At 55.5% G+C, this 57671-nt stretch carries 44 protein-coding genes (1 of these 44 running past the window's edge); 21 read left to right on the top strand and 23 right to left on the bottom strand.

Going from position 1 to position 57671, the window contains the following annotated elements:
- Positions 1-483 carry the final stretch of a malate dehydrogenase gene (locus tag CJD38_RS07800; RefSeq protein ID WP_107939784.1) on the top strand. It extends 495 nt beyond the left edge of the window, so the window shows 483 of its 978 coding nt (coding positions 496-978); its start codon lies beyond the left edge, outside the window; it ends in the stop codon at positions 481-483.
- 74 nt (positions 484-557) lie between these two features.
- On the opposite strand, the gene CJD38_RS07795 is transcribed toward CJD38_RS07800, so the two are convergent.
- Positions 558-1211 carry a TetR family transcriptional regulator gene (locus CJD38_RS07795; RefSeq protein WP_107939783.1) on the bottom strand — a complete coding sequence of 218 codons (654 nt, stop codon included), beginning with the start codon at positions 1209-1211 and terminating at the stop codon, positions 558-560.
- 83 nt (positions 1212-1294) lie between these two features.
- On the opposite strand from CJD38_RS07795, the gene CJD38_RS07790 reads away from it, so the two are divergent.
- Positions 1295-3280 (top strand): CocE/NonD family hydrolase, encoded by a 1986-nt coding sequence (locus CJD38_RS07790; RefSeq protein ID WP_107939782.1) that lies wholly within the window; start codon positions 1295-1297, stop codon positions 3278-3280.
- A gap of 517 nt (positions 3281-3797) precedes the next feature.
- On the opposite strand, the gene polA is transcribed toward CJD38_RS07790, so the two are convergent.
- Genes polA through CJD38_RS07775 form a run of 3 tightly spaced genes read right to left on the bottom strand, consistent with a single transcriptional unit; the run spans position 3798 to position 8061 of the window.
- The gene (gene polA, locus CJD38_RS07785; RefSeq protein ID WP_206362924.1) at positions 3798-6587 is read right to left on the bottom strand and encodes a DNA polymerase I; all 2790 of its coding nucleotides are present in this window, start codon (positions 6585-6587) and stop codon (positions 3798-3800) included.
- The gene (gene lysA / locus CJD38_RS07780) at positions 6584-7831 is read right to left on the bottom strand and encodes a diaminopimelate decarboxylase (protein ID WP_107939781.1); all 1248 of its coding nucleotides are present in this window, start codon (positions 7829-7831) and stop codon (positions 6584-6586) included. The genes polA and lysA overlap by 4 nt, the downstream gene beginning before the upstream one ends.
- Complete coding sequence (locus CJD38_RS07775) at positions 7831-8061, bottom strand: hypothetical protein (protein WP_146165951.1); 231 nt, start codon at positions 8059-8061, stop codon at positions 7831-7833. Before CJD38_RS07775 ends, lysA begins: the two co-directional genes overlap by 1 nt.
- A gap of 126 nt (positions 8062-8187) precedes the next feature.
- On the opposite strand from CJD38_RS07775, the gene CJD38_RS07770 reads away from it, so the two are divergent.
- Complete coding sequence (locus CJD38_RS07770; RefSeq protein ID WP_107939779.1) at positions 8188-8862, top strand: alpha/beta hydrolase; 675 nt, start codon at positions 8188-8190, stop codon at positions 8860-8862.
- Between the two features lie 68 nt (positions 8863-8930).
- Here the strand turns inward: CJD38_RS07770 and CJD38_RS07765 are convergent, their stop codons facing one another.
- Positions 8931-12269, bottom strand: a complete 3339-nt coding sequence (locus CJD38_RS07765) for a translocation/assembly module TamB domain-containing protein (protein ID WP_107939778.1) — start codon at positions 12267-12269, stop codon at positions 8931-8933.
- Positions 12266-13987 (bottom strand): autotransporter assembly complex protein TamA, encoded by a 1722-nt coding sequence (locus CJD38_RS07760; protein ID WP_161554186.1) that lies wholly within the window; start codon positions 13985-13987, stop codon positions 12266-12268. The genes CJD38_RS07765 and CJD38_RS07760 overlap by 4 nt, the downstream gene beginning before the upstream one ends.
- Before the next feature lie 564 nt (positions 13988-14551).
- On the opposite strand from CJD38_RS07760, the gene CJD38_RS07755 reads away from it, so the two are divergent.
- A complete protein-coding gene (locus tag CJD38_RS07755) occupies positions 14552-15997 on the top strand; it encodes a GGDEF domain-containing protein (RefSeq protein WP_161554185.1) in 1446 nt (481 codons plus the stop codon).
- Here CJD38_RS07755 and CJD38_RS07750 read toward each other — a convergent pair.
- The 10 genes from CJD38_RS07750 to trkA all read right to left on the bottom strand — a co-directional run bounded on the left by CJD38_RS07750 (position 15957) and on the right by trkA (position 24235).
- Complete coding sequence (locus CJD38_RS07750) at positions 15957-17315, bottom strand: TraB/GumN family protein (RefSeq protein ID WP_107939775.1); 1359 nt, start codon at positions 17313-17315, stop codon at positions 15957-15959. The two genes, CJD38_RS07755 and CJD38_RS07750, sit on opposite strands and share 41 nt — an antisense overlap.
- Positions 17312-17983 carry a 2-hydroxychromene-2-carboxylate isomerase gene (locus CJD38_RS07745; RefSeq protein ID WP_107939774.1) on the bottom strand — a complete coding sequence of 224 codons (672 nt, stop codon included), beginning with the start codon at positions 17981-17983 and terminating at the stop codon, positions 17312-17314. The genes CJD38_RS07750 and CJD38_RS07745 overlap by 4 nt, the downstream gene beginning before the upstream one ends.
- Positions 17973-18836, bottom strand: coding sequence for a tRNA 2-thiocytidine(32) synthetase TtcA (gene ttcA / locus CJD38_RS07740; protein ID WP_107939773.1), 864 nt, complete (start codon positions 18834-18836; stop codon positions 17973-17975). The genes CJD38_RS07745 and ttcA overlap by 11 nt, the downstream gene beginning before the upstream one ends.
- Before the next feature lie 60 nt (positions 18837-18896).
- Positions 18897-19262, bottom strand: a complete 366-nt coding sequence (locus tag CJD38_RS07735) for a VOC family protein (protein WP_107939772.1) — start codon at positions 19260-19262, stop codon at positions 18897-18899.
- Positions 19259-19585: a DUF2834 domain-containing protein gene (locus tag CJD38_RS07730; protein WP_107939771.1), complete on the bottom strand. Its 327-nt coding sequence runs from the start codon at positions 19583-19585 to the stop codon at positions 19259-19261. Before CJD38_RS07730 ends, CJD38_RS07735 begins: the two co-directional genes overlap by 4 nt.
- 12 nt (positions 19586-19597) lie before the next feature.
- The gene (locus tag CJD38_RS07725; RefSeq protein WP_107939770.1) at positions 19598-20020 is read right to left on the bottom strand and encodes a hypothetical protein; all 423 of its coding nucleotides are present in this window, start codon (positions 20018-20020) and stop codon (positions 19598-19600) included.
- Between the two features lie 110 nt (positions 20021-20130).
- Positions 20131-20628, bottom strand: a complete 498-nt coding sequence (locus CJD38_RS07720) for a hypothetical protein (protein ID WP_146165950.1) — start codon at positions 20626-20628, stop codon at positions 20131-20133.
- Between the two features lie 145 nt (positions 20629-20773).
- Positions 20774-21211, bottom strand: coding sequence for a DUF2846 domain-containing protein (locus CJD38_RS07715; RefSeq protein WP_107939768.1), 438 nt, complete (start codon positions 21209-21211; stop codon positions 20774-20776).
- Positions 21212-21348: 137 nt separating this feature from the next.
- Entirely contained in the window at positions 21349-22842 is a 1494-nt protein-coding gene (locus tag CJD38_RS07710; RefSeq protein WP_107939767.1) for a TrkH family potassium uptake protein, read from the bottom strand.
- A gap of 16 nt (positions 22843-22858) precedes the next feature.
- Positions 22859-24235, bottom strand: a complete 1377-nt coding sequence (gene trkA / locus CJD38_RS07705; protein ID WP_107939766.1) for a Trk system potassium transporter TrkA — start codon at positions 24233-24235, stop codon at positions 22859-22861.
- Between the two features lie 345 nt (positions 24236-24580).
- Between trkA and CJD38_RS07700 the strand changes: the two genes are divergently transcribed.
- Positions 24581-33616: a PKD domain-containing protein gene (locus CJD38_RS07700; protein ID WP_146165949.1), complete on the top strand. Its 9036-nt coding sequence runs from the start codon at positions 24581-24583 to the stop codon at positions 33614-33616.
- 191 nt (positions 33617-33807) lie between these two features.
- A complete protein-coding gene (locus CJD38_RS07695; RefSeq protein WP_161554184.1) occupies positions 33808-34419 on the top strand; it encodes a DUF2799 domain-containing protein in 612 nt (203 codons plus the stop codon).
- Between the two features lie 44 nt (positions 34420-34463).
- Here CJD38_RS07695 and rsmB read toward each other — a convergent pair whose 3' ends face one another.
- The 3 genes from rsmB to def are packed head-to-tail and all read right to left on the bottom strand — an operon-like array spanning position 34464 to position 37279.
- Positions 34464-35846 carry a 16S rRNA (cytosine(967)-C(5))-methyltransferase RsmB gene (gene rsmB / locus CJD38_RS07690; protein ID WP_107939763.1) on the bottom strand — a complete coding sequence of 461 codons (1383 nt, stop codon included), beginning with the start codon at positions 35844-35846 and terminating at the stop codon, positions 34464-34466.
- 9 nt (positions 35847-35855) lie between these two features.
- Positions 35856-36779, bottom strand: coding sequence for a methionyl-tRNA formyltransferase (gene fmt / locus CJD38_RS07685; RefSeq protein WP_107939762.1), 924 nt, complete (start codon positions 36777-36779; stop codon positions 35856-35858).
- Positions 36776-37279: a peptide deformylase gene (gene def / locus CJD38_RS07680; protein ID WP_107939761.1), complete on the bottom strand. Its 504-nt coding sequence runs from the start codon at positions 37277-37279 to the stop codon at positions 36776-36778. Before def ends, fmt begins: the two co-directional genes overlap by 4 nt.
- A gap of 95 nt (positions 37280-37374) precedes the next feature.
- Here def and CJD38_RS07675 point away from each other — a divergent pair, with 95 nt between their 5' ends.
- The 9 genes from CJD38_RS07675 to CJD38_RS18775 all read left to right on the top strand — a co-directional run bounded on the left by CJD38_RS07675 (position 37375) and on the right by CJD38_RS18775 (position 46169).
- The gene (locus CJD38_RS07675) at positions 37375-38496 is read left to right on the top strand and encodes a LysM peptidoglycan-binding domain-containing protein (protein WP_240783593.1); all 1122 of its coding nucleotides are present in this window, start codon (positions 37375-37377) and stop codon (positions 38494-38496) included.
- Positions 38497-38513: 17 nt separating this feature from the next.
- A complete protein-coding gene (gene dprA / locus CJD38_RS07670) occupies positions 38514-39605 on the top strand; it encodes a DNA-processing protein DprA (RefSeq protein WP_107939759.1) in 1092 nt (363 codons plus the stop codon).
- Positions 39606-39645: 40 nt separating this feature from the next.
- A complete protein-coding gene (locus tag CJD38_RS07665; RefSeq protein ID WP_107939758.1) occupies positions 39646-40191 on the top strand; it encodes a nuclear transport factor 2 family protein in 546 nt (181 codons plus the stop codon).
- 232 nt (positions 40192-40423) lie between these two features.
- Entirely contained in the window at positions 40424-40891 is a 468-nt protein-coding gene (locus CJD38_RS07660; protein ID WP_107939757.1) for a Smg family protein, read from the top strand.
- 123 nt (positions 40892-41014) lie between these two features.
- Positions 41015-43486, top strand: coding sequence for a DNA topoisomerase I (locus tag CJD38_RS07655; RefSeq protein ID WP_107939756.1), 2472 nt, complete (start codon positions 41015-41017; stop codon positions 43484-43486).
- 3 nt (positions 43487-43489) lie between these two features.
- Positions 43490-44047 carry an L-threonylcarbamoyladenylate synthase type 1 TsaC gene (tsaC, locus tag CJD38_RS07650; protein ID WP_107939755.1) on the top strand — a complete coding sequence of 186 codons (558 nt, stop codon included), beginning with the start codon at positions 43490-43492 and terminating at the stop codon, positions 44045-44047.
- Positions 44044-44967: an oxygen-dependent coproporphyrinogen oxidase gene (gene hemF / locus CJD38_RS07645; protein WP_107939754.1), complete on the top strand. Its 924-nt coding sequence runs from the start codon at positions 44044-44046 to the stop codon at positions 44965-44967. Before tsaC ends, hemF begins: the two co-directional genes overlap by 4 nt.
- Positions 44964-45908 (top strand): LysR substrate-binding domain-containing protein, encoded by a 945-nt coding sequence (locus CJD38_RS07640; protein WP_107939753.1) that lies wholly within the window; start codon positions 44964-44966, stop codon positions 45906-45908. The genes hemF and CJD38_RS07640 overlap by 4 nt, the downstream gene beginning before the upstream one ends.
- A 132-nt stretch (positions 45909-46040) precedes the next feature.
- On the top strand, positions 46041-46169 hold the full coding sequence (locus CJD38_RS18775; protein ID WP_276307789.1) for a hypothetical protein: 129 nt from the start codon (positions 46041-46043) through the stop codon (positions 46167-46169).
- A gap of 6 nt (positions 46170-46175) precedes the next feature.
- Here the strand turns inward: CJD38_RS18775 and CJD38_RS07635 are convergent, their stop codons facing one another.
- Entirely contained in the window at positions 46176-46982 is an 807-nt protein-coding gene (locus CJD38_RS07635) for a sulfite exporter TauE/SafE family protein (protein ID WP_107939752.1), read from the bottom strand.
- 55 nt (positions 46983-47037) lie between these two features.
- Here CJD38_RS07635 and CJD38_RS07630 point away from each other — a divergent pair, with 55 nt between their 5' ends.
- Positions 47038-48969, top strand: a complete 1932-nt coding sequence (locus CJD38_RS07630; RefSeq protein WP_107939751.1) for a lytic transglycosylase domain-containing protein — start codon at positions 47038-47040, stop codon at positions 48967-48969.
- Entirely contained in the window at positions 48966-50201 is a 1236-nt protein-coding gene (locus CJD38_RS07625) for a multifunctional CCA addition/repair protein (protein ID WP_107939750.1), read from the top strand. The genes CJD38_RS07630 and CJD38_RS07625 overlap by 4 nt, the downstream gene beginning before the upstream one ends.
- Positions 50202-50263: 62 nt before the next feature.
- On the opposite strand, the gene CJD38_RS07620 is transcribed toward CJD38_RS07625, so the two are convergent.
- Together CJD38_RS07620 and CJD38_RS07615 are read right to left on the bottom strand one after the other, a co-directional pair.
- Positions 50264-51364, bottom strand: coding sequence for an OmpA family protein (locus tag CJD38_RS07620; RefSeq protein WP_146165947.1), 1101 nt, complete (start codon positions 51362-51364; stop codon positions 50264-50266).
- A 222-nt stretch (positions 51365-51586) separates the two neighbouring features.
- Positions 51587-52378, bottom strand: coding sequence for an undecaprenyl-diphosphate phosphatase (locus CJD38_RS07615; RefSeq protein WP_107939748.1), 792 nt, complete (start codon positions 52376-52378; stop codon positions 51587-51589).
- A 56-nt stretch (positions 52379-52434) separates the two neighbouring features.
- Here CJD38_RS07615 and CJD38_RS07610 point away from each other — a divergent pair, with 56 nt between their 5' ends.
- Positions 52435-53172, top strand: a complete 738-nt coding sequence (locus tag CJD38_RS07610) for a pteridine reductase (protein ID WP_107939747.1) — start codon at positions 52435-52437, stop codon at positions 53170-53172.
- Between the two features lie 8 nt (positions 53173-53180).
- Here the strand turns inward: CJD38_RS07610 and CJD38_RS07605 are convergent, their stop codons facing one another.
- Positions 53181-53957, bottom strand: a complete 777-nt coding sequence (locus tag CJD38_RS07605; protein ID WP_107939746.1) for an NRDE family protein — start codon at positions 53955-53957, stop codon at positions 53181-53183.
- A gap of 55 nt (positions 53958-54012) precedes the next feature.
- Between CJD38_RS07605 and CJD38_RS07600 the strand changes: the two genes are divergently transcribed.
- The 3 genes from CJD38_RS07600 to CJD38_RS07590 all read left to right on the top strand — a co-directional run bounded on the left by CJD38_RS07600 (position 54013) and on the right by CJD38_RS07590 (position 57275).
- On the top strand, positions 54013-54828 hold the full coding sequence (locus CJD38_RS07600) for an EcsC family protein (RefSeq protein WP_107939745.1): 816 nt from the start codon (positions 54013-54015) through the stop codon (positions 54826-54828).
- Between the two features lie 88 nt (positions 54829-54916).
- Positions 54917-56254: an NAD(P)/FAD-dependent oxidoreductase gene (locus CJD38_RS07595; RefSeq protein WP_107939744.1), complete on the top strand. Its 1338-nt coding sequence runs from the start codon at positions 54917-54919 to the stop codon at positions 56252-56254.
- A 37-nt stretch (positions 56255-56291) separates the two neighbouring features.
- Positions 56292-57275 carry a DUF4339 domain-containing protein gene (locus CJD38_RS07590; RefSeq protein ID WP_107939743.1) on the top strand — a complete coding sequence of 328 codons (984 nt, stop codon included), beginning with the start codon at positions 56292-56294 and terminating at the stop codon, positions 57273-57275.
- Positions 57276-57671: the final 396 nt, after the last annotated feature.

The following is a 57671-nucleotide window of genomic DNA, read 5'->3' as shown; positions in this document are numbered from 1 at the left end:
CAGCTCGCCAGCAAGACCGGCACGCACAGCAACGACATCGAAAAGATGATCATCTGGGGCAACCACAGCTCCACGCAGTACCCAGACATCACCAACACTCTGGTGAACGGCAAGGCCGCTAAGGGCTTGGTCGATCAGAACTGGATCGAAACCGACTTCATCCCAACCGTGCAGCAGCGCGGCGCCGCCATCATCAAGGCACGTGGCGCTTCGTCAGCAGCATCGGCAGCTTCGGCTGCAGTTGACCACATGCGCGATTGGGCGCTGGGCACCAACGGCAAGTGGGTCAGCATGGGCATTCCTTCCGACGGCAGCTACGGCATCAAACCGGGCATCGTTTATGGCTACCCAGTCACCGTGAAAGATGGCAAGTACGAAATCGTGCAGGGTCTTGAAGTCGACGCGTTCTCGCGTGGCAAGATGGACGCTACCGAACAGGAACTGCGTGAAGAGCGCGCAGCGATTGAAGAACTGCTGAAGTAATTCTTCGCTTCAAGATGTGAAAAAGCCCGGCCACGCTTAGCGTGGTCGGGCTTTCTTGTTTACGAAGGAAAGCTTTAAGTCTCGAGCTGCTTGCGCGCTTCAAGCTGTTGAACTGCAATCGAGCCTAAGAACTGTCGGCGAATATGCGCCACCAACTTTGCTGCGATAACGCGGCGGTCCTGCGGACGATCAATCAAATCGAGTCCGTGGGAAAACATATACCGCGTGATATCCAGCGAGACCTGAAAAAGCTGCTCGCGACTCTCCAGCTTTACCAAATTCTGCGATGTGATTTGAGCAACGCTTTCCTGCGCAATCGTTTCCAGCACTCGCTGCAAAACCGCTCGCATCGGACTGGCCAAGCTGTGCAACTCACGTGTGCCGACGACGATCACATCTGGATTGGCTTCGACGAAATCAAGGAAGTACTCCACCGCGCCAACCGTTGCATCGGCATGACGTGCCGCGCTCTGGCGTACGGCTTTGAGCCCCACCATTAATTGCGCCGCGATCTCTTCTGCGGCCGCCCCGACGAGATCTTCGGCATTCCGAAAATGACGATAGAAAGTGTTGTGATTGAGGCCAGCTTCGCGGGCCATCTCGCGCAGGCCGACTGCCGACAGGGTCGTGCCGTCACGCGCAGCTAATCGCAGGGCCGCTTCGACCAAGCGCTGCTTGCCGCTGGCTGGGCCGCCCACGTCCTGTTGTGTAGCTTGCGGGGTGTTCATGGGGCTAGTTTAGCCAGTGTTGACAGTTAGGTATACAGTTGGCTACTTTGAATGTAGCCAAGTGGATACTGACGGGGTTGGATATGCGAGCAGAGCATTCGGGCAGCAATGGGGTTGCGCGTCGCATCGTCGGACGCTTGGGTCATTCTTTATTTTTAGCCTTATCGATGGGCGCTGTCCTTGTGGCGGTTGCCGCGTGTAGCCGCTCGCCTTCTGTCGATGGCGATGCAGGGGGCAATAGCGACTGGACCACGCTGGGCAATCGTCAGCACGCGAGTCGGCCAAACGAAGCGATCACGAAAAACGCCGATGGGAAATGGGTCGACTACAACCCACCTGCCAGCTACGACGGCAGCGCTGCTGAAGACAATGTCAGTGTTGCGATGGATGACGGCATCAGCATCACATTGAAGTTGGTGCGTCCGACCAAGGCCGGTAAGTTTTCAACGAGTCCCTTGCCCACCATCGTCACGTTTACGCCGTACAACAAAAATGTCGGCGACACGATTCCGCTCGGCGGCGGCATCAATCCTTATTTTGTTTCGCATGGCTACAACCATGTGTTGATTGATGTGCGCGGCACCGGGCGTTCTGGTGGTGCGTGGGATCCTTTCAGCGCTCGTGAGTTGCAAGATTATCCGCAGGTTCTTGATTGGATTGTCGCGCAGCCATGGAGCGATGGCGTCATCGGCATGTGGGGAATTTCTGCCACGGCGACAACCTCTCTATTCGCAGCGAGTCACGGCCATCCCGCGATCAAAGCCGTTTTTCCGATCGTGCCGCATGGCGATATTTATCGCGACGTTGTATTTGTCGGTGGTCAGGCCAGCATCGCGTTTCTCCCAGCGTGGATGGGCGCAGTCACACTGTTAGCGACGGTAGATCCGCAGTTCTATTCGCAGCCTGATCAATATCTCTCAGCCGTTAATCAACACTTGCTGGGGCTCAATCAGTTTTTGATTCCGCGAACCGTTGGCGTTGTTTCTGGAGCGGAAGATAGTGCTTTCGATAACGAGTACTGGGCGACGAAAGCCCCGTTGGAAGTTTCTGATGGCTTGAAAGTACCGACCTTTGTCGTCGGTGGCCTGTTCGATATTTTCCAGCGCAGTGAACCGCTCAATTACGAAGCGCTGAAGAATCACACCACAACAAAATTATTGATTGGCCCTTGGCATCACTTAGAAGCTGCGACCGGTGATGGCCTGCCGCGTGAAGGCGTGCCCGTGCTCGATCACATTGCGCTGATGTGGTTCGATCGTTATCTAAAGAACATGCGCAACGGTGCCGAGAAGCTGCCAAATGTTACGCAATGGGTTTGGGGGCACGAGCACTTCTCGACGAGTAGCGATTGGCCCAATCCGCATGCACAGGCAGCGCGTTATTTTTTGCAAAGTGGCGGACGTTTGGATAACACAGCGCCGACGACCAATCCCGCGCCAAGCACGATCATTCAACAACCCGTTAATGGCATCTGTTCGGAAAGTACTTTGCAGATATCACTGGGACTCACTGGCTATGCGCCGATTGATTGCTTCTACAAAGACAACGTCGCGCAAACATTGGAAGCAACATTCGACACCGCAACTTTGGAAGAGGACATGTACATCAATGGCCCCATCCTCGCGGACATCTGGATGTCGACGACTGCGCAGAATGCAGGTGTCGTTGTGCGCGTTTCTGATTTGTATCCCGACGGTAGTGCGCACGCATTGACCAGTGGACTACTCACCGCCTCGTTTCGCGCCGTAGACGAAAGCAAATCACGCTATCTCGATGGCGAAATGATTCAGCCTTGGCATCCGTTTACTTTCGAATCACTGCAGGCGGTTGGCAGCGGCAACATCGTTAAAGTGCCGGTAGAAATTTTTCCGACGAGTGCGTTGATTCGCAAAGGTCACAAGCTGCGCATTTCTGTGGGTGCTAGCAATTTTCCGTTTGCGTTAATGCCGTTGCCGGGTGTGGTTGATTCGGCTGCTGGGGTTCTGAGTATCTATGGCGATGTGGCGCATGCTTCTAGTGTGGTGTTGCCGCTTGTGCCTGTGGGGCAGTTGAATGGTGGGGGTTCTTAGGGCGTCGCTGCACAGGTGCTTCCGTGTTAGCGGGGCTTTTTTAAGAGTTTAGTGAGCGGGGCGAGAGCTCCACTCCTGCGTGTTCTTGTTTGGAGATGACATCTCTGCACAAACACCTCCGCTCCTGCGCGTTCTTTTTTTAAAGTTTAGTGAGCGAGGCGAGAACCCCACTCCTGCGCATCCATGCGCCCGTGGGGTACCGTACTTCCTGTACATAAAAAAGCCCGATAGATCAGGGGGAGACCTATCGGGCCAAGGAGCTCCGGCTTGGGGGAAACCGGACCCGCCTAGGGAGTTACGCGGCGGGGAGTAGGAAAGGGAGAATCCGTACTCGAAGGATTAGATGTGGGCAGGACGGTTTAGTTCAACGGCCGCTTTCATGGGCTGAAATAGATGCCTTGAACGGCCTGCACAGTTTCTTACTAATCAATAAGTTATGGCCTGCGTAAATCTACGTTAAGGGCCAATTTCAACAAATTTAAAACTAAATTTTATTATTAATTAGTAAGTTACAGCTTTACACATTATGGGCGGCATCCCAGTTAGCGCCGAGGCCTGGTTCCGCGATCAAAGGCACCTTAAGCGCGGTGATCTCGCACATGCGACGGGCAAGTTCAGGGGCCAGGCTCTGGAGTTCAGCCTCAGGGCCTTCAAAGATCAATTCGTCGTGAACTTGCATGATCATGCGGGTATCAGGCGCCTTCTGCTCTAAAAACGCCTTTAAATCGATCATCGCTAGCTTGATCAAATCAGCTGCGGTGCCTTGAAGCGGGGCATTAATCGCGGTTCTTTCGGCGTATTGGCGGAAGTTCGCGTTCTTGGAATTGATGTTGGGCAGGTACAAACGACGGCCGAACAGGGTTTCGACATAGCCTGCACGACGTGCGAACTCACGGGTGTTGTCCATGAACTCTTTCACGCCGGGATAGCGGGCGAAGAAAGTGTCGATATAGGCCTGCGCTTCGCCGCGCGGAATGCCGAGTTGACGCGCCAGACCGAACGCAGACATGCCGTAAATCAAACCAAAGTTGGTTGCCTTAGCTGCGCGACGTTGTTCACCGCTGACTTGATCGAGCGCGATGCCATGCACTTCTGCGGCGGTGGCTTGGTGAATGTCGCGACCATCTATGAACGCCTGCACCAACTTTTCGTCGCCAGAGAAATGCGCCATCAAACGCAATTCAATTTGTGAGTAGTCGATGGATAGCAAAGCGCAGCCCGACGCAGCGATAAAGGCCTGACGAATGCGACGACCTTCTGCGGTGCGAATCGGAATGTTCTGCAGATTCGGATCTTGCGAAGACAAACGACCTGTCGCCGCAACCGCTTGGTGATAGCTGGTGTGAATGCGACCGGTGCGAGGATTGATCTGTAGCGGCAGGCTCTCGGTGTACGTCGAGCGAAGCTTCGACATGCCACGCCATTCCAGAATCAAACGCGGCAGCGCGTGTTGTGCGGCGAGCTCTTCCAGCACATCTTCGGCGGTAGACGGATCGCCCTTCGGCGTTTTGCCGAGTACCGGCAACTGCAATTTCTCGTAGAGGATATGTTGCAACTGTTTAGGCGAGCCAAGATTGAATTCTTGACCTGCCTCTTTAAAAACTTCAGTCTGAATTTGCGCCATGCGCGTGGCGAGTTCGGCGCTGATGCGCCCGAGTAGCGCTGCATCAACGCGAACGCCCGTCTGCTCCATCTGTGCGAGCACAGGCACCAGCGGCATCTCGATGGTTTCGTAAACGCGTTTCAGCGCTTCGATTTCACAAACGCGTGGATATAGCGTTTGGTGCAGACGCAAAGTGATATCCGCATCTTCTGCGGAATAATCGGCGGCGACATCCAAAGCCACCTGATTAAAAGTGATTTGGTTTTTACCTTTGCCTGCGACATCCGAGAACGCGATAGTCGTGTGGCCCAGATACTTCTGTGCCAGCGTGTCCATGTCGTGACGGCTGCCTGCAGCGTCGATCACGTAGCTTTGCAGCATCGTGTCGTGACGTACGCCGCGAACGTGTAAGCCGTGGCGTGCAAGCACATTGAGATCGAACTTGATGTGTTGGCCGACCTTGGCGCGGCTATCGTCTTCCATCACGCCACGTAGACGATTCAACACTTTTTCTAGCGACAACTGCGCCGGTGCGCCCATGTAGTTGTGGCCTACAGGTACATACCAGCCGTGACCCGCTTCGACGGCGAAGGCGAGGCCAACAAGATTTGCTTGATTGGATTCTAGGCTGTCGGTTTCAGTATCAAAACAGAACAGTTCAGCGCTTTCGAGTTTCAGTGCGAGCGCTTCAAGTGCAGCGTCATCAAGCACAAGCTCAACGCGCGTTTTGATTTGCTCAGTGGGCACAACGATTTCGCTTTGCGCAGGCGAAGCAATCGTTGTGTAAGCCGTTACCGGTTTATCAAAAGATTTTGCTGCGACAGGTTCTGCTGACGCAGGCGCGCCACCGAGTTCTTCCAGCCAACGATGAAAGCCCATGCGCTTGTACAGCGCTGCAAGTTTCTCAACGTCGGGAGCGCGTGGCACGAGCGCTTCAATCGTCAGCGGCATCTCCAACTCGCAACGAATCGTTGCAAGGTCTTTAGCAACAGGCAGCAAGCCCGTTGCCAAATGCGCGCGGAATTTGTCGCCGATCTTGCCGCCAATTTTTTCGGCGTTCTCAACCAGCACATCCAATGAACCGTAAGTGTTGAGCCACTTTGCAGCCGTAACTGGGCCCACTCCCGGCACGCCAGGAATGTTGTCGCTGGTGTCACCCATCAAGGCGAGCATGTCGATGATGAGCGCAGGCGGCACGCCGAATTTCTCAACGACACCTGCGGGATCCATACGGCGATTCTTCATGGTGTCGAGCAGGCTCACATGCTCATCCACCAACTGCGCCATGTCTTTGTCGCTGGTGACAATCAATACATCAAGCCCAGCCGCGCGGCCTTGGCGTGTGAGTGTGCCAATCACATCATCCGCTTCAACGCCGGACATTTGAATGACCGGTAAACCCAGCGCTTCTGCCATCTCGATGATGGGTGCGAACTGCACCGAAAGATCTTCCGGCGTTTCATCGCGATTGGCTTTGTACTCGGCGTAAATCGCTTCACGGAATGTTTTGCCGGGCGCATCGAACACAACGCAGATGCGCTCAGGCAAATAGTCCTTGCTGAGACGACGCAACATATTGCCCATGCCGAACACAGCGCCGGTGGGCTGACCCGCGGGGTTCGTCAGGGGTGGCAGTGCGTGATACGCACGAAACAACCATGATGAACCGTCAATAAGAACCAGCGGGCCGTTGATCGTACTCACGGCAGCAGTGCTTCTCCGCGCACCAGATCGTCCAGCGTTTCGCGGGCGCGGATGATGGTGTGGCGTTCGCCGTCGACCATGACTTCAACTGCGCGTGGACGCGTGTTGTAGTTGCTGGCCATCGTGAAGCCGTATGCACCAGCGGTGCGCACGGCGAGTAGATCGCCTTCTTCCAGTGCGAGTTCACGATCTTTGCCGAGCCAATCGCCGCTTTCACAAACAGGGCCGACGATGTCGTAGTTCTTTACTTCAGCGCTGGACTTTTCGTTAACGCGAACAATCTTCATCCATGCCTGGTACAGCGTAGGACGAATCAGATCGTTCATTGCCGCATCAATCACGGCGAAGTTTTTTTCGTTATTGCACTTGATCGTCTCAACGCGCGTGATCAGCAGACCAGCGTTGCCAACAATCGCGCGGCCCGGTTCGGTCATCACTTTAAGATCGCGACCCGACAACTTCGGCAGTAGCGCGCGTGCCCAAGTGCCGGGCTCTAGTGGCTGTTCGTCGTTGTAACGAACGCCTAAGCCGCCGCCAACGTCGATGTGCTGAAGGTTAATTCCGATTGCTTTGAGGCGATCAATCAGTGCGAGCACGCGATCCATTGCATCGAGCAGCGGCTGTACATCCAGTAACTGCGAGCCAATGTGACTGGCGACGCCGATGATCTCGATGCCCGGCATCTTGGCGGCTTCAGCGTAGAGGCGTTCTGCAATCGCAATATCCACGCCGAACTTATTGTTCTTAAGACCGGTAGAAATGTACGGGTGTGTCTTGGCATCAACGTCTGGATTCACACGCAGAGCGATGCGTGCGCGCTGGCCGCGCTTGTGCGCAACGCTATTGAGGCGATGCAGTTCGGATTCTGACTCAACGTTGAAGCAGTAAATGTTTGCGTTCAGCGCATCGCGCATTTCTTCTGCGGTTTTGCCCACGCCAGAGAACACGATCTTGGAAGGATCGCCGCCTGCACGCAGCACGCGGAACAGTTCGCCTCCAGAGACGATATCGAAGCCGCTACCCAAGCGTGCCAGTACATTCAGCACCGCGATATTGGAATTGGCTTTGACCGCGTAGCAAACCTGATGCGGCACAGGCGATAACGCTTCATCAAAAGCGCGATAGCGATTTTCTAGTGCGGTGCGCGAGTAGACGTAGCAAGGCGTGCCGTAGCGCGTTGCGAGTTCAGAAGCGCGGACATCTTCGGCGAACAGTTCGCCGTCACGATAATCAAAATATTCCACTACGGCTTTTCCTTCTTGGGTGCGGCGGGCGCAGTTTGCGCAGGTGTTGTCGGCGTTGTGTCCGGCGTCGGATTTGGCGTCTCGCTCGACACGGGATCAACGACCGTGGCTTTGGCTTCAGCTGCCTTGGGAGTCGGAACGTCTTTTTCTGGCAGCACCAGCTTGCCGGCCTGACCGCAGGCGGTGAGTGATAACAAGACCAGTGTGAGACAGGCGATACGAGGGGACATAGATCAACTCCGCGGGGCAGGAATTTTACCGTGCATTTGCCCCCGCCGCTGGCGTGAAATTGGCATTAACAGGCCCTTGATGGACAATCGCGGCCTTAAATTCTGATTCCTATCCTAAATAAGCCCATGAAGATCCACGAAACCAAATCCTCCGTCACCATCAACCCGCCCTCTGCCGCCACCGGCACCGTGATTTGGCTGCATGGTTTGGGTGCAGACGGGCACGACTTTGTATCGATCGTGCCGGAGCTGGGTTTGCCAAAGGACCACAGCATCCGCTTCATCTTTCCGCATGCGCCCGTGCGGCCGGTGACGATCAACAACGGCATGCCGATGCGGGCTTGGTACGACATTCTCAGTCTCGCTCGTATGGATAAGCAGGACGATGCGGGCATCCGCGCCTCCGAAGCGCTCGTGCACGGGGTTATTCGGCAGGAGCTGAGCTTGGGGATTCCCGTCAATCGCATCGTGATCGCGGGTTTCTCGCAGGGCGGCGCGATCGCCTTGCACACCGCGCTGCGGTATCCGCAGCGTTTGGCGGGTCTGCTACCGCTGTCGACCTATCTGCCGCTCACCGACAAGTTGGCGACTGAAGTGAGCGCCGCTAATCGTGATCTGCCGATTTTGATGTGTCACGGCGATTACGATGGAGTGTTGCCGCTGGCCTTGGGTGAATCGTCTGCTGAAATCCTGCGTGCAGAGGGCTACGAAGTCGATTGGCGCAGCTATCCGATGCAGCATCAGGTTTGCGCTGATGAAATCGACGCGATTGGTTTGTGGCTGCGGAAAGTTTTGCCGTAACGCTTGGCAATCAAGCTTCAAACAACAACGCCGACAGAAATGTCGGCGTTGTTGTTTGTATAGCGAATTTAGCGCTCGATCGAATAAAGAATATCGCCGCCCGATTCCACGCCCGTTTCTGTTTGCAGCTTAAAACCGTGGCCGATGTCGTATTGCAGGCGGAAGCTATAACCACGCTGGAATAGTCCAACGCCGTAGCTAATAAACAATTTTGGCGAGAGATATTTGCCGATGGTGAGCATCGCCAGCGAAGTGTCCTGCCCAGGCTTGCTGCCCACCGACACTTCATCGATGCCAATCCGCTGCGTCACTTTTTCTGCGAGCAAGCCGCTACCACTCAGGCCTAGCGACAGCGCGGCGGCAGAGACGGCAGAGCGATCGCTGTTGCTCGTGCTTTCGTCTAACGAGCGGCCCAGTACTAACCATGACAGCTGGCGCTCCTGCGGCATGGTCGGCGTCGAATAGAGACTGAACTGCGGCGCATCGAGCGTGCCGCGCACGTAAACACCGACGGTGATTTCGTCAGTTGGTTTGCGCTCAGCACGAATTTCAACTGCAGGCTGTGTGATCGGACCGCCGTCAAAAATCAGTCGACCTGTCGTGATTGTCAGATCTTGGCCGTAGGCTTTGTAACGCCCGCCTTCAAGATCAATCGATCCGCGACCTGTGGTGAATCGGCCGGGCTCTTCGATAGCGGTGATCGAGCCAGTGAGCGGCGCTTTCAAGCCGAAGCCATTGAAGCTGACTTTATCGCCGAGCTTGAGATTGACGTTGGCGCTGATCAGCCACGGACTATCTGTTGCTGGCTTGCCTTGCGATGTCACGATCACTTGATCGCTACTGGGGCCCACGCCGCTATCAAACGAAGTTGGTGTGATCTCAGCTTTCGGCACCAACACATCGCCAGTGACATCAACCTTGCGGCCGACCACATCAATCTTCAAATCTGGTGCAACCCAGACGCGCGCATCAGGAATATTCAGCGCTTGGAATTTGTCGCCTTTCACGTCGAAGTGCAGCGTGGTTTTTTCTGCCTTGGCGTCTAGCGTGCCAAGCACTGTGAGTGTGCCACCGCCAGACATTGCGTCTGCATTCAGGATCAACTTGCCGTCGCTGTTGCCGGTAATTTTCAGATTCAACGGTGACAATTCAATGCCCGGCGTCGTCAGTCGCAATTTGCCCTTGTCGAGCTGCACGCTGCCGTTAAATGCAGGATCACTAACGGTTCCGGCGAGTTGTAACTGGCCTTGCAGATGACCGGTAGCGTTATCGATCTCGCGTGTTAGCAAACGCAGCCAACCAAGATCAGGAAGATCCAAATTAATTTGGCCGGAAAGTGCGCGAGCGCCAAAATCTTCGCCGGGCGCTAACGTTGCGTTCATCGATACTGCGCCGTGTTCCAGCGGCATGTCGACGGTTGAGATCAGTGATCCATCTTGCCCAAACAGTTTGATGCTGCTGGGTTTGAAATTCAGCACTGAGCGATCACCAACGCCGAGTCGCCCTTCGGTTGTGGCGATATCAATGTGTGCGGTGTTGATGCTGCGGCTCAATAAATCGCCGGTGCCGCTCACCTTTCCATCCAGCGTCCAGCCTGTCGGCATGAAAGGTTTGAAATAAGCCAAGGCAAAATCTTGAACGCGGAAGGCAAAGCCCATTTCGCCTTGTGCAGCTTTCACAATCTTGAAGCAGGCGCGGCTGTCCCCGCTATCCCAGCACGCAGGCTCTAACGTGACGCCGTCGAGATTGGTAAAAAGTTCTGCGGGGTCTTCCAGCGTCCATGCACCGAGTTGCGCAGGTGCGAGCTTGCCTTCACTGATCTGACCTTGCCAGCTACGGTTTTTAAGATTGAGTGCGCCGCTGGCGCCGAGATGAAAATTAATCGGCTTGCTGTTCACATCCAGATCTAGCGTGTGTTGATTGACAGTGCCAGTGCCGCGCAAGTGCACGGATGAAGTGATATCGCCGATTTGCAACTCAGTGGTTTTGAAATCCAGCATCGATGAACCGCGCGCATCAAGCTCCGCATCCAATTTGATCAGACGTGCGCTATACGTTTGCCAGCCGACAGCATCGGCTTGGCCGTGCGCACTCAGCGTTGGTGTTTCAAGTGTGCCGCGAAGTTTTCCATCGAGATTGGCGCGGCCACGCAAGCCGGGCCAAAACTGTCCGAGATCCGGACTGCGTAATTGCGCGCTGATATCGAAAGGTGGCAATGCGCGACCGCTTGCATGCAATGTGCTGGCACCTGACTGCAGCAGTGCATCGTCGAGTTGTAGCGCGTCTTCACGCCAACTGCCATGCGCTTCAAGATTGAAGGGATAGTTACGCAGACGCGAGTTGCGCAGGTCTGCATCGAACTTCACCAAAGGTTGGTCATTCGGGAAAACCGTTGCGATCTTGAATTGCCCGCCAATTTTGCCCGGCCATTCTTTGGCTAGTACAGCCGGATTCAAGTCAGTGGCTTTGCCTTCTGCGTCTATGCGTATTTGCGGCGACCACTGCACGCGGCCACGCGCGTTGACTTCGCCTGCCAGCAATTTGGCTTTGAGTGACGCCACATCTAGCGCTTCGAGACTACCCTTGCCTTGCGCCACGGCATCCATATCTACGCCTTGAACACGTAAGACGCTGCTCAGCGCGTATTCGTAGTTTTCCCAAGAGCCAGCGGCACGCAGGTGGCCTTTCTTGCTGGTCACCATCGCCTCGCCTGACGGAGGCCATTGCAGGCGTGTCCATTCGGCATCGGCTTCAAAGTGATCTTCGTAGCCGATCAACATATTGAGAGTGAAATCACCGGGGCCGTGTAGTGCGGTGTCTTCAATGCGGAGGCCGTCTGGCAAAAACTGTAAACGTCCGTTCGCTTTGATCGGACCGAACATCATGAAATCGGTAGCGAGATGATCAATGTCGACGATGTCGTCAAACCACGCTGCGCTGAGTTCAACTTTATTGAAATCCAGCCATGAAGATTCTGGCGTGGATTGCAAACGCAGACGTGCAATAGCCGCGTTATCAATGATTAGCGGAAATGGTAATTGGGTAAAAGGTTCGCTGGGTTCTTTCTTCGGCGCATGCTTGATCGCAATTTTGATGTCGCCTGCATCAAGCTCACGGACCTGTAGTCGGCCAATCAGCAGGCTGGGCATCATCAACGCGAGCTTTGCGTGATCGATATCGACTTTGACGTATAGATCTTCGTAGACGAAACCGCGCAGTTCAACGTGCCCAAGCAGTCGGCCTGAGGCTTCGGTGTAGCGGATGGATTGATCGGTCAATGCACTGGCGAGATCAAGGCCGACGCGCAGACCTGTCGTTGTCACCAACAGCAGAATCACTGCGCCGATGGTTAAGCCAAAAACAATTTTCAGTAGAACAGCGCTGATGCGTCCGAGGCTGCGGATCATAGTCCGACTCTCACGCCGATATGCAGACGCACGCCGCTATCATCACCTTGCAGCGGATGCGCCAGATCAACGCGGACTTCGCCGAATGGCGCGCGATAACGTACGCCCGCGCCGACGCCACCTAATAGTTTCGGTGCTGGATCATCATCAACACCGCCCAGATCGTAGAACACCGCCGCGCTCCAGTTTTGGGTTACGCGATAGTCGGGTTCGATGCTAAATACGCTGAGATATTTTCCGCCGACTACGTCACCTGCCATATTGCGCGGGCCGATCGATTGATAGGAATAACCGCGCACGCTTTGATCGCCACCCGCAAAGTAACGTTGGCTAGGCGGTAAGTCTTGAAAGTCAGGTGTGAAGCTGGCGCCCATCTCGGCGCGAGCAAACAAGGTGAAGCGGCTGCCCAATGGATAGGCGCCACGGAGAATGCCGTGGACCTGTACGAAGGTTGCTGTAGAAAAAGCTTTTTTATCGGCGCCATGCACGTCGATAAATCCAAACCAGCCACGACGCGTATGGATCGGATCATCGTATTCGCCGCGCGTGAACGAGATGCCCGGCATAAATAAGTTGGAGGCTGTCGGCGCGTCGTCGAGATTGGTGCGCTCGTGAATCAGATCAAAATAAATTCGACGCTGCCATTTTCCGGGCGAGCGATTCAGGCTGGCGCCAAAGGTGTATTTGGTGTCGTCACCATCTGGCAAAACTTCGTACGCAGCTGCTGCGGTAAAGCTAAGGCTATCAATCGGCGAACTGCCTAGCGGAATGCGGTACTCATTGGTGAGTGCACTTTGAATCTTGGATAAGCGTAGCGTGCTGCTGAACTTATGGCCGTCGTCATTCAGCCTGCGCAGATCCAGCCCAGCAGAAATGCGGGGGCCAGTGTCGGTGCCGTAGCCGCCACCAAATTGGTAACGCGCTTTGGGGCGTGGAGACGTGTGAATGACGATGGGGATGTGACGATTCACTTCTTCTTTGCGCAATGGCTCAATCGAAACGGTTTGGAAATAACCCAAATCGGTCAGTGCAAACTGCGTTTTCAAAACTTTCTGCGGATCGAACGGCTCGCCTTCGCGAATGGTGATGTAGCGCGCGACAAGCGCTGGGTCTAGGCCTTCTTGTTCAATGCGAATGGGGCCGATGAAAAATCGCGGCCCGCTGCTGAGTTTGAGTTCAATGTCCGCGGCTTGCACTTCAGGTTCAACGCGCAGTTCACTAGTGGTGTAGCGCGCATCGAGAAAACCGCCTGCATACGCGGCCTGTAACAATTGAGCTTTTGCGATTTCGTAATTGTTGTGCAGAAGCGCGTCACCTTCGTGCACCGGCATTTTTGCGAGTCGCTCGCGTATCGCTGGAAAATCCGCAGCCTCGCCATCAACCGCGATATCAACCTTGCGGATACGCGTGCGTGGGCCGAGTTGAACGTCGTAGCTCGCCTTCCATTTTTTGGGGCCGCCGCTAAGTGCGCTGGTAATCACAGGGGTGTAATAGCCAAACGGCTGCAAGGCGCTGCGGATATCGTTTTCCGACTGCTGATGTAAGCGCTCAACCAGCAACTGATCGAAGTCGTCGCGGTTTGCCAGGGTTTTGATTGCGAGGCGTTGCTCGACGTTGGCGAGTTCTTCGCCTTCCAGGCCGCTGATTTTGACGTCTACATCCGCCCACGCGGGGGTTGTGACGACGAAAAACAGCAAGGCAAGTGATCGCATTTTCATTAGGTACATTCTAGCAACCGTGAATACTGCCGCCCTATTTTTGATTTCACACCTAGCATTTGTAGTCAGTCTTTTCCGAGGGTCGCAGTGATTCGTCTGTAGAAGCGTTTGCAATCGATGAGGAGATGTTCGCGATGATTGTTTTAAACGTTTGTGGAGCCACACATCGCATCAGTGATTCCAGATCATCAGACGTGCTGACGTATGGGTGGTTCAAATTGAATCCGCGGGTTACTTTTGCGACTCGCACGTGCGCGCAAATTCGCGAATTACGATTGTTATTAAATATATAATATAGATTATTTAGTAAGCATTAAAGAACGCACGCTCAAAAAGCGTTTAGGACGTAGTGACGCGCTCGATTGCCGAGGTAGAACTCAGGCTTGAGCGGCCTACAACGCCCCGATTTGTAGGGAATTTCCGTATCATGGCGGCAGTTCAAATGGATTCGACAATGCCAAGCGCCAGCCACGCGCCTGACACTTCTCTTCGATGCGCCCTGATGCTGACTGCCGAGATTGCTCGGCGGGTCAAAATTGTTGTCTGTGCTACAGAGACAAAAGCGTGAGTGGCGACCTTGTACTGCTTGGGCGCTTGGCGCGTTTGCATCGCGCCACACTGAGCTTGCTCGGATTCAAATCCACGACTCGTCGCATTGGCGAAATTGAGTTGACGGCTGAAGAGGCCCAAAAGCTGGGTCAAATAGCTGCGGGCTCATCGCGGCAATACACCTTCCCTTCGCGCATCGAGCGCATGTTCCAAAACTACGTTCGTGAAAGCAGCCGCGCTGCGCGAATCAGCTTGGTGCTGATGACGGCGGTGGTATACCTCACCATTCCGCTTTGGGTGTCTGTGCTCGGCATTCCAAAACAAAGCCAAGAGCTGATGACTATCGCATCGCTTGGTCTGATCGTCCCATTGTTTGCCGCGGTCACCTTTGTGCAGGTGCGCTATCTAGCCTCGGACTTTGCAGAATGGCTGCTGATTGCTGCGCTGGTATTTGAGGCGGTCTTTGTTGAGATCGTTCGACAGCAGGCGGAACAGCTTGGCTATTCAGTTGAGCCATCCATTTCCGTCTTAGTGCCTGTCGCCGTCATCGCGATGGCACGCTTGCGCGTGAGCCTGAATTTTCTATTTATCGCGATCTATTTTTTGATCTTGGCGTCAGAGCCATTTTGGTGGGGCAAAGGCTCTGAGATCGATGGTGTCGTCGCGTGGACCATCAATCTGATGTTGTTAGCGCTGCTGCTACTTGGCGCATTTCTGCAGAAAATTCCCTTACAGAATCCCCGCCAAGTGCGACTGCGCAACATCTTTAATGTCGCCTTAATTGCTTTGTACTTTTGGGTTTTGATTTACGAAGCGATGCGGTGGCCAGATGAAGTCCGCACGCGTGGGCCGACAGGCTGGCTGCTAGAAGTTCTGCTGTTAACCATTGTGATGATGGCTGCTATCTGGTCGAAGCTGTCATCGCGGCGGCAATGGGCAGCCAATGTACTGCTGCAATTGATGGCTTATCGCGATTCCTTAACCGGCTTGCCCAATCGTCGTGCATTTGAAGATCACTATGAGCGCGTGACACGAGCATTGGCGCGCAGCGAGAAAAAACAGCTCGTGCTTGCCGTGCTCGATCTTGATCACTTCAAAAAGCTCAACGACGATTACGGCCACGACTATGGCGACGGTGCTTTGGCTGAGATTGCATTGACGCTTGCGCAGTTCGCTCGCCGCTCGCTGGATATGTCAGCGCGACTGGGTGGCGAAGAGTTTGCGCTGCTGCTTTATGACTGCGATGCAGAAAACGCGCGCGCGCGGTTGGCGGAACTGGTGCAAGCCATCGCAGAAATGAAAATCGAAAATCGCAACGCCGATCGTGGCGTGCTGACCTGCAGCATCGGCGCTGCAGTTGTCGGGCCGAATGAATCTTTTGGAACGGCTTACCGAACAGCAGATGAAATGCTGTATCAGGTTAAGAACGCGGGTCGGAATAACTTTGCGTTGGCGGGTTAACTCGCAGCGAGACGGTCTTTGGCGGTATGGGCATCGTTAGCGTCCAGAGATAACCATCAGGATCGCGCAGCAGCGCATTGCGTTCTCCCCACGCTTGATCAGCGGCAGCCTCAACAATTTCTGCGCCAGCTTTTTTGGCGCGTGCGATAGCCGCATCCAGATTGTCGACATAAAGCGTGATCGGTGAAGGCGCGGCAGATTTACTGGTGACTGGCGATGCGCGTTTGCTGTTTTCAGGTGTGAGCAAAATCACTGCATCGTGATACTTGAGTTCGCCGCGTGTGAGCTTGCCTTTGTCATCGCGCGTTTGCGCGCCGGCTTCGAAGCCAAATGCTTTTTGATAGAAAGCATAAGCAGCGTCACCATCACGCGCATTCAGCGTTGGCACCAGCCAAGCTGCACGCGTTGCAGGCGTACGCGCCGGCTCAGCTTTGCTGGCCTCGGTGCTAACTGCACGAACGTCATAGCCTTTGGCTTTCAGCAGTGCGAGTAAGCCGTCGGGGCCCGCATTGTGTGCAGCGCCCACAATGATGAGCTGAACTTTGTCGCTGGCCAAAATCTTTTCGAGCTTGGGCATCCATGCGCGATTGCGATCAGACAATAAACGCGCATACGCCTGTGGCTGGTGCGTTTTCATCTCACGTGCGAGCTTTTCGAGTTCGGTCAAATCGCCATCGCGCCAAGTGCGCAGCAGGCCTTCTGGATTTTGATCGGCATCGCCTTGTTCTTCGAGCGTGCTAATAAGAAATTGCTCGCCGAGTTTGTCAGGCATTTTTGCGAACAGATCAATTTGCGCTTGTGGTTCTTCCAGCCAGCGTATCGGCTTGCCGTCTTTAAGTGCGCGCGTGAAAAAGAACTGATCAAGGCCGAATTCAGCTTTGAAGCCAGCGCGTTGGAAAGCAAAAATTTCCATCGTGATCGCGCAGAACCATGGCTTATATGGTTCACAGGTATCGGCCAGCGGCATGTTCAGATCGCGCGCGCCTTTCTGTAGGCGTTCGTAAACTTCTTTGCTGATCAGTGAGCGCAGGCCATTGGGTGCAGCAGCGGCATTGAACATCGCCATCTGTGATTGCGGCTCGCCGAGTGTGGCCAGATCACTTTCAAACGCAACGCCACTGGCCTTGCTGTAAGCATTCTCCAGCGCAGCGGGCAGTGGCTGCGTCGACGCAGGCAATAAGTGCACCGAGCCCATTAAATAATGCTTGGCCTTAGCGCCCTGGATTTCCCAAAGGAAGGGCGCGTCGCTCGCCGCCCAGCTTGCGCCAGCGCTGCAAAGCAGCAGGCCAGTCAGCAGACACGAGAGTAAATGTTTCATCTTTTCCTCTGTGCGCTTGCACGCAAATTGAACCAGCCAGCGTAAATCTCTTTATCGCTACCAATCGGATCAGCGCCGTCCAAGAAATTTTCTAGATTTTCGAGATCATCGAAACCCCAGAATAATTCATTACGCACGAGCATCGTCGGCACGCCAAAAACACCAGCGGCGATAGCTGCATCGGTGTTTTCGCGCAGTCGTGCTTTCACTGCATCCGTCTGTGCTTCAGCCATCAGCGCATCGGCGTTGAGGCCTGCTTCAGTAATGACCGCGCTGACGACATCAGGTTCCGACACCGCACGGCTTTCGGCCCATGTGGCGCTGAACAATCGAGTGATCAAATCGAATCGTTGTGCGCGCGGTAGATCGCAGCAGCTGACGCGCAAGGCGATTAATGGATTGAAAGGATGTGTGTGCGGCGGTGCAAAGGCGATGCCGTGTTGTTTGGACTTTCGCAAAACATTCCATGTCATCCAGCGCAGTTTTGCTGGAACTTCGCCGGGGCCGACTTGGTTGTGCGCTTTCAGCAGGCCCGCAAATACGACAGGCACGGGTTCCAGAATCAGGTCATGTTGTGTGGCGAGTTTTGCGCTGCGTTGCCAAGCCAGCCATGCGTTATGCGAAAGAAAGTCGAAAAAGTAATACAGATGGTTCGGTTTATTGAACATGTTCGTCTGAGGATGCTTCCTGCATCAACCAGTTGTGTGCGTCCTTGCGATCGCCACCGAGACTGGCGAAGTCGAACAGTTTTGGATCTGCGAGCTGCGATGGCGCGATGTTGGTGAGCGCGCCAAAGATTTGATCCAAACGACCTGGATTGTTGCGCTCCCATTCATCCATCTGTTTGCGCACTTGTTTGCGTTGCAGGTTTTCTTGCGAGCCGCAGAGCGTGCACGGAATGATCGGGAATTGTTTGAGATCAGCGTAATCCAGCAGATCTTGTTCGCGGCAATAAGCGAGTGGACGAATGACAACGTTCTTGCCGTCGTCTGACAACAACTTCGGCGGCATCGCCGAGAGCTTGCCGCCGTGGAATAGATTGAGGAAGAACGTCGCGATGATGTCGTCGCGATGATGACCCAGTGCGATTTTGGTGAAGCCCTGTTCGATGGCGTAGCGATACAGCGCGCCGCGACGCATGCGCGAGCACAGGCTGCACATGGTTTTGCCTTCCGGGATAACTCGCTTCACAACTGAGTAAGTGTCTTGCTCAAGAATGTGAAAAGGCACGCCGACTGATTTCAGATATTCCGGCAATACATGCTCAGGAAAATTCGGCTGCTTCTGATCGAGGTTGACTGCAACTAATTCGAACTTCACCGGCGCTTTCTGCTGAAGCTGCATCAGCATGTCGAGCATGGTGTAGCTGTCTTTACCGCCCGAGAGACACACCATCACGCGATCGCCATCGACGATCATGTTGTAGTCCATGATCGCTTGGCCGACGTTGCGGCGGAGGCGCTTGTTGAGCTTGCTGGCTTCGCGTAAATCGCGGCGGAGCGTGTCGGGTGCGGCGGACATGGGGGTGCTTCTGGCTAAAAGATGCGCAAGTTTAACGCCTGCGCGCCTTGGAGTCCCTAGCTAGCGCACGGCTTTGAGATCGAAATGTGGGTTTTCGATGATGCCGAATGCATTGCCGAAGGGATCGAGCACCGCAGTGACCTTGATGCCACCACCAACGTCCTTGAGTTCCTCGTGCACGGTTGCGCCCAGCCCTTGAAGGCGAGCCAGTTCAGCCGCGGCGTCGGGCACGCCCCAATACGCGAGCGCACCTGCGGTGCCGGGCTTGCCGTCTGGGATCAATCCCAGCTCAAACCCGCCCACCGCGTAACCGACGTAAAAGGGCTCGTCGAAGTAAGGCGTGATCGCCAGTACGGCGTTATACCAAGCCTTGGCCGCGGCCAAATCGCTGACGGGGTAAATGACGGTGCGCAGGCCCTGAATCATGATGCGACCTGCTGTTTGGAGCGGATCAACAGATAAGCCGCAAAGCCGGTTGCCACGCCCGGTACGACACCAAGCAGCAGCGCGACCCAGCCGTGGCGAATGTTCGTAGTCTTGGCCTCATAGCAAACCCACACGGCCAACACGGCCCAGCACGTCAAAGTGTCGGTGGCGTAGCCCGCGGCGTAAGGGTTCACATAAGCATCCGTGACAAAGCGCAGCGGATTGGTTTCTTGCAGCGCGGCGGGTAGCGCGATGATGCAGAAGGCGGCAGCGAATCCCAGTGCCAGCAACCAGAGCAGTGTGCGATAGAGCGTGATGGACATGAAGACTCCGATTTAAGGGCGAGTGCCGGACGTTTCATCCGCCGACTTTTTACGCATCTCTGCGAGACGCACGATCACATAGGCGATCAGCGCAAACACAAAGAACACCAGCAGCATCCAAGCGATGCCCTGCAGGGTCTCGATGATGGTGCGATAAATTTCCAGCACCCAACGGTCGGCCGTGAGTTGCACGATCTGCGCGTCTTTTACGTAAGCCGGAGGCGTGATGTATTTCTCCAACTCATAAATGCGCACGCCGGAAGAAACGCCGACAACCAGAATCGCGAACTTCATGTACTTCAGCCATGCCGCGCTGATTTCGTCGGCAATGATGCGTTTGAGAATGCGATCGAGTGGATCGGCGAACATGCGCGCAACAATCGCAGCGACAGATAGAGCGAGCAGAAAAGTGATCAGCAGCAGTCCCAGAAACATGGTGCCTCCGATGCAGCGTTCGTGAGGCTGTGAGACTACGCTAAGTTTGTGGCAAGGCCAAAACGAACAACGCCCCGAATCCGGGGCGTTGTTGAATCGATCCGTTGAGATCACTTTCCTGCTTTTGCGGGAGAGTCGTCGTCATCCGCATCATCATTATCGGCAGGCAAGTTCTGTGGGAGTGCGCCTGATGCATTCGCACGTTGGCTGTAGTTGATGACGTCTTTCTTTATGAATTTAAGCCAGCGGTAGTAATAGCGGTCAATGTAAGTTTTGGCGCCATCGACTTCGTAGTCCATGTTCTCACTGCCGACATAGACAATGCTGACTTGTGTTGCTGTCCACGAAAATCTTGTTGTGATGGAGTGATCGCGGACGTTCAGCTTTGCTTCGATATCGTTTGGTGTGTCACGCGTAATGTTCCAATGTCGGCCGGCAAGTGAGCGGCGCAAGGCTATTTCGGTTTGCTGGGCTGTTGTGTTGGCAACGTCGAACAAAAATACGGGTTGCAGCACCTTCGTGCGTGCTTCAACAATCGCAGGTGCTGATATCAGGAAAACGGCAACGGCAGACGCGAGCAAAAGCCGTAGAGGCCCAATAAGTTTCATCCATTTTCTCCTGAGGTCATGCCATCGAGTGGCAGGTTTATTTTGATCGGCGCTGCTTGGTGTCGGTTAAAGCCGACTTTTGAATTCGATCAATGCAGGATGAATTTGAGCGCAACGCGCTCTGCAACGCAACTGCTGTTAAGTCTCAGCGAACGAGCTTGCACCGCTCAATTTCAGTTTGCCCAGTCGTCGCATCAACCGGATGCAGCGCTGAAGTGGCTGGGACCAAGCCAGTGACGACTTCTATCCAGATGAATTGATTTTGACCGGCGAAGTTTTCGATTTTCAAATCGGTCTTGCTGTCTTCTTGCGAAGTGATCGTATGAATGCCCGGCTCCACCGTTTTCAAAACGTAGGTGCATGATCGGGTGTGACCAACGACTTTGCCATCGATAGAGATCGCCATTGATCGATCATCGCCGTAGATCTCGTGGCGATAGATATAGAAATTTACTTTGCCTGGAGTCGGTTCGAATTTTTTGGCTGCGGCATCGGCGTCCGATGATGCCAAAGGCACGGAGCTGCAAGCGCTAACAAGCGCCATGGCCAGCCCAGTCACAAACAGCTTGAAATGGTTTTGCATCGGGTTCTCCGGAGGGATGACCGCAAGACGGTCTTTCACGGGCGCCGATGCTAGGGAGCTTTAGTCAAAATTAATATAAACAAAACATACCCCTACGCGCAGCGTAAGTCTGCACGTTGATCAGCAAATCAGAGGGGTCAGCGCCGCCAGAACGCCGGCGTGAAGATGATCAGCAGTGAGAAAATTTCGAGACGACCCAGCAGCATCGTGAAGATCAGAATGCATTTGCCGGCTTCGGATACAGAAGCCATCGACGTATTGTGAGCGCCGAGGCCAGGTCCAGAGTTGTTGATGCAAGCAGAAACCGTTGCGAACGCGGCGAGTGGATCAAGGCCGGTCGCAATCATTGCGGTGATCAAGATCAGCGTGGCGCCGATGTAGACCGAGAAGAAACCGCCGATGGCGTAAACAATCGGATCTGGCACAACCTTGCCGCCAAGCTTGATCGGCAGTTCTGCACTGGGATGAATCAGGCGCTGCATTTCACGTGCCGCTTGTTTAACGAACAACATCAAGCGAACCACTTTAACGCCACCTGCGGTCGAGCCAGCGCAGCCGACCATATAGAACGTCAGGATCAACATGACCGGCGCATACGATGGCCAAATGCTTGGGTCTGAGGTACCGAAGCCGGTGGTGGAGCCGTAAGACACAACGTGGAACAGCGCTTTACGCAACGTGACTTCAAAGCCATCGTAGGTGTGCGCGATGAACAACGGAATCATGATCAGCACGGTGAAGCCGAGCACGATGAAGACAGAAGTCGCTGCTTCGGTGTCGCGCAGATAAGCGCCTAAGCTGCGTGAGCGCCACACCGCAAAGTGCGTCGCGAAATTTAGCGCGCCCAGCATCATGAAGAAGATGACGACGTATTCGATCAGGGGGCTGTTGTAATAGCCGATGCTGGCATCGTGATTTGAAAAGCCACCGGTGGCCATCGTCGACATTGAATGCACGATCGCGTCGAACGGCGGCATGCCTGCCAGCCAGAATGAGAAACCGCAGAGCACGGTTAGCGAGAGATAAACGATCCACAGCGCGCGCGCGGTTTCGGCAATGCGTGGCGTCAGTTTGGAGTCCTTCATCGGGCCCGGTGTTTCGGCCTTGTACAACTGCATACCACCGACGCCGAGCATCGGAAGAATGGCGACAGCGAGAACGATGATGCCCATGCCGCCGAGCCAAGACAGCTGCGCGCGGTAGTAGTTAATGGCGTGCGGAAGATTGTCGATGCCGCTCGGAATGACGGTGGCACCGGTGGTGGTGAGTCCCGAAACGGATTCAAACAATGCGTCGATGAACGTGTGCCAACCGACATGCGTGAAATAGAACGGAATCGAACCGAAGACCGAGAGCACGGCCCAGAACGCGACGACGACTAAAAAGCCATCGCGTGTTTTCAATTCTGCGCGTGTGTGTCGTACCGGCCAGTAGATGATCGCGCCCGTTAGCAGCGTGATCCAAAAGCCTTCCATGAAAGCGTAAACCACACCTTCGCTATACAGAAGGCTGATCAACATTGGCGGCAGCATGCTCAGCGAGAACATCATCAGCAGAACGCCGGTAATGCGCTGGACAGCCGCGAAGCGTCGGGCTGGACTCGCGTAGGTCCGTTTGTCGGTGTAGACCATCAGCGAGAGGCGCTCATTAGAAGAAGCTCGCGTTAACCTGGAACAACTTCTCGACGTCCTTGACGCGCTTCTTGTCGACAAGGAACAGGATCACGTGATCTTCAGCTTCGATCACCGTGTCATGGTGAGCAATGATGACTTCTTCACCGCGAACGATGGCCCCGATCGTAGTGCCGGGCGGCATTTTGATTTCGTCGAGACGACGACCGACAACGCGCGAATTATTACGATCGCCGTGAGCGACGGCTTCAATCGCTTCCGCCGCACCGCGACGCAGTGAATGCACTTTGACCACATCGCCGCGACGCACGCGTGCGAGCAATGCAGAAACCGTCGACTGTTGTGGCGAGATCGCAATATCAATCGCGCCGCCTTCAACCAGATCAACATAGGAAAGACGGTTGATCAGACACAGCGCTTTCTTGGCGCCGAGACGCTTGGCCAGCATCGCTGAAAGGATGTTGGCTTCGTCATCGTTGGTAATCGCGCAGAACACATCAACGTCTTCGATGTTTTCTTCGCGCAGCAAAATTTCATTGGCACCATCGCCGGTCAGCACGATGGTGTGTTCAAGTTGCTGCGCGAGGAACACGGCGCGCTCTTTGAACTTCTCGATGATCTTGACTTGGATCTTGCTCGCTTCGAGCACCTTGGCCAGACGCAAACCAATGTTGCCGCCACCCACCAGCATCACGCGCTTGACGGGTTTTTCGAGACGACGTAGTTCAGCAATGATCTTTGGAATATGAGTGCGCGCAGCGACGAAGAACACTTCGTCCTCGGCTTCAATCACGGTGTCGCCTTCAGGCAGGATCGGCCGTCCGCGACGATAGATCGCAGCAACGCGTGCATCGATGCCCGGAAGATGTTGCGGTAATTCTTTGAGCTGGCGTGAAACCAGCGGGCCGCCGTAATACGCCTTCACGCCAACGAGGCGCACGCGACCTTCGGCAAACTCAACGACCTGCAACGCGCCCGGATATTCAATCAAGCGCTGAATCAGATCGGTGACCAACTGCTCCGGCGAAATGCGCATGTCCACTGGCAGCGCATCGGCGCTGAACAGTTTCTCTTCCTTGAGATAGTCAGTCGCGCGGACGCGAGCGATCTTGGTCTGTGTTTGGAACAGCGTGCTGGCGATCTTGCAGGCCAACATATTGGTTTCGTCACTGCTGGTGACGGCGATGATCATGTCGGCGTCATCGGCACCCGCGAGGCGCAGTACGCTCGGATGCGAGGCATGGCCGGTGACCGTGCGGATATCGAGGCGTTCTTGCAGGTCTTCGAGCGCAGCCGGATTGCTATCAACGACGGTGACGTCGTTCTGCTCACTGGCCAAGTTCTCGGCCAGCGTCGAACCCACTTGGCCGGCGCCCAAAATAATGATCTTCATGCGGCGCGCACCTTACGCCGAGGCGGTTTACTGCGCAATACGTCTTTATGGGAGGGCATGTGCTCACTCTATATATAGACGAGGCTGTAAATGCTGATGTGTCTTTTGAGGGGCATCAGAAAGCCTATATTTGTGCTTAAAAGATAAATATAAATAATTTATTTACTAAATAAAAACTCTTATTGTAAGCACTGAGTAAAAAGGCCAATGCAGCTAAGTCTCGGACGCAGGGCTGGTTTTACTATGTCGTTAAGTAAGAAATTTCCTACACACTGATCTCATGAGCCGGATCACCGGCCGTTGTGTGAAGAGCGGGCATCAGCCCGACGACCAAGGAGAGAAACCGTGAACGTCACCATCCGTGGGGCAGCGCTGTGCATTTCACTTTTATTAGCCGCTTGCGACGGCAGTAAAGGAATCCCCAGCAGCCCGCCTGCAAGAACCATGAGCGGCGTTTTCGTCGACTCGCCGGTCTTTGGTCTGACCTACACGTCGCCGGCTCATAGCGGCTCGACTGCCGTTGATGGTGGCTTCACTTATCTGGAACGTGAAACGCTGGCTTTCAAAGTCGGATGCCTTGAGCTGGGCAGCTCCATCGGCAAGCCGGTGATCACGCCGTTTGATTTGGTGACTGGCGCATCAATCCACACGCCGGTTATACAAAACCCGGTAGCCCTGACCAACATGGCGCGCTTGTTGGGCGCGTTGGATGCCGACGGCGATTGGCGCAATGGCATTGAGATCACAGCGGCCACAAGCACATTGGCAAGCAATTGCAGCAACGTGAATGCCATCCGTTTTGATGTGGCGTTCAATGTGTTCGATGCGCCCAACAGCCCCGCGCAACGGTTTGTAATGCTGGCAACAGGGCGCGGCCTCATCACGCTCGCATCGGCGCAACAAGAACTGCAAGCGACCGCCAACCAAATTATTGCCAACGGCGCGCCCAATCGTTTGCCTGCTGCAGCTGCAGGCGATGAGCAAACAGTCAATGCGGCTGCATTGGTTTCATTGTCGGGTTCAGGCGCTGATCCCGATGGCAGCATCGTTGCTTATGAATGGACGCAGCTCAGTGGCGCGCCGGTCACGTTGTCGAATGACAACAGCGCTGCACCTACTTTCACCTCTCCATCAGCTGCGCAAGCACAGGCTTTGGTTTTTGCCTTGGTAGTGACGGATAACGATGCCGGCCGCTCGCAGCCTTCGCGCGTCACCATCAATGTAAACCGAAGTTCAGGAAATATCGGACCGATTGTTTCTGCAGGGTCAGCAAGAACCGTGACCAGTGGTGATGCCGTCAGTCTGGCTGGCAGTGCCAGCGATACCGACGGCACCGTTGCATCAGTCGCGTGGACGCAGATTGATCACAACGCTCCGGTGACCTTGGTCGGCGCAACAACACTCACGCTGCAATTCATCGCGCCGACGGTTACGCAAGCTACGATTTATACATTCCGTTTGACTGCGACCGATAACAACGGCGCGATGAGCAGCAGCGATGTCACGGTCACAGTAAACAAGCGGCCGGATCAGCCTAGCAATCTGCCGCCGACTGCGAATGCAGGGCAGGACCAGATCGTTAATTCAGGTGCGATGGTATCGCTGCCAGGGACTGGCACTGATCCTGAAGGTCAACCGCTGACTTATCGGTGGGATCAAATCGGCACGCCGCAAGTACAAATCTCTAACGCAACAACAGCGACTGCGCAATTCGTTGCACCGACAGTGACCAGCAATACCACGCTGCAATTCGGTCTCACCGTTACAGACAACCAAGGCGTGAGTGCCAGCGACACTGTTGACGTGACGGTGCAGCCAGCAGCGCTAGAACCGCCGATGACGATTGCAGATGCTTCAGCGCCGCAATCTGCAGGCGTGATCAATTTCACCGTGACCTTGCCTGCGGCTAGCAGCCAAATCATCACCGTCAGTTACGCCACGGAAGATGGCAGCGCGCTTGCTGGTGCTGATTACACCGCAGCAAGCGGCATCTTGAATTTCAATCCGGGTGAAACCAGCAAGACCATTCCAATCACCATCATTCGGCATTCGATAAAGGCACCGGATAAAAAATTCGCAGTGCAATTGTCTGCGCCAGTCAACGCGACGCTTTCGCGCTCGCGTGCGATCGGCACGATTGTCGATGACAACCCAGCGACCTTGTGTGCGCTAGGAAAACTGTGTGCAGGTGCAGCCAAGCGCAGCATCGCGCCATCAAAATCTTTCCTTGATGGTGTGCAAGAACAACGTTTACCCGGCGCCTCAGTATTGCAACAGTTCCATCTGGGCGGTTATGGGTTTGGACCTTTTGAATTTTCCAAGCTGCTGCAAACAGTGACGGGCGGTGTGTTCAGTGATCGCACTTGCTTCCCCGGCACAGACACCTGCATCTCGGGTGAGCAGGCGCGTCATGGCTATTACTGCCGTGATTACACCTCAGAAAATTGCAGCGTTGAACTGCGCGACCAAACTTGGGTGCGTGCGTTCTATCTGTCGCAGCCTGTAAGCGGTGGTGCGAATAAGCAGTTGATGTTTGTCACTATCGATGCGGTGGGTGCAGGCAACTTGATTCAAGACGGCATGAAGGCGGCGATCACAGCTGTGACCGGCATTCCGGCGGATCTGATTCTGATCGGCCAAACGCATTCCCATGCGTCTGCAGATTTGCAGGGTCTGTGGGGCGGTGTGCCTGATGAGTGGGTTCGCAACACGCTGTACAAGATGGCAGCGCAAGCGGCCAAGTCGGCGAAGGATGCAGCACTGCCAGCCAAGCTGACTTACGCAACGGGCGAAGACGCAGCATTCGCCAACTATCGTCGTCCGCGTGTTGACCTCAATGCTAAGACCGATCCGAACTTGTCGGTGCTACAAGCTAAAGACAACAACGACAATGTGCTCGGCACCATCGTGCAATACGCCGCGCATCCAACAACCATTGGCGAAGATTCCAACGGCAGTAACGGACGCATCGTGCATGCCGATTACGTGCTCGGTCTTGAAGATGCGATGGAAGCGGCCAGCGGCGGCGCGACCACGCTCTACTACAACGGTCCAATCGCTGATGCGTCACCGGGCGGCGATACCGTTGGTGCGAACGATTACGAACGCGTGCGTTCACGCGGGCAGTGTCTCGCGCAGAGTGCGCTGGCCTTGTTGAATCCGCAGCTTTCGGTGTGCAGCTTCTCCAAGCTCAAGCGCAACACAGTTCGTCAGACCGAACTGAATCCGACAATTGAAATTGCGCAGAAGACGGCGACGTTGCCAGTCACCAATCCATTGTTCCTCGCGCTTGGTGCATCGGGGCAGATCAGTCGTTATTACGACTTTAGTTTGGTGCCTTTGGCGCAAGTGCCGGTGGTTGGCGTAGAGCTCGCTGCGCAGCAACCCAATCTGCCGCAAGTCGCAACGACGGCAACAACGCTGGTTTCGCGCATCACGATTGGTGGCTCGGGTAGTGGTTTGGAAATCGTCACGGTTCCCGGCGAAACCACGAACAGCTACGGTCAATACATCCGTGCGTTGACGCAAAACAAGAACATGATGTTGTTCGGACTCACGCATAACTCCTTCGGTTACATCATTCCGGAAGATGAGTTCAGCTATCTCGATGCTTCTGGCAGCGCAGGTTTTGTGTTGCCGTTCACGGGCTACGAAGAGTTTGTATCGCTCGGGCCTTTAACTGCGCCCTTGTTACGCCTCACGGCGTACAACCCGTTGTTTGGAATTTCGACAACCGATCCGCGCAACATCCCGCCATCACTGGCCGCTTGTTCCAGCAACCCGGCAAGCAATGCTTGCTTGGTGTGGCGTCAGATGCTGCAGCTGGATTACATCCAACGCTCGTATGCAGAAACTTGCCGCAGCAATCTGGCTTCGAATGTGCCGGGTGATGCGCGTGAACAAGCTGAAGCGTTCTGCGATCTGCTCGATCCAAAGACGCCGCTGTATCAGCCTTGTATGGATGCAAAGTTGCCGGTTGCCGTCTGCAACTCCTTAGGCGTTGCGCCGGGCACCACGCCCCCGGGCGGCACTTCCCCTTATGGCGAAGGTGCGCTTGGTGCATTGAGCCAGTTCATGGCGGATCTCAATGGCATGATCGCCGCAATGTTGTCGGGCGATGCAGAAGGCACGGGCACTGCATTGCAAACGGCCTTGGGTAATCTCAATCACAACGCGTCGACATTGACGGCAGCAGGTTTCCCCGGCGTATTGGGCTTAGGCCGTGACCCGCAAATCGTGTTGGCGAATGCGGTTTCCGCCAAGCGCGAAGCCGCGCCAGTGATCTTGACCGGCTCGCAAGTGCTGGGCTTGTCGGTGCGTTCTGCGCAAGGCGTGCCGTATCCGTATCCATCGGGTGCAAACATCACGGGTCAAAGTGATGAGGCGGGTCAGTTGTCCGTGCTCGATCCACTGCGTGATCCGCTGCATCTGGGCGAAGTACGCGATGCACACAACGGCATCATCTTGTATCCATCGGCAGATGATTCCAAAGCGCCAATGGGCATCCCAGTTGAACGCATTGCTGCGTATGCGTGGAAGGGCAACGCGTTTGTCGAAATTCCGGTGCAGGTCGATCAGAAGTTCCCGTTCTTTCTCGCAAATGCAGGCTCCAGCTTCTCGGTTTATTCCGGCACTGATGAAGAGCTGACCTATCAGTGGGATGTGGAGCGTTGGAGTAATGCGGATTCATCCGACCCTGTCGCGCATTTTGCATCGACGATGCAGGATCCGGTCAGCGGCTTTGACGATGATGACGAAATTGCATTCATGTACAGCGACGCTGGCGCGCATGCGCTGACCTTGTCACTGCCTAGCGATCCGAATCTTGATACGACTTTCGGACTGCAAGAAGTCGCGCTGCTGGATCCGCTGAGCAAAGATCCAACCAGCACCAAGTTTGTTTACATCGGCGTTAAGAAGTCCGGCACCGCCAACCAGTGGCATGGCCAGAGTCATTACGTCAGTTACACGCGTGATGACAATGCGGATCAATGGATCGATCGCAATTTCTTCCGCGATGAAGATCCACAGAAACTCGGCACCAGCAATACCAATTACGGACCGAATCATCACGGCAAGGTTGCGCCGGGAAATGGTTACTTCGGCAATCCGGCTGCGTGCACGGGTACTGGTGCTAATCGCCTCTGTGATTCAACCGATCGCTTTGCGCGTGATGGCGTCACCGTTACCACCGATCAATACGTGTGGCGCGCAACAGGCCGTTGGATGGTGCGTGAAATTAGTGTTGCCGATCCGGATCATCCGGGCCTCTACGGTTCTGACTTGATTGATCGTTGGAAAGGACGTGCCTTCCAGCAATCGCCAGACTCGATCATTTCTCTCGTCGGCTTCGAAGACGAGCAGGTGAATTGGGAAGCCAACTCCACGCTGCTCGGTGAGCGCTGCGGCCCTGTGCGCTGCATGCGAGAAGTTTGGGGCGCGGACTCTGGCACCAACGTTACCAAGACGGAAACCTTCTATCGCGGCAACGTGACGTATCGCTATCACGTGCGCGTGCATCCGATTCCGCCAGATGGTTTGTACACGGCGTGGGATTACAACCGCAGTGCAATGATTCCGACGACTGCTGAAGCGCAGCAGGGCATCAAGGGTGGCCGCTACTACACGATGCTGCGCCCTCAGGGCGTGCCGATTGATGGCGTGAACGATGACGTCGGCCAGATCGATAATCTGTTCGGACAACCGGCGTTCTTTGATTTCCCGGATCCGACTTTCAATCTGCCTTTGGCCTTTGATAGTTGGGAGCAGGTTTCAGGCAAAGGTCGTAACGGTTCGCTGGTTTATACCTTTGAGATGAAGGGCGGTACTTCGGTCGTAAATCCGATTGTGGTTCCGTACTACCGCGACGACGCTTGTCTTGATGACGGCACCGGGGATGATCCCGTGCAGCGTCCGTATCCAGGTGATTCCACGACTGATGCAAAGGTACGTGCCGGCTACGCCGCGATTGCCAACAAGCCTTACGCGCAATTGACCTGTGCAGATCGTCAAGGTGCGTACGGCGAACATGGCATTCACTATTTGATCACGCACGATACTGACAATGCCTTCTTGCTCGGCAAGCCAATCACTGAAGTCGATGGTCAGCAGTGGCAGTTCATGGTGCCAACTTCAACGCCAGCCAATGTCGCCGAGCCTTACGCGAATAACGTGCGTATCCCTTTGTTGCCAGTGGTGGTTCCGCGTCCGGGTATTCCAGCGCTGGGCGCAGGTGCAACGCAAGGCGGCGTACTCAACTACCTCTCGGGTGTCGGCGCGCAAATCCAAAACTTGCTGGGTGCATTGGCATTGCTAAGTGTTGATGAAATTCTCGGCGTTGGTAATCGCGCGCTGGCTTATGTTGTGGATGGCTTGAACCGCCTGCTCTACACCGGTGGCGCGGGTACGGTCAGCGGCACGGTGAGTCATGTGCTGGCAGGCGATGGTTCACTCGTTGGCATTATCGGTGGCTTGGTCAATGACCTGACGCAAGTTGTATTCGGTACGCCATCAGGCTCCAAGGTGCGCGTCGGTGTTGGCGTTGTCGATATGACGCCTGATGTGGGTTACTGCGCAGGTCAGTACTGCGAGTACACCGACATTCTTGATGGCCTTGCTGGTGGCGACATTGATCCATATCTAACGCACAAGCTGAAGAAGACCAGCTACGGCGTGCAGTCGCGTCTCACCGCGCGAGCGATTGTTATCGAAGGCAGCAACGGCAAGAAGATTGCGTTGCTCAAGAGCGATAACTATGTCGCGCAGGATTTCCTGATTCGACGCGTGGGACAGATTCTGGATCAGGGCCAATCGGGCATCGGCTATGAGCAGATTCTGTATCACGTCTCGCACAACCATAGCGCTGCGTATTCGTCTTCTCCTGCCGTTGGCCTCACCGTGTTCCAGGATGCGTTTGATCCGCGCTTCTTCGAAAATCAGGCGCGTCGTTTAGCAGCAGCTATCGAAATTGCCGCAGGGAATATGAAACCGGCTCGCATGGGTGCAACGGTAATCAAACACCGTATCTACAAAGGCAATATCGTGCGCACTGCGAATGCTGATGACGGCACGCCTGCCGGATATCCGCTGGAATACAACGATCATGGTTTGACGGTTGTGCGCTTTGACTCAGTTGATGCCAACGGCAACTTCAGCAAACCCATCGCCACGTGGATGAATTGGGGTGAACACCCCGAAAGTCTCGACGGCTACAACTTGCACAGCGCCGATTACCTCGGTCCGTTGGAGCGTTGGGTTGAACGCGAAACGGGCGCGCCTTTGGTGTTTAGCCAAGGCGATGTTGGTAGTTCAGAAAGCAGTGGCAATACCGATCAGCGCAATGCCGATGACGGTACCGTTTGCGGCACGCGCACGGATGCCAGCCATTGTCCATTCGGTCAGGGCGCATTGCGTGATTGGGAGCACAAGGGCTATGCGCAAACCGAACGCAATGCACGCTTCCTCGCGGATGATGTGGTCAAGGCTTGGAACAAGATTGGCAATGGTGATGCCGATGTGGTGATTCCGCTGACGCGCAATTTCCCGGTCGACTATGCCAATGCTTGGGTGCCGGGCCCGTTGTCACATCCATATCCCAGCATCTCCAACTGCCGCACGCAGACGACGCTTGAAGGCGATCTCGGTATTCCTGCAGCAGGCTTGCCGGATTGCGCACGTCGCGACACGGCGATAGATCTAGATGGCGGCGCGATCAGTGGTCCGCTGTTTGATGGTTGGCAGGAAATCACCAACGTCACGCAAGGCGGCATGATCTACGCGCTGCTAAGAGCCGAAGGTGTGCCAGTGCCAGAGCATTACGATGTGCCGGCCTTTAGTGCAGTGGAAGAAAATCTGCGCTTGAAGTTGCAAGCCTTCCGTCTCGGCGAAATTCTGTTGGCCTCATGTGCCTGCGAAGCGCAGAACGATTTAGTACTCAACATCAAATCGCGACTCGATGCGCAGCGCAACAACATCTACGACGGCTTCGACTGGGCTTGCTTGATGCCGCAGTACTCGGGTGATCCGAAGTACGTTGCCGCTTGCGAAACGCAGAAGAAATATTTTGATCCGACCGATCCACTCAACGCGACCTTGATCCCCGGCACCGCCGCGGGTAAGAACAATGTGAGCTTGATCGCACGCATGCGCGCACAGGTGCATAACGACGCGCGTGGTTGGGATTCTGCTCAGAACGTTGCGTTGGCAAATGCGGAGTCTGCCGACATCAACAAGATCTGGGGTAATTTCACCAAGGAAGAAATCCAGGATCTTGGAATTCTTGATGGCTATAAATTGCCAGTGGCGGTCGGTCATGCCGGTGATTACAACGGCTACACCTTGAGCTATCGCGAATACATGAATCGCGACAGTTATCGCAAAGCGCTCACCAGTTACGGCCCGCATACGGCTGATTACATGGCGACGCGCCTGGTGCGTATGGCTGCACAACTCAAAGGCGGGGCCGACTATGTGCCTGAAGCGCATAACGCAGTCGCGCAAGTGGATGAGCTGCGACAGCAAGCGTTGGCCGTTGTGCTGGGCCAAGCAACATCGGCTGCGTACGATGGCTTCCATGCTGTGCTGGCAGACGATATGGGCCCTGTCGCGGCATTGGCGCAACCACAAGACGTCACACGTTTTGCTGCAGCAACATTCAGCTGGCGTGGCGGTACAACGGCGCAGGACAATCCGCTGGTAACGGTCGAACGCTGTACGCTGTATCCGCAGCCTTGTACGCAAAATAGTGAATGGACCCAATTTGCGGATATGAGCGGCGAAGTGCAGACCCGCGTTGCATGGCCACAAGGAATTCCCGGCGTGATCGCGGCGTACACCGGCACGCAGGAATGGAAATGGACGGCGAACTTCGAAGCCTACAGCGCCTTCCCTGCGCGTCTCGGTAGTACGCCAGAAGGTCAGTACCGCTTCCGCGTCAACGGCATGGTTCGCAAGAATCGCGCACCGTCAGCGTATGGCTTGGTCTCAAATGCGTTCCGCGTAAAACCTTGGGCTAGCGCCAGCGGCGTCACTGCGACGCGTAATAGCAATACGGCAAGCTTCAGTGCATCGAGTCGCAGTGTCAGTTATCCCAAGAGCTACAGCGGCTCAGCGTTCCCGTATGTTGGGGTGACCGGTGATGCAGCGATTTGCGACACCTGTAGCTTCCGTCCGTGGGCCAGCGTCGGTCAGTTGGCGGCACGTGGCGATATCGTTGTGCTGCGCGCGGGTGTGGTGAAAGCCACGCGCAATGCGACATGTCAGATCGGTGTGGGCATCAGCTGTACGGCGGACTTGTCGAATCTTGGCAATGCTAACGGTGATGTTGTGCAAGCGCGCATTTACGATCAGGATGGCAACTATCTCTTCGCAACTGTTCCTTGAGTTAGACGCTATTAAGTAAGGCTGCATACGAGCCCCAATCGCTAGATGCACTGGCGATTGGGGCTTTTCTTATGGCGAATCATCAAGCCCACAATATTCAATAACCCCAATCTCCGGTTATTCTCCACGCGCGCGGCTCGACAGCCGCAAGCGAATTTAAAGACCGGGATCGTCGGGGTTTTATGAAGCACATGAAGCGAGCTTTACCCTTGTTGTTGGTGCTGCTGTTATCCAGCTGCGCAACGCTCAGCGAGAGCGAATGTCGTGCGATTGATTGGCGTGAACTGGGTCGTGCCGAAGGCGCTCAGGGGTATGAGTCAGCGCGCCTCGGCAGTCATATGGATGCCTGCCGTCGATACAACATTGCGCCTGATGCGGACGCCTATCGAGTCGGTCGTGAAGAAGGTTTGCGCCAGTACTGCACACTAGAAAACGCGCTGCAGTTAGGCATCAATGGCAGCGGATATCATCAAGTGTGTGGCGGAGAAAACGGCGCGCAGTTCGCGGTTATTTATCGGCGTGGAACCGCTCTGCGTGCGGTCAAGAACGATATCCAAGAAGTGCAAGGGCTGATTGATTCAGCGCGTCGCGCGCAAGACGGGTTGAAAGACCTTGATCTGTACAAACAGATGGATCAGAACGCGCGTTATTTGGAACGTGAAAAATCTTTTATCCAGAGTCAGTACGGTCAAGCCGAGCGTGCGGTCAACGCGGGCTTCGATCCGCCGTATTACGACGATGGCGGTTGGCGCAGCGGCATTCCTTATCCGAATGCAGTGCGCGAGGCTGAAAAGTATCGCTAACTGGCGGCAAGGAAGCCTGCGCAAAAAACACCGACTGCGCAGGCTTATTTCGGTTTGATCAAACGAGCGTAGTAGAAGCCATCAAACGAGCCGCCCGGTGCGATGCGTCTGCCAACCGTGCGACCTTCGCCCCACTCCGCTTCAATCGGCGAATGTTTAGCGCCCGGTTGATTCTTGAGGAAGTTCTTAATCACGCTCTCGCCTTCCATTCTCAAAATGGAACAGGTTGCGTAGAGCAACACGCCGCCCGGTGCGAGCAGAGGCCACAGCGAGTTCAGCATCAGCAACTGCGTTTCTGCGAGCTGCGGAATATCCGTGTGGCGGCGCAGCCATTTGATATCAGGATGACGACGAATCACGCCACTGCCAGAGCAAGGCGCGTCGAGCAGAATGCGATCAAAACTATTGTGATCCCACCATTCGCGCGTATCGGTTGCATCACCACGAACCAGCGGCGCATCAAGCTCAAGGCGGCGCAGGTTGTCGTACACGCGCTTCAAGCGCATCGGGTCGTGATCCATCGCTAACAGATCAAGATGGTCGTAATGCTCAAGCAAATGCGCAGTCTTGCCGCCGGGAGCCGCGCAAGCATCGAGCACGCGCATGCCGGGTTTTACTTGCAGTAGATCAGCAGCAAGCTGCGCGGCGGCGTCTTGTACTGACACCGTTCCGTTGGAGAACAACGGAATTTTTTCGACTGGGATTGCGGTGGCTAACGTCACTGCATCTTCTGCAAACGGCGTTGCTGTCGCGGCGATGCCTGCGTCTTCCAGCACCTTCAGATATTCATCGCGCGTCATGCGACGGCGATTCACGCGCAGCGTCAGCGGACCCTGTTCATTGCCTGCGGCCAGAATGGTTGGCCAGTTAGGCCAGTCACCTTGAATTTGATCTGCGAGCCAGCTCGGATACGAATATTGCTTGGCTGGATGCGTTGGCAAATCGGCTTCCAACGTTTCGCGTTCGCGCTGGTAGCGGCGCAGTAGTGCATTGACCAGGCCACGCAATTTGTCTTTGCCAAGCAGCGTAACGGCATCAACGGTTTCGTTGACAGCTGCATGTTGTGCGACGCGCATCGAACGCAGTTGGAACAATCCGCCAAGAATCAGCGCCTGCAATTCTGGCTCTTTGTTCAGCGGCTTTTCCATCATGCGTGTCAGCAGGCCGTTGAGCAGCGACCAGTCGCGCAGCACGCCGTTGCAGAGTGCGCGCAGCATTGGCATCTGTTGCGGCGTAATTTCTTCAACATCGACACGCGCCAATGCGTTATCCAAATTGGTGCCGGCCATCACGTGCGCAATCACGCGAGCAGCTTCAACGCGAGCTTTGGCGGAGCTAGAGGCAGGTGCCGCAGGCGTTGACTCAGCGGCTGACTTTTTGCCCCAAGGACTTGCAGGGCGGCTCGGAGGAGTGGTTTCTTCTGACATGGCGGCGACCTAGTTGAACATCTCGCCGAGCAATGGTCGGCCGCGAATGGCTTCAGCAGCGCTCAGCGGTTTTCCGCCGGGGCGTTGGAGTTTGAGAATGTCGAGCATACCTGCGCCGCAAGCCACGCGAATGCCATCGTTTTCTGCTGCGATGATGGTCCCCGGCGCCGCGTCAGCATTGCCTGGTTCCATGCGCGCTTCATAAATGCGTATGCGCTCGCCTGCGAGTTCGGTCCATGCAACCGGCATTGGGTTATAGCCGCGCACGCGGCGCGCAAGTTCTTCTGCCGACAAGGACCATTCGAGACGTGCTTCGTCTTTGCTGATTTTCTTGGCGTAAGTTGCGCCATCCGCAGGCTGAACTTCTTCGCGCAGTTCGTCGCGTGAGAGTTTGTCGACGGCTTCAACAATCAATTTGGCGCCCATCGTTGCCAGTGCATCGTGCAAGCTTGCAGCGTTGGTGTCGCCAGTGATGTGCAGAGATTCTTTGAGCAGCATCGGGCCGGTATCAAGGCCTGGATCCATGCGCATGATGGTGATGCCGGTTTCGCTATCGCCCGCAAGAATTGCGCGTTGAATCGGCGCAGCACCGCGCCAGCGTGGCAGCAAGGACGCGTGAATGTTGAAGCAGCCGTGGCGCGGAATGCCCAGTGCAGCGGCGGGCAAAATCAAACCGTAAGCCACTACCACCATCAGTTCTGCGTGCAGCATGCGCAGATCATCCTGCGCTTCGGCATTCATCTTGAGCGGCTTGAAAGTCGGGATATTCAGCACTTCAGCGCGCTGTGCCACCGGCGATGAAGTCAGCTTTTGTCCGCGACCCGCGGGGCGATCCGGCTGCGTGAACACACCAACAATGGTGTGACCCGCGGCGTGGAGGGCATCAAGCGCGGCGACCGAAAATTCCGGCGTGCCGGCAAATGCAATTCTCATCTCGACGCCTGTTTCTGCAACTTTTTCTTGATGCGCTCGCGTTTGAGCGAGGACAGGTAATCGATGTAGAGCTTGCCGTCGAGATGGTCGATCTCATGCTGAATCGCTTGCGCCATCAGGCCTTCAGCTTCCAGTTCGAATGGCTTGCCGTCGCGATCCAGTGCGCGCACTTTGAGGCGCGCAAAGCGCTGAACCTTGTCAAAAATGCCGGGAACCGACAGGCAGCCTTCTTCCATCTCTTCCTTGGCGGAAGATTCGATGATTTCGGGATTGATCAGCACAAAGGGCTGAGGCTTAGCTTTGTCGTCCGCGCAGTCCATCACCGCCAGACGCTTGTCGATGCCGACCTGATTGGCGGCCAGGCCAACGCCGGGGGCGTCGTACATGGTTTCGAACAGGTCTTTGATCAAGGCCTGTAGCGCGTCATCGAACACGGTCACGGGCTTGGTCTTGAGACGCAGGCGTGGATCGGGATGGTGGAGAATTTCGAGGATAGCCATTTTCTTACGAAGTTACTGCTGAATTAAGCGCCAACTGTTTGCCGCGACAAGGTTTTGTGCAAGAATCGGCACAAACCGATGGGGGTATCGCAGTGATGGTCAATTATAACGGTTTAGTGCGAGTCAAAGTTTTGCTGCTGGGTTCCTTGCTGTTGGGCACGACGTCTGCGTTTGCAGCGATCACGCCAGCGCCGGATGCTCAGGAGAGTGCGGCTGCTCAGCCCGCCGGCAAAACCACGCCCGCTCTACGCGAGCAGGTGCCGTTGCAGTACGTCGTCAAGAAGGGCGACACGCTGTGGAGCATCTCGAATCACTTCTTGCTCAATGCTTGGGAGTGGCCGGAAATCTGGTTCGTAAATGGTCAGGTTCGCAATCCGCACAAAATTTATCCCGGTGACGTGCTGTCGCTGATGGTGCGCAATGGTCGTCCGCAGTTGGTCGTGCAGACGCCAACGATGGAAGATCGTTTGTCGCCGCAGGTGCGTGCTAGCACGCTGGATCAGCCGATTGCCGCAATTCCAATTGACGCGATCCGCGATTTCTTGTCGTCGCCTCGTATTGTCACTAAAGAGCAGATGAAGAAAGCGCCTTATGTGCTCGACTTTGTCGATGAACACTTGATGGCCGGCGCTGCGTCTAAGTTCTATGTGCGCAGGCTGCCGGTGAATGACGCGACGGTCGACTACAACGTTGTGCGCTTGGGTCCGCCGTATAAAGATCCGCAGAGCGACGAGTTGTTGGGCTATCAGGCTACGGACGTGGGCTACGCTGAAATCGAAAGCGCTGCCAAAGATCCAGGCATTGCCTTGTTGACCAAGACCACGCGCGAAGTGCTGGTTGGCGACTATTTGATTCCGGTAGATGCTGAAAGCTTCGATGCTTTCTTCTATCCGCATGCGCCTAAAAACAATGTGAACGGCACCATCATCTCGGTTTATGACGGCGTGACGCAGATCGGCCAATACCAGGTCGTTGTGTTGAATCGCGGCAGTCGTGACGGCATCGAATTGGGCCATGTGCTCACAGTGATGCAGTCCAACCGTATTGCCAAAGATCCCTACGCTACTCTCGGCAACAGCCGCGTCAAACTGCCGGATGCGAAAGCCGGCACGATGATGGTGTTCAAGGTTGCCCCACGTGTAAGTTTTGCGCTGATCATGGATGCGACGCGCTCAATCAAAGTGCTCGACAAGGCCGTCAAGCCCAGCTCCGACTAGCGCCCTCGCGCGCGCCAATGGACGCAGAGGCCCGCAAACATTGGCTGGCATTGATCCGCGCGCCCGGTATCGGGCCCGCGCGATCAGTGCAGCTGTTGGAAGCTTTCCATACCGCTGAAGGTATTTTTGCCGCTGGCCCTCGTGGTTGGCGCAGCATTGGTTTGGAAGCCAATCGATTCGAAGGTCTCGCCAAGCCCGACTGGGATTTGGTTGAAAAAGATCTGCGCTGGCTGGAAGCGCCAGGGCGCGACTTAATCACCATCGAAGACCCGCGCTATCCCGTGCTACTGCGCGAGACCACGGGCGCGCCGCTGGCCTTGTTCACGCAGGGCGATACCGAATTACTCCCACTGCCGCAGCTCGGCATCGTTGGCGCGCGTTCTGCGTCGCCTCAAGGTTTGGAAAATGCGCGCGCGTTTGCGGCGGAGCTCGCTAAGCGCGGCTTGATCGTCACCAGCGGTTTGGCCTTGGGTATCGACGGCGCCGCGCATCAAGGCGCTTTGGATGTCGATGGGTTGACTACCGCAGTGTTCGGCACCGGCTTGGATCGTGTTTATCCCGCGCGCCATCGCGATCTGGCGCATCGCATCGCTGAAAAAGGTTTGTTGATCTCAGAATTTTCGCCGGGCGTTAGCGGACAGGCAGGACATTTTCCACGGCGCAATCGCATCATCAGTGGTCTGTCGCTGGGCGTGCTGGTGGTTGAAGCAACGCTCGAGTCTGGCTCTCTGATCACCGCGCGTTTTGCCAACGAACAAGGGCGCGATGTATTTGCGATCCCCGGCTCCATTCACAATCCGATGGTGCGCGGTTGTCACAAGCTGATTCGCCAAGGCGCCAAGTTGGTGGAAACAGTCGACGATATTCTCGAGGAGATTGCGCCGCACATCGCGCGCCACGCGCCAGTGCGCGCAAAAGCGGCGGAAAGCGATTCACAAGACGCGGCCTTGCTCGAGACGTTTGGCGACGATCCTTTGAGCTTTGACGAAATCGTCACGCGGAGCGGCTTGCGAGTCGATGCACTCAGCACGGCGCTGTTGCGTTTAGAAATGGATGGACAGGTTGTGGCTGCGTCAGGCGGGCGGTATCAGCGCATAAGGCGCGGTTAGCAAGCAATTCGTTTCACCTTCATGGAAAGCACTTTCGAGCATGGATAGCCAACTAGAACAGCAACTCCGCGAGTTACTCGACAAGCAAGCGATCACGGAATTGATCAACGCTTATTGCAACGCGGCGGATCGCCACGATCACGCAAAGATGCAGGCGCTGTATCACCCGGATGCCATCGACGATCACGGCCATTTTGCGAAGGGATTGGCGAGCGAGTTCATTGCCAAGCTGCCAGAAATTCAAAAGGCGATGGCGATCCTGCATCACAACGTCACCACGATTAATTTGAAACTCGATGGAGATCGCGCCGAGGGCGAGGTTTATATCTTGGCGTTTCACCAAGTGAAGGGCGAAAACGGTTTGTTTGATGTGCTCATTGGCGGACGTTATTTCGATAAATACGAAAAGCGCGATGGCCAGTGGAAATTCAGTCATCGCGCCATCGTCGCGGATTGGGCGTATCCGGCAGAGCCCAGCAAAGTGCAGATGGATCATCCGTTTCTAAGCGGCGCTTACATTGGTCAGCCGGGCCTTGCAGATCCCTCGTACAACTTTTTCTCGCTCTTCAAGCGCGGCGAATTTTAGGCGCTGAAACCATCTCGTCATCCGCAATTGGTATAGAGATTGCGGTAACTAAGTTGTGGGGCTGTCGCCCGCAAATCAGCAAATTTATGTGCTATTTTGTTAAATAAAGTTACTTTCGAGCAATATTTAGTAAAAAAGCACATGCGCATAAGCGAATGGCACGCTCAGAGGTATTTTCAATAACAATTTTTTCAAATACACTAAATCAACACAGAACGGGAGTTGGCTTGCCATGAAAGAAACCGTCCTAGATGTGCTGATGTACCTGCTAGAGAACTACCAGACTGGTGAGTTCGCCGACACAGGCAATCAGGACACACTGCGCGATGAGCTTGTCGCCGCAGGATTTCCTGAAGATGAGGTCCGTCACGCCTTTGCTTGGTTGGACGGTCTCGCGCAGCAACGCCAGCTTCCGCTGGTGTTTGGCCCCGAAGGCGCCATGCGTTTGTATACGCATGACGAGATGGAGCGCATTTCCACCGAATGCCGCGGCTTTCTCCTTTATTTAGAGCAGCTCGGCATTCTCACCGCCGACTCGCGCGAACTCGTCATTGATCGCCTGCTGGCGATCACGGAAGAGATCGATCTCGAGCGCGTGAAATGGGTGTGTTTGCTAGTGCTGATCAACCAGCCGGAGGCCGAAGAAGCCTTCATGCAGTTGGAAGACATGCTCTATTACCAAGGCGATTTTCTGCACTAAAACCGCGCCCAACCGGCACCGTCCAGAAAATGAAATTCTGGACAGTCGCCGGTTCTTCCGCGTATAAGCCGCCTGTGCCGCGGCCTATCGCCGCGCCCCCAATCACTTGGATTCCTTATATAGATGAGTAAAAACCTCGTCATTGTTGAGTCGCCGGCGAAAGCCAAGACGATCAAGAAGTACCTCGGTTCAGACTACGAAGTCCTGGCTTCGTACGGCCACGTGCGTGATTTGGTCCCTAAAGACGGCGCCGTAGATACCACTAACGCCTTCGCCATGAAGTATCAGGCGATCGAGAAGAACGATAAGCATGTGCGGGCGATTCAAGCCGCGCTGAAGAATGCTGACAACCTTTTTCTGGCGACTGACCCTGATAGAGAGGGGGAAGCCATCGCTTGGCATTTGCTCGAGCTGCTCAAAGAGCGCAACGCGATCAAGAACAAGCCGGTCAAGCGCGTGGTGTTTTATGAAATCACGCAGCGCGAAGTGCAGAAGGCCATCGCTGAACCGCGCGATATCGCGCAGGACTTGGTCAACGCCCAGCAGGCGCGTCGCGCGCTGGACTATCTCGTAGGCTTTAATCTGTCGCCGCTGTTGTGGCGCAAGATTCAGACCGGTCTTTCGGCTGGTCGCGTGCAGAGCCCGGCGCTTCGCCTGATCTGCGAACGCGAGCTGGAAATTCGCGCGTTCAAGCCGCAGGAATACTGGACGATTGAAGCGCGCGGCGAGAAAGGCTCGGTGTTTACATCGAAGCTGATTGAGCTCGATCGCAAGAAAGTCGAACAGTTCTCGCTGACGGATGCTGGCGGTTCTGAAGCCGCCAAGCAAAAAATTCTCGCAGCCGCCAATGGTGTGTTGCGTGTTGCTAGTGTTGAAAAGAAACAGCGTCGCCGTAATCCCGCGCCGCCGTTCACAACCTCAACGCTGCAGCAGGAAGGCAACCGTAAACTCGGGTTCACTTCCAGCCGTACCATGCGCACCGCGCAGCAGTTGTATGAAGGTATTGATCTGGGCGGCGAAACCGTCGGTCTCATTACTTACATGCGTACCGACTCCGTGAATCTTGCGCAGGATGCGCTGACGGAAATTCGTGAAGTGATTGGTAGCAAGTTCGGTAAGGCCTCCGTGCCTGCTGAAGCGCGCGTGTTCAAAGCCAAATCAAAGAACGCACAAGAAGCGCATGAAGCTGTGCGCCCGTCGTCCGCTGCGCGTACGCCTGAGCAAGTTGCTAAATACATGTCGCCGGATCAGGCCAAGCTGTATGAACTGATCTGGAAGCGCACGATGGCCTCGCAGATGACGCAGGCTGTGTATGACACCGTCACCGCAGAACTCCGCGCCGGCGAACCGCATGCCTTCCGCGCCAGTGGTTCGGTGTTGGTTGAGCCGGGCTTCATCGCCGTTTACATGCAGAGCACCGACGAGCCGGATGACGAGGACGATGAAAAGCGTCTGCCCATTCTGGTTGAAGGCGACACCGTCAAATTGATCGAAGTCATCACCGATCAACACTTCACTGAACCGCCACCGCGTTTCACTGAAGCTTCATTGGTGAAGACCTTGGAAGAGTACGACATCGGTCGTCCTTCAACTTACGCCAGCATCATCGCCACGCTACAGGGCCGCGACTACGTGCGCCTCGACGGCAAGGCTTTCTCGCCGACGGACGTTGGCATGGTCGTGAATCGATTCCTCACCGAACATTTCACGCAATACGTCGACTACGAATTCACCGCGCATCTCGAAGATGATCTCGATGCTGTGTCGCGCGGCGAAAAACAGTGGGTGCCATTGCTCGCCTCGTTCTGGAAAGACTTCAAGCCGCGCGTTGACGAGAAGATGGAACTCAAGCGCGAAGAAGTTTCGCAGGCGCGTCAGATCGGCGTTGATCCTACGAGCGGCAAACCGGTGTCGGCGCGTATCGGCCGCTTTGGTCCGTTCGTACAGATCGGCACCAAGGAAGATGAAGACAAGCCACGCTTTGCTTCATTGCGTGCGACTCAGCGTATCGACACGATTACGCTGGAGCAGGCGCTGGAACTGTTCAAGCTGCCACGCAAACTCGGACAGACGCCAGACGGTTACGAAGTCGAAGTGAACATTGGTCGCTTTGGCCCTTACGTTCGCTACGGCAAGAACTTTGTCTCGCTGAAGAAAGAAGACGATCCGTTCACGGTGGAATTGCCGCGCGCAATCGAATTGATTGAACTCAAAGCTGCAGCAATTGAAGCAGCGACGATTCGCTTGTTCGAAGGCACGACGATCCGCATCGTCAAAGGCAAGTTCGGTCCGTACATCACCGACGGCACGCGTAAAGCGCGTATCCCCAAGACCAAAACGCCAGAAACACTCAGCGTATTCGAGTGCGAAGCATTCTTGACCGAAGCGGAAAATCTAAAGAAACCGGCGAAGAAAGGCGGAGCCAAGAAAAAGGCTGCAACTGACAAAGCCGAAGCGCCAGCGAAGAAAACAGCAGTCAAAAAAGCTGCTGTGAAGAAAGCGCCCGCAAAAAAAGCCGCAGCTAAAAAAGCACCGGCCAAGAAAGTAGCGGCGAAGAAAGTGGCTGCTAAGAAAGCTGCCACCAAGAAAAAATAAGGTATGGCTTCAACGCTGCAATTACGCGCCGCCTGTCACTCTCTTAGTGCAGGCGGCGTTATTGCTTACCCCACCGAAGCGGTTTGGGGTTTTGGTTGCGAGCCGCAGAATCAGGACGCCTGCATCAAGTTGTTGGATCTCAAAGAACGAGATTGGCGCAAAGGCATGATCATCATCGCCGCAGATTTCTCGCAGCTTGAGCCTTATGTCGAAACGCTCAGCGCAAAAGAATTAGCGCCCGCGCTCAAAACATGGCCTGGTCCTGCAACCTGGCTGTTTCCCGCATCTAAGTACACGCCTGAATGGGTACGTGGTGAGCACGACAGCATCGCTGTCCGCGTTACTGCTCATCCTGTCGCGTCTGCGCTGTGCCGCGCTTATGGCGGCGCCATTGTTTCCACCAGCGCCAACCGCGCAGGCCAAGCTCCAGCAATGAGCGGCACGCAAGTGCGTCTGCGCTTCGGTATGCAGGTGGATGCCATTGTGAGCGGCGCATTAGGCGGTCTCGACAAGCCGACGCAGATTCGTGACCTGCGTAGCGGTACACTGCTAAGGCCATGAACGCCGCCGACGTCGAACAATACTTAAGAAATCTGCAGTCGCGGATTTGTACTTCTTTGGAAAGTGCCGACGGCACTGCGCAATTTAAAAGTGATCGTTGGACGCGCGGCGAAAGCAGTGGCGCTATTACTGGCGGTGGTGGCGACACCCGCATCCTCGCTGACGGCGAAGTGTTCGAGCGCGCTGGTGTTGCCTTCTCGATGGTGCAAGGCACGCAGCTGCCACCTTCCGCGACTGCGCATCGTCCAGAGTTAATCGGCCGCCAATGGCGCGCGATGGGTGTCTCGCTGGTTATTCATCCGCTGAATCCGCATGTGCCTACTGCGCACGCCAATGTTCGCTTCTTCATCGCCGAGCGCGAGAACGAAGAACCGGTCTGGTGGTTTGGTGGCGGCTTCGATCTGACGCCGTACTACGGTTACGACATGGACTGCCGTCACTGGCATTCCATCGGCGCTGCAGCTTGTGCACCTTACGGCGCGCATGTGCATCCCAAGTTGAAGAATTGGTGCGACGAATATTTCTTCCTCAAGCATCGCAACGAGCCGCGCGGCATCGGCGGTTTGTTCTTCGATGATTGGAGTGAAGGCGGTTTCGACAATGCTTTTGGTTTGATGAAGAGCGTTGGCGATCACTTCATCCCCGCGTATCAGCCGCTGGTGCAACTACGCAAAGACACGCCGTATGGTCAGCGTGAGCGCGAATGGCAGTTGTATCGCCGCGGTCGTTACGTTGAATTCAATCTGGTCTGGGATCGCGGCACGCACTTTGGTTTGCAGTCCGGTGGTCGCACTGAATCGATTCTGATGTCGATGCCGCCACTCGCAAGCTGGCGTTATGACCATCATCCTGAAGCCGGTAGCGCTGAAGCGGCGTTGATGGATAAATATTTGAAGCCCACCGATTGGCTCAAGCCATGACGCTGACTGAGCTTCGCTATCTGGTGAATCTCGACAAAGAGCGTCACTTCGGTCGCGCAGCAGAACGTTCTTTCGTTTCGCAGCCAACGCTATCGGTCGCGGTTAAAAAACTCGAAGACGATTTAGGTGTGATGTTGTTCGAGCGTAATCGTGGTGAAGTGCGGCCAACGCCTGTTGGCGAGCGCATCATCGTGCAGGCGCGCAAAGTGTTGGCGGAAGCCGGTCGTGTCGAAGACATGGCGCGTGAAGGCCGTGACGAACTCTCTGGTCCGCTGCGCTTTGGTGCGATCTACACTGTCGGGCCGTACTTGTTGCCGGGCCTCGTTCCGCTGATGCGCGAACGCGCGCCGTTGATGCCTTTGGTGATCGAAGAAAATTTCACGGCAAAATTACTTGAGCAACTTCGCGACAACGAACTCGATGTTGCGGTGATCGCCTTGCCGGTTGATCTGCATGGCCTCAACGCATGGTCTTTGTATGACGAAGATTTTGTTGTGCTGCTGCCACAAGATCATCGCTGGGCCAGCGAAGAACAGATTCCTGCCAAACGCCTCGCTGAAGAAAATCTACTGCTGCTCGGCCCCGGTCATTGTTTCCGTGATCAGGTGATTTCGGCTTGCCCCAAGTGCGTCACTGCAGAAGGCGATGGCCCCGGACCGCGCACTGGCAGTAGTTTGGAAACCATTCGTTATATGGTCGTCAGCGGCCTCGGCATTACCGTTGTGCCGCGCACGTCGGTTGAGAATCGCGGCGACAACAATGCATTGCTGACTTGGCGCCCACTGGCGGCCCCTGCACCGGCGCGGCGTCTGGCCTTGGTTTGGCGTAAAACCTTCCCGCGTCGCGAGGCGATCAAGCTGCTGCGTGAAGCCATCCTTGCGACTGAACTGAAGGGCGCCAGTTTCCTGCTCAAGGAAAAAGCCCAGGAAAGCACAGATTGAATTGCCCCCGACTCATCTAAAAACGGCCCTTAAACGGGCCGTTTTTATTGGGCGCAACGAAATTTACTAATGGGCTGTAGTGACTCAAAACTGCGCATTGCAGCGTGAGCTGAAGGAATCGATCCTGCAGCGATGCTGGTCGCCCACGTTAAGGCTAATAAAACGAGCGGCATTCAGGCGACATTGGTGCGTACTGTTTTGTCGGTGCCCGGGCTGATGGAGAAAGGTTTGCAGCAGGACTACAAATCCAATCTCTATTGAGAGGGATCAGGCTATGCCTGAGTCCAGCAGCATTCCTAGTCCAATCAAGAAAAGCATCAAGGCGAAAGCACGCTTGAGTGCTTTCGGTGGCAGCGTGTGTGCGAGACGTGCACCTATTGGCGCAGTGAGAACGCTGGCGCTCGCGATACCGACAAATCCAGCGAGGCTGACATAGCCCAAGCTCCATGCAGGTAGATGCGCTTGTCCATGACCTGCCAGCATGAAGCCAATGGCGCCAGCCCAAGCAATCGGCATTCCCGCAGCAGCGGCAGTGCCTACAGCTTCGCGCATGCTGATGCCGCGTAGAGAAAGATACGGAACGGTGAGCGAGCCGCCGCCAATTCCGATCAGCGCAGCGAGAATGCCGATCACACCACCCGCGCTCAGCAGTTCGATATTGCCGAGGGGCCGTGGAATGCGAGGCGTTTGTGGTTTCAGATCCAGCCACATCTGCAGCGCAACGAGCAGGGCACCGATGCCGACAATTTTCTTCAGTGCGTTACCCGTTAGAGCATCTGCGACAAAGCCACCCATAATGGCGCCAGCTACCAGACCCGGCGCAAGGCGTTTCAAGATGGGCCACAAAACGCCAGAACGCTTGTGGTGTGCGAAGGTCGACGAGATCGAGGTCGCGGAGATCACGGCCAGCGACGTGCCGATGGCGAGTTGCATGACGACGCTGGCATCAACGCCATGACGCGGCAGCAACCAGGCCAGTGCGGGCACGATGATCAGACCGCCGCCCACCCCGAACAATCCGGCCAGCACACCTGCAATAGCGCCAGTGGCGAGAAAAATAACAAGCTGTTCCATTGAAACCCTACAATGCGTCTATTGCGCGAATCGTACATGAACCCGGAGGCGAGCCATGAAACAACTGACCCGCGGTCTTGCACTTTTATTGTTACTGCCAGCATTGGCATTCGCGCAGCATGACGCAGCCACAACACGCGCCGAATTTTCTGCGACGCTGACGCGCATCGAAGCAGGTGAAGTCGATAGCGCAGATTCCAAAGCGCTGAGCGCTTACCTGCTGTATCCCTATGTCACTGCCGCGCGTTTGCTGCGCGATTTAAAAAACGCGCCTACGAATGAAGCCGATGCGCGTGCGCAAAATTTTTTAAGCATTCATGCCGCGTGGCCAATCTCGCGTGATATCCGAAGAGCATGGTTACAAAGTCTGGCGCAGCGTGAAGTGTGGCCAACGTTTCTTGCCGCCTATAGCTCCGATGTCGCTGATGATTCTTTGCGTTGTCAGCAATTGTGGGCGCGCATCAAAACGGGTGAAGACCCAGCGCTGCGAGATGACGCGCTGAAGATTTGGTTGACTGGTCAGAAAATGCCGCAGGTTTGTACGCCTGCATTTGACTGGTTGCGACAGCAAAGTTTGATCACCCCGGCGCTTGCCGAAAAGCGTTCGCGTCTTGCGCTCGTTGCAGGCAATGTAGAACTCGCTGAATACATGGCGCAAATGGCATCGCCTGAGCGTGCGAAACCTTTGCTGCGTTGGGCGCGACTGATTCGCTCCCCGCGTGATGAGCTCAAGGTCTTGATCGCTGATCCCAATGAGCCGGTCGAGGCAGATGCATTGCTCGATGGTTTCTCTCGCTATGCACGAAAGAATCCTGAAGATGCTTTAAAGATTTACCAACCTTTGCTAAATGCGCAGCAGTTACAAGGTGATGCGGCGGTGCCTTACACCGTGGCGTTAGCGCTGGGTCTGGCGTGGTCGCGCTTGCCTGAGGCGGTGGAGTACTTCAAACGCTTGCCGGAGACTGCGGCGGATGATCGCGTTCAGGAATGGCGCGTTCGTGCTGCGCTTTGGAATGGACAGTGGGAGTTGGTGCGCGAGTGGACGGCGCGTTTGCCGAAGACATTCGCAATGCAAGATCGTTGGACTTACTGGCGTGCGCGCGGGCTGGAGCAAAGCAAAGAGACCCGTGAGCAGGCGCTGACGATTTATCAAGGCTTGGCAACGAAGAACAATATTTTTGCTGTGCTGTCGTCCTGGCGTTTAGGCCGCGCACATACGCCGACGCCACAGCCGCAAGTGTCAGACGCTGCTGTGCAAGCGGCATTGCATGCTAACGAAGCGCTGATTCGTGCGCGTGAACTGCGCATGGCCGGCCGCGACAATTGGGCGAACAATGAATGGCGCAAGGCGCTGGAAGACGCTACACCTGCGATGCGTGTGCAAGCGGGCTTGCTCGCATCGAGTTGGGGCTGGCATTCGCAGGCCATCACTACTTTGGCCACGGCGTCCGCCTACGATGATTTCGCGCTGACCTATCCGCTGGTCTATGAGCCGCAAGCACTAAAAGCACAGTCGCTGAGCGGCCTGCCCGCTGCGTGGATTAATGGCGTGATGCGGCAAGAGAGCTTGTTTGATCCCAGAGCCGTTTCTCCCGCCAACGCTTACGGTTTAATGCAATTGTTGCAGTCGACTGCGCGTAGTGTCGCCAAGCGTTGGAATCAAGCCGTGCCGACGCAAGAAACGTTATTTGATCCGGAAACCAATTTGCTGTTGGGTTCTGCTTATCTGCGTGAAGTGCGTGACAAGTGGGGCGGCAGTCTCGTGTTAGCTTTGGGTTCTTACAATGCAGGCCCCGGAGCAGTTGCGCGTTGGTTGCCTCCGCAGACGATGGATGCAGATATCTGGATGGAAAACATTCCGTATAACGAAACGCGCAGCTACGTTCAGAGAATTCTCTGGCACATCTCTGTATTTGGCTGGAAAGAAACCGGCAAGCCGCAGGATCTTTCTAGCTTGCTGACGCCCATCAACAAAGCGGTGCCATGAAGAAATATTTAGTCGGCGGTGCTGTGCGCGATGCCTTGCTTGGCCTGCCCGTGCGCGAGAAAGATTGGGTGGTGACAGGTGCTACGCCAGAGGAAATGGCAGAGCAAGGTTATCGTCCGGTCGGTAAAGATTTTCCAGTGTTTCTGCATCCGCAAACAAAAGAGGAATATGCGCTGGCACGCACCGAGCGAAAGACCGCTCGCGGCTATCGCGGCTTTTCATTTCATGCGGGGCCAGAAGTAACGCTTGAAGATGATTTGATTCGGCGCGATCTCACCGTCAATGCTATCGCTCAAGATACTGATGGAACGTTGATTGATCCTTATAGCGGCCAGCGTGATCTGCAAGACAAAATCTTGCGACATGTGTCGCCTGCGTTTTTAGAAGACCCTGTACGCATTCTCCGCGTCGCCCGCTTCGCGACACGTTTTGCGCCGCTAGGTTTTCGTGTCGCTGAAGAAACCATCGCGCTGATGCGGCAGATGGTTGCCGACGGCGAAGCCGACGCGCTTGTGCCTGAGCGCGTTTGGCGCGAATGCGAACGTGCGCTGATGCATGATCAGCCGAGTACATTTTTCTACACGTTGCGTGAGTGCGGCGCGCTGGCGCGTGTGATGCCAGAAATTGACGCGCTGTTCGGTGTGCCACAGCGGGCTGACTATCACCCTGAGATCGACACCGGCGTCCACACGCTGATGTGTATTGATGTCGCGGCAAAGTTGAACGCGCCACTGGAAGTTCGCGTAGCCACGCTGCTGCACGATCTGGGTAAAGCGATCACGCCGCAATCCGAGTGGCCAAGTCACCGCATGCATGAAGTGCGTGGCGTGCCGCTGGTTGAGGAATTCTGTGCGCGATTGCGCGTGCCATCCGATCATCGCGATCTTGCTGTGCTGGTGACGCGTGATCATCTGAATGTGCATCGCTGCGCCGAACTACGGCCGCAAACCTTGCTGGATTTGTTGGAGCGTATGCAGGCGTTGCGTAAGCCAGAAGTTTTTGAACAAGCGCTGCAAGCCTGCTTAAGCGATGCGCGTGGTCGCAAGGATTTTGAACAGAGTGAGTATCCACAAGTGCCTTATCTGCAAGCCGCCGCGGAGGTTGCGCGAGCGGTGCAAGCCAAGGATGTGATGGCTGCGGGTTTCAGCGGCGTGAAAGTCGGCGAAGAGTTGAAGACGCGACGAATTGCGGCCTTGAAGGATTGGAAGACGACGCAAGTTTCGTCTCACTAAGACGCATATAGAAAAGGCCCCGATCACTTCCGTGATCGGGGCCTTTTTGCATCAGTTACAAATTACTTCAGAACCTTGAACTCGACGCGACGGTTTTCGGCGCGACCAGCAGCGGTCTTGTTGCTAGCAACTGGCTTGGTCTCGCCAAAGCCTTGCGACTGCAGGCGTGAAGCGTCGATACCGCTATCAACCAAATACTTCTTGGCTGAGGCCGCACGCTCTTTCGAGAGCTTCAAGTTGTAAGCATTCGAAGCGGTGGAGTCGGTGTGACCATCAATCTGCAGATTCATCGACGGCTGACCCTTCAGGCCGGCAACGACCTTATCGAGTGATGCCTTAGCTTCGGTGGTCAACACAGCCTTGTTGGTTTCAAAGGTGATGTCACGCAGAACGATTGATGCAGCCTTGATCGCACAACCCTTAGCATCAACCTTCATGCCGCGTGGGGTGTCTGGGCACTGGTCGTTGCCGTCAAGCACGCCATCGTTGTCGCTATCTTTCGGTCCGACCGGAGCAGCTACGACTGGAGGCGGTGGAGGAGGAGCTGGTGCTGCAACTGGAGCCGGAGGTGGTGCTTCAACTGGCACGGGTACCGGAGCAGCGCGGCCGCCAAGCGCAATCTGCACACCGGCGCTAATGCGCGTGTCCAGGATGTGATTGCGAGCAGGATTGTAGTCGTCGTTAAAGATCGCATAGCGACCGGCTTCAACACGCAGTGCAGCGGTGCGCGAGTTGTTGAGCGCGATCAGGAAACCGCCGCCAGCATGAGCTACGCCGCTGGTCTTGTTGCCAATCGCAAGGGTACGGTCATTTTCAGCGCCGCCACCAATCGAGATGAACGGAGCCACTGCAACATCACGCGTGAACGGGAAGACGTTGAAGTTAACGCCGCCGCCGAACATCTTGTCGTAGCCGTTAGCGTAATTGCGATCAGCGCGCAGGCCGTACAGGTTAATTTCTGGAACGAAATACGAGTTAACCGGGAAGCCGAACAGCAAGGTGCCGCCAAAGCCGTCATCAAGGCCGCGATCTTGGTCAGGGAACAAATACGTTCCCATGATGCCCATATAAGGTGTGGTGTTGGTTTCAGCTGCAAAGCTGACCTGTGATGCGCCCGCAAGAAGCGCGGCTGCTAATAGTTTGTGCCCTGAGGTAATTTTCATGGTGTTTTTTTCCTGCTTATGAAGAGGACGGACAGCAAATTCGCAAAAGGTATTGGGGGCCTTTTTACGATAAGCCATTGATCTGAATATACGCCCGGCTAATGTAGGTTGCGAGCCTGAACGTTAGCTGAACTGCCGACAGTAAAACTGGGCAGGAGGTTAAGGGGCTTTAATGTGCCTGACAATGGACATAAATCACCTATGCGCTATAACGCACAGAGTTTAGTGTGCGAAAAGTAGTAGACCCGCACCCAGCACAATTCGATACCAAGCGAACACTGTGAAGCGATGTGTTTGGATGTAACGGAGCAGCCATTTCACTGCGACAAATGCGGTGATCGTGGAGACAACAAATGCGATGCCCAACTCGCCCCAGTTTTCTGCGCCTGCACCGCCGCCATCTTTGAAGGTGTCCCAAAGTAATTTTCCGCTGGCGGCAAACATCGTCGGAATGCCAACGAGAAATGCGAACTCTGTTGCAGCAGGACGATTATTGGTGCCCGCCAGCATCGCGACAAAGATGGTCGCGGCGGAGCGTGAAGTGCCAGGGAACATCGCAGCAACAACCTGTGCCAGACCCACCAGAATCGCAACCTTCCAAGTGATCTGCGAGCTCTCAGGTCTATTCGCCGCCATTCTTTCCGCAACAATCATCCAGACGCCGCCAATCACCAGCGCCCAAGCAATTGGGGTGATTTCGGTAGGCAGCTTAAAGCCAAGCTTGGTGATGATCAGACCGAGCACGCCGGTAATCAGGAATGCAACGAGCAGTTTGAGAATGTAATCGCGGTTCTCAGGTTTGTTCCACTCGCTGGCGAGTTTCCACAAACGCGGCCAGTACAACACGGTGACCGCCAGAATGGCGCCCGCTTGAATCACCACATTGAATACATCCGAGCGCATGCCGAGGCCGAGTTTTTCGGCGATCAGCAAATGACCGGTGCTGGAGATCGGCAGAAATTCGGTGATGCCCTCGATGATGCCGAGGAGAATGACTTGCAGAAGATCGGTCACGGGAGAAATCCGAAGGTAGACTGGCGATAGAAACTGAATGATATAAAGGATACGCGATGAACCCAAGCAAAGTCGCACTGGTCACCGGCGCCGCGCGCCGTATCGGTGCCGCGATCGTGCGCGAGCTGCATGCCGAGGGCTGGAATGTAGTGATCCATTACCGCGGTTCGGCCGACGAGGCACTGGCACTTGCGGCGGAGTTGGAGGCATCGCGCCCACAGTCTGCGCACACCCTGCAAGCCGATTTGGCCGATGCTGATGCGCTCATAAATTTGGCGAAAAAAGCGCACGAGCGTTGGGGTCGCCTCGATGCCTTGGTCAACAACGCCTCGGTGTATTACCCGACGCCGTTTGGCCAAATCACTGCCGCACAATTTGATGACCTCGCCGCGAGCAACGTGCGTGCGCCGTTATTGCTGACGCAGGCTTGTGCGCCGCTGATGAGCGATGGCGCAGCGGTGGTGAATATTGTCGATGCCTTGGCGCAACGACCCGCGCGCGGTTTTGCGGCGTATCACGCGGCTAAGTCCGGACTGTGGACGCTGACTGAAGCAATGGCCTTGGAATTAGCGCCGCGCTTGCGTGTCAATGGTGTGGCGCCTGGCCACATGCTGTGGCCGGAATATGCGGAGATGAGCGAGGAGGATCAGCGACGCGAATTGTCGCGTGTGCCTTTGGGTCGACTCGGCGGCGCGAAAGAGATTGCTCGCTGCGTACGCTTTTTATTATCTGATGATGCGGCTTATATGACCGGCGCTGTGTTGCCGGTTGATGGTGGTCTGCGACTGAAATAAGTCGCTAGTTAAGACCGCAAGATGGTGGAAAAACTTTCTCGCGTTTCGCCGAGAGCAGAGCCACCGGGGCCAAAGCGACGTTCGCTAAATTGCAAAGTGCCGTCCGTGCTCAATGCAATCACGCTGCAAGCACGCGTGCCGTATTGCGGACCGCGAATGAAAGCTGGCGATAGCAAACGCTCCAGCTCAAGACCAACGCCGGTATCGGGCAGCGCTGCATCGTCTGCAATCTGATCATCGGCTAGCGCTGCGAATAAAGCGGCATCGTCCGTTTGTGCTTGTTCTGTCCACGACGACATCCGATCACGCAGACGAACAAGTTTCGGCCACGGCGTATCTAGCGAAGCATTGCTGACAGCGTGAATGCCCGGCGTGAGTCGCTCGCTGTGAAAGCCATCGTGATTGGTGGTGTAGAGCAAACTCTCGCCGTCGTAGAGCAGCAGATTAAAACCGGCGTAAGCATCAGCGCGTCCACGCAGACGTTTGGCAAACTCTGCAGCCGATTGCGTGCTGCGCATAAAGTCTGCAACCAATGCACCGCGAGAAGGTGCGTTGGCATCGGGCTGTACCATGCGGCGTACATTGGTGACCGCCGCGAGTCGACGTTGACGACTCACTGCCAGCCAACCACCGCCCTGCGATAAATCGCGGCCGCCAAAAACATCAGGCGCATCAGCCCACCAATCCGCAGCAGCGGTTGGGCGATGATGGAATTCATCACGGTTGGCCACTAGCACCAACTCGTAGCGCGCATGTGCGCGCCAATTAAGAGAGATCAGACACATGCGCGCAGCTTGAGTAGCGTACGAGGGCCTGTCAATCGCCTATGATCTCAATCGTATGAACGAACGCACCGCCAAGATGAATGAATACGAAGCGCGCCAGCTAAAGAAACTCCGTAAATGGCAGAGCCAAGGCCCGGATTGGGGCACGCGCCTTCTGGCCAAGCCCGCAGGTGTGGCGGGCAAAGTCGTACAAAAAGTGATTCCGATATCCGCGCTCAAGTTGGCGCTGAATTCATTTAATGGTTTGGCTGAGCGACTCTCCAGCGAAACTGCATTGTTGAAACGCGCTGGCGTTAGTGATCTCGCGGGCCTGCGCGTGCAGTCCTTAGAAAAGTGCGATCTCTTGGCCAAGAGCGAGACGCGTCGCGCCATGGGCATGGGTGGCGTCGGTGGCGCCGCATTTGGTGTGTTTGGTGCCGCAGGTTTGGTGGCCGATGTGCCGACTTTGCTGACGCTGGCGATGCGCACGGTTCATCGCATTGGTCTTTGCTACGGCGAAGACATCAGTCGCGAATTCGCTATTGGCGTGTTTGCTTTGGCATCTGCCAACACGCGTGAAGAAAAAACCGACGCGATTACCGCCTTGCGCAACGATGTCGAAGGACTGGGGCCCTCTGCTGCGCGTGATGGCCTTGAGCGTGCCGCTGAGCGGCAGTTGGCCAAAGATGCGGCCGTGTTCAGCCTCAACACCTTGTCGCAACGCATCGGCCTCCAACTGGGCAAGCGCAAGGCCGCTGGCATGGTGCCGGTACTTGGCGCAGTGGTCGGCGGCGCGGTGAACGCCTGGTATCTGCACGATGTGGCGCAGGTGGCGCAATACGTCTTCCAAGAGCGCTGGCTGCTGGAAAAGCACGCTGATCTGCCGCGTTAGGCAGCACTAGCGACGAGCCGTTTCTAACATGTTGTAAAGGCGGTGCGCCTGATATGATTTTTGCCGCACTGCAACATCGACATTTCTTATGAACCAGCCTGCTCTGTCACAACACGTTGTCATCGTTGGCGGCGGTTTCGCCGGCCTCCACGCGGCCAAGCGTTTGGGCAAGGCGGGTTGCCGCGTCACCCTGCTGGATAAGCGCAACTTCCAGTTGTTCCAGCCGCTGCTGTATCAGGTTGCGACAGGCTCGCTGCCCCCGGGCGATATCGCGATTCCACAACGCGTGGTCGTGCGTAATTATCCGAGCGTGCGCGTGATTCAAGCCACGGCTTACGATCTCGATCCGCAGGCGCGCATTCTCAAACATGAACATGGCGAGCTGAGCTACGACACGCTGATTGTTGCGACCGGCGTTAAGCACAGCTACTTCGGCAAAGATCAGTGGAAAGAATTTGCGCCCGGCCTCAAAACCGTTGAGCACGCCATTCAGATTCGTCACAAAATTTTCAAAGCGTTTGAACTGGCAGAAGTCACAGAAGATCCAATCAAGCGCGCGCAGTTGATGACCTTCGTCATCGTTGGTGGCGGTCCCACCGGCGTAGAACTCGCAGGCGCGATTGGCGAACTCGCTCACAAAACGATGGTGAAAGATTTCCGCGCGATTGATCCGCGCGACGCCAAAGTAATTTTGGTGGAAGGCGCGAAGGGCGTGCTGCCGGTTTATGACGAATCGCTACGTTTGGCCGCGAAGAAATCACTAGAGCAACTCGGCGTCACCGTGATGACCGAGACGATGGTGGAAGACATCAGCGAAGGCGCAGTGCGAATCAAGCGCGGCGATGTGAGTGAAACCATTCCAACCAGCACAGTGCTGTGGGCTGCCGGCGTAACTGCATCAGCCTTCGGTCAGATTGTGGCTGATCGCACCGGCGCTAAACGTGATCGTGGCGGTCGCGTCATCGTCAATGCAGACTGTGCAATTCCAGAGCGCGACAATATTTTTGTTGTCGGCGATCTCGCAAAAATTGTCGACGCCACCGGACGCGATGTGCCGGGCTTGGCGCAAGGCGCAATGCAGGCGGGTCAGTACGTCGCTGATTTGTTGTTGGCGCGTGCAAACAACAAAACCATCAAGTCCTTCAAGTATCGCGACATGGGCAGCATGGCCGTGATCGGCATGAACCACGCAGTCGGCGACCTCAAGATGTTCAAGGTCAGCGGCATCATCGGTTGGTTCCTGTGGGCCTTTGTCCACGTCGCCTCGCTGGTTGGTGCCGAGCAGCGCATCAGCGTGTTCATGCAGTGGACTTGGAAATACTTCACGCGTCGCTCGGGTGATCGCCTGATTACCACTAATCCCACCAACACCCAGCGCCTGCGCGCAGAGCGTTTGGACGACGGCGAGAGTAAAAAGTCCGCTTAGCTCTATACTCTCGGCAGACCGTCCGAGGAGAGATTCGATGACTGCATATTACGTTGCGGAAAATGGCGCGCAGAAAGGGCCATTCACGCTTGCCGAAATCCAAGACCAATGCAGTCGCGGAATCATTCAAGCGCAGACGCTGATGTGGCGCGATGGCCTCGGTGATTGGCAGGCCGCTGCAATTGTTCTTCAAGGCACCGGTGTCACATTTTCTAGCGGCGCGCAGCCGCCACGTCCGCCGCCATTGGCAAGCGACGAGAGTTCTTACGACGAAACGCTTGCGCCCGGTTTGCGCTTTGAAGTGCCTGCTGCAAGTTTGTCTGCTGGACGTGGCGCCAGTTGGATTGGTGAAGGTTGGGAACTGTTCAAAGTCTCCCCCGGCATGTGGATTGCTGCGCTGCTGATCTGGGCTTTCGTGCAAATTGCACTGAGCTTTGTGCCGTTCCTTGGCAGCCTAGCGGGCATTTTGTTAGGGCCATCGTTTGCAGTTGGCGTACTGGCCTTTTCACACGGCGTCTCAACCAATCGCAGCGCTGATCTCGGCTTGCTATTTATCGGCTTCAAAGAAAAATTCAGCGCGCTGGTAATTCTGGGCTTGCTCTATTTGCTGATGGTTTTGGCCGTCTTCGCTGTTGGCGGCGTTCTCGCGTTTATGCTGATCGGCAGTGCCTTGAGTTCTCACACGGGAACGCCGGAACAGTTCGCTCTCGAATTGTTTACGAACGGCGGGCTTTCGTTGCTGCTGTTGCTGTCATTGTTCCTTGTGCTGATTGCGCCGGTGATCATGGCGTATATGTATGCACCAGCTTTGGTGTTTTTTGCTAACCAAAGTGCGGGTGAGGCGATGAAGCAAAGTTTTAATGCTTGTTTGCGGAACTGGTTGCCGATTTCTGTCTTTGGACTTATTGCGATTGTGCTCGCGTTGATTGGTTCGATACCGTTTGGTTTGGGATTGTTGATTGTGTTGCCGCTGTTGTTTGCGGCGAACTACGCGAGTTTTAAGGACATGTTTGGTAGATAGGCGCGGCGCTTGTCATTCCCGCGAAGGCGGGAATCCAGTTTTAGCTTTTTACGCGCTTCGCGGGCTACTGCCTGTTCTGATTGAGATGGCGTATTTCGCGCTGAGGCGCGAGTTACTTTTCTTTGCGTGCCCAAAGAAAAGTAACCAAAAGAAAGGGCCCCCTGCGACTACGCCCACACAAAAAGACGTGTGGGTACCCTGCGCTTCTCGCACTGATCGGGGTGCGTGACAGGCCATCCATGGCCTGGCATGCACGCTCGGCTCCTGTCTCGCCCGACGCGAAGCGTCGGCAATAACCGATCAGTGCTGTGATGCTCGGCGTTGTCGAAGGGAACCCGGTACAGCAAAGCCACTTGTACATCGCATCAGCAAGCGAGCGAATGAGCCGTGATGCAG

Origin of the sequence: Stenotrophobium rhamnosiphilum (genome assembly GCF_003052265.1) — a bacterium.
In the GTDB taxonomy this organism is placed as follows: domain Bacteria; phylum Pseudomonadota; class Gammaproteobacteria; order Nevskiales; family Nevskiaceae; genus Stenotrophobium; species Stenotrophobium rhamnosiphilum.
Note: the sequence above shows the minus strand (reverse complement) of the source record. Positions and strands in the feature narration are given on the sequence as shown.

Bases quoted from the DNA above. Each gene is read 5' to 3' on its own strand.
- CJD38_RS07795 (WP_107939783.1), bottom strand. From the start codon at position 1,211: ATGAACACCCCGCAAGCTACACAACAGGACGTGGGCGGCCCAGCCAGC.
- CJD38_RS07790 (WP_107939782.1), top strand. From the start codon at position 1,295: ATGCGAGCAGAGCATTCGGGCAGCAATGGGGTTGCGCGTCGCATCGTC.
- CJD38_RS07775 (WP_146165951.1), bottom strand. From the start codon at position 8,061: ATGTCCCCTCGTATCGCCTGTCTCACACTGGTCTTGTTATCACTCACC.
- CJD38_RS07770 (WP_107939779.1), top strand. From the start codon at position 8,188: ATGAAGATCCACGAAACCAAATCCTCCGTCACCATCAACCCGCCCTCT.
- CJD38_RS07765 (WP_107939778.1), bottom strand. From the start codon at position 12,269: ATGATCCGCAGCCTCGGACGCATCAGCGCTGTTCTACTGAAAATTGTT.
- CJD38_RS07760 (WP_161554186.1), bottom strand. From the start codon at position 13,987: ATGAAAATGCGATCACTTGCCTTGCTGTTTTTCGTCGTCACAACCCCC.
- CJD38_RS07750 (WP_107939775.1), bottom strand. From the start codon at position 17,315: ATGAAACATTTACTCTCGTGTCTGCTGACTGGCCTGCTGCTTTGCAGC.
- CJD38_RS07745 (WP_107939774.1), bottom strand. From the start codon at position 17,983: ATGTTCAATAAACCGAACCATCTGTATTACTTTTTCGACTTTCTTTCG.
- ttcA (WP_107939773.1), bottom strand. From the start codon at position 18,836: ATGTCCGCCGCACCCGACACGCTCCGCCGCGATTTACGCGAAGCCAGC.
- CJD38_RS07735 (WP_107939772.1), bottom strand. From the start codon at position 19,262: ATGATTCAGGGCCTGCGCACCGTCATTTACCCCGTCAGCGATTTGGCC.
- CJD38_RS07730 (WP_107939771.1), bottom strand. From the start codon at position 19,585: ATGTCCATCACGCTCTATCGCACACTGCTCTGGTTGCTGGCACTGGGA.
- CJD38_RS07725 (WP_107939770.1), bottom strand. From the start codon at position 20,020: ATGTTTCTGGGACTGCTGCTGATCACTTTTCTGCTCGCTCTATCTGTC.
- CJD38_RS07720 (WP_146165950.1), bottom strand. From the start codon at position 20,628: ATGAAACTTATTGGGCCTCTACGGCTTTTGCTCGCGTCTGCCGTTGCC.
- CJD38_RS07715 (WP_107939768.1), bottom strand. From the start codon at position 21,211: ATGCAAAACCATTTCAAGCTGTTTGTGACTGGGCTGGCCATGGCGCTT.
- CJD38_RS07710 (WP_107939767.1), bottom strand. From the start codon at position 22,842: ATGGTCTACACCGACAAACGGACCTACGCGAGTCCAGCCCGACGCTTC.
- trkA (WP_107939766.1), bottom strand. From the start codon at position 24,235: ATGAAGATCATTATTTTGGGCGCCGGCCAAGTGGGTTCGACGCTGGCC.
- CJD38_RS07695 (WP_161554184.1), top strand. From the start codon at position 33,808: ATGAAGCGAGCTTTACCCTTGTTGTTGGTGCTGCTGTTATCCAGCTGC.
- rsmB (WP_107939763.1), bottom strand. From the start codon at position 35,846: ATGTCAGAAGAAACCACTCCTCCGAGCCGCCCTGCAAGTCCTTGGGGC.
- fmt (WP_107939762.1), bottom strand. From the start codon at position 36,779: ATGAGAATTGCATTTGCCGGCACGCCGGAATTTTCGGTCGCCGCGCTT.
- def (WP_107939761.1), bottom strand. From the start codon at position 37,279: ATGGCTATCCTCGAAATTCTCCACCATCCCGATCCACGCCTGCGTCTC.
- CJD38_RS07675 (WP_240783593.1), top strand. From the start codon at position 37,375: ATGGTCAATTATAACGGTTTAGTGCGAGTCAAAGTTTTGCTGCTGGGT.
- dprA (WP_107939759.1), top strand. From the start codon at position 38,514: ATGGACGCAGAGGCCCGCAAACATTGGCTGGCATTGATCCGCGCGCCC.
- CJD38_RS07665 (WP_107939758.1), top strand. From the start codon at position 39,646: ATGGATAGCCAACTAGAACAGCAACTCCGCGAGTTACTCGACAAGCAA.
- CJD38_RS07660 (WP_107939757.1), top strand. From the start codon at position 40,424: ATGAAAGAAACCGTCCTAGATGTGCTGATGTACCTGCTAGAGAACTAC.
- CJD38_RS07655 (WP_107939756.1), top strand. From the start codon at position 41,015: ATGAGTAAAAACCTCGTCATTGTTGAGTCGCCGGCGAAAGCCAAGACG.
- tsaC (WP_107939755.1), top strand. From the start codon at position 43,490: ATGGCTTCAACGCTGCAATTACGCGCCGCCTGTCACTCTCTTAGTGCA.
- hemF (WP_107939754.1), top strand. From the start codon at position 44,044: ATGAACGCCGCCGACGTCGAACAATACTTAAGAAATCTGCAGTCGCGG.
- CJD38_RS07640 (WP_107939753.1), top strand. From the start codon at position 44,964: ATGACGCTGACTGAGCTTCGCTATCTGGTGAATCTCGACAAAGAGCGT.
- CJD38_RS18775 (WP_276307789.1), top strand. From the start codon at position 46,041: ATGCTGGTCGCCCACGTTAAGGCTAATAAAACGAGCGGCATTCAGGCG.
- CJD38_RS07635 (WP_107939752.1), bottom strand. From the start codon at position 46,982: ATGGAACAGCTTGTTATTTTTCTCGCCACTGGCGCTATTGCAGGTGTG.
- CJD38_RS07630 (WP_107939751.1), top strand. From the start codon at position 47,038: ATGAAACAACTGACCCGCGGTCTTGCACTTTTATTGTTACTGCCAGCA.
- CJD38_RS07625 (WP_107939750.1), top strand. From the start codon at position 48,966: ATGAAGAAATATTTAGTCGGCGGTGCTGTGCGCGATGCCTTGCTTGGC.
- CJD38_RS07620 (WP_146165947.1), bottom strand. From the start codon at position 51,364: ATGAAAATTACCTCAGGGCACAAACTATTAGCAGCCGCGCTTCTTGCG.
- CJD38_RS07610 (WP_107939747.1), top strand. From the start codon at position 52,435: ATGAACCCAAGCAAAGTCGCACTGGTCACCGGCGCCGCGCGCCGTATC.
- CJD38_RS07605 (WP_107939746.1), bottom strand. From the start codon at position 53,957: ATGTGTCTGATCTCTCTTAATTGGCGCGCACATGCGCGCTACGAGTTG.
- CJD38_RS07600 (WP_107939745.1), top strand. From the start codon at position 54,013: ATGAACGAACGCACCGCCAAGATGAATGAATACGAAGCGCGCCAGCTA.
- CJD38_RS07595 (WP_107939744.1), top strand. From the start codon at position 54,917: ATGAACCAGCCTGCTCTGTCACAACACGTTGTCATCGTTGGCGGCGGT.
- CJD38_RS07590 (WP_107939743.1), top strand. From the start codon at position 56,292: ATGACTGCATATTACGTTGCGGAAAATGGCGCGCAGAAAGGGCCATTC.